A 56187-nucleotide genomic window follows, 5' to 3' on the forward strand; every position below is an offset into this window, starting at 1 on the left:
GCTGGCCATGTCCTTGCGTTCCAAGGCGAGCGCCAGTAGTGCGATGAGGGCCGGATACAGCATGATGTTGTCGTAGGCCCGATGAGGAATGAATACCCGCCCGACAATGGCGCAAAGAGCCAGCAAGGTCAGCATCGAAAAGCCACGGTTGCGCCCACGGAGCCAAGTTCCCGCGCTGAACGTCAGCGCCGCCACCAGGCTGATCGCAACCGCCACGCGAGGATCCGAGCCCAGGTTGGCCAAGATGCCTCCTGCGCTCGAACCCCCGCTATTGCCGGCGGTGATGAATCGAAGGTCGGCATGCTGGAACCAGTAATCAAGGACGGCAAAGGGCGAGGCCTGCGTTTGCCAGCAGGCTAACCAGCTCAGTGCCCCCAGGATCGCCAGTCCGAATGCCAGTCCCCGCCAGTTCCGGTCGGCCACGAACAGCAGCGCGAAAACCAGTCCAATCTGTGGTTTGAACATGGCCATTGCCCAGCACGCACCTGCAGCCATGCGCTGGCCACGGCGAAGGCAGAACACTTGCCCGGCCACGAACCCCATGCTGATGATCGAAAACTGCCCGAACGCCACGGCACTGGAGTTTTGCGCAATGGCGAGGCCAGACACCGCGCCCAGGCTTGCGCTCTGCCAACCCAGGTAACGCAGGTCGCGATACCCATGCGCAGCGACCGCGAGCAGGGCGGTTAAAGTCAGGATGCCGAATACCCAGCCAGCAGCCACCGGGGATTCCCAAGCAAAGACCGCTGCCAGCATCGGGAAGGCGTACGGAGGATAGACCGAATTCGGCAGGTCTTCCGTGGGCAGGGCATCCGATGCGATCGACTGGTTTGGATAGATGCCCGACGCGTACAGCCGGTACTCCACCCCCCGGCTCGCAAGGTCATAGCTGCCGCGCTCGCTGACCGCGACATGGACTCCGCGAACCAGGTAGGCCGAGGCACAAAGCGCCAAGACGATCGCAAGCCACAGGATAATCCGGGGCAGGGGGCTGGCCGTCATGCCGGGGCGAGTTCAACGACTGGCGCGAAGCGAAGCAGGCTCATGATCTGCGTCTTCACAGGCTGGCGGCGGGGTCGGGAGGTGATACGTCGCGGCTGACCTTGGCGGCGGCTCGCCGCGCTGCCGGCTCGCGCCTGCCTGGTCGGGGCAAAACCCGGCTGCCCGAGGGTACTGCATCGCGAAAACACCACCGCACGGTCCGATGGTCCGGGGCTCAAAGATCCTCCGGCCGCGTCTGGAGCACCTTGAGGTGGTACAGGTTCTGGAGGAAGTAGCGGCTGTTCCCGGCCTGGATGTCATGGACCGGTTTCATGCACTTCACCTCGAAGAAGTCGACCGGGAAGATGTAGTCCTTCCAGTTCTCGATGCGACCGATGCCGGTCAGCTCCTGGAACTCGTTGGAGATGGTCAGGTTCTCGAAGTCCTGCAGCGGCAGGTCGATGGTCTTGAGAAACTGCAGGATGAAACCCAGGCCCCTCACGGCCTCCAGGAAATCACCAAGGTCCGGCACGTTGTAGTGATAGGCCGCGTTGATCTTCAGGATCTCGGCGTCGATCCTCGCGCGATGCGCGGCAATGGCCGGCACCTTGCGAAACAGGTCCTTGATGTACAGGGTGCCGCCTGGCTTGAGTACGGACCAGGCAGAGCTGAGCGTCCGCCTGATGTCGTCGGAGTGGCCAAAAGACTCAAGGAAGTAGACGACGTCGAAGCTCTCGCCAGCGAACTCACTGGCGAGATCCTGGTAGCTGGCACGGCGGACCGTGATGCGCTCGGAAAGGCCTGCTGCATCAATGCGCTGTCGAGCCTGCTCCGCCTGCACGGCTGAAATCGTCACCGCCTCCACGCTCACATCCGCCTCGCGGCAGAAGTACAAGGCTGGGCCGCAGACGCCACACCCCGCGTCCAGCACGTGCTGGCCGGCAGTGAGCCCCATGCTGGCAATCTGATAGTCGAGCAACGCCGCGACATCCCTGGTGCGGAAGGCCTGGATGACCGGGCCATAGACCCGCAGGAACGCCTCGTTGGTGCGGTCGTAGAAATCACCGACCTGTTCGGGCGTGCTGGCGGTAGCCGACGGCTGGGTTGAGGGGGCTCGCTTGCGTGCCGCGTTCAGCGACAGGAAGTCCAACCAGCGCATGGCCTAACCTAGTGTGGATGACCGAAAGGTCGGATGGATGACGAGATGAAGGCGCGCGCCGGGAAATGGAGGAAACCGCTGCGGCATGCTCAGGTAGTATCCTTCAACGGCGCCGTTCATGGCTTCCCGCTTCTGACGAATTTTCACAAATTGGGCGACTCGATGTCACATTCGCCGGGTGTCCTACCCATGGTCAAGGTGCTCAGGCAGCAAGCGCGTTCCACATGCGTTCCCTTGCCTGGCGCGGGGGAAGAGCGGGTAGTGCAATGCGGAGGCGCTGGGACGCGTCACTTCCCGCAGCCAGCCTGACCCGGCCCCTTCCCGGTCCAGCCACGTCCGCGCCTGCCTCGCCGATCCATGGCGGCAGTGCCTCATACCAGCCCGCAGTTCAGACAGACTATGACCAACGTCGGCGCCCGGCATGGACGCACAAGGATTCGCGATTGAAGAGTGACTTGTTTCCTGACGCGGTTCTCGGCGTCGAAGAGCTGCATCGCCATTTCGCACAGGAGATCGTCGAGATCGACCGCGCGCTGCTGGCCCTTCTGACCGGCCTAGGTCCGCCCAGCACCCACTACGGGATGTTGAGTTACCACTTCGGTTTCGTCGACGCAGGCCTGCAGGCACTGCCAGAAGGAGGATACCTGCCGCGCGGCAAGCGCCTGAGGCCGGTGATCTGCAACCTGCTCTGCGGGGCGTTCGGATTGCCTCGGCGCGTCGCCAAGCAGTTGATGATGGCGGCCGAGGTCATGCATTCCGCCAGCCTTGCGCACGACGACATCCAGGACCGTGACGATCTGCGATGGAACCGCCCGACGCTGCACGCGGTATTCGGCCTGGAACAAGCCATCAATGCCGGCGACGCGTTGATCGGGATGGTCTACCGGTTATTGCTGGGATTGACCGCCCAGGGTGTGGCGCCGTCGCTCGCGCTGGACGTGATTGCCGCGTTCAATCGGGCGCACTTGCTGATGTGCGAGGGCCAGCATCTCGATCTTTCGTTCCGGTACGACAGCATTGCAGGTGCCGATGAGTATCTCGAAATGGTCGAGCGCAAGACCGCGGCGGCCTGCGTCTGTATCGGCGAAAGCATCGCGATACTGGCTTCGGCGCCGCCGCAGGCACGCGAGGCCCTGGTTGAATTCGGCCGCTCATTCGGAGTCCTTTACCAGGTTTGCGACGATGTGCGCGGCATCTGGAGCCTGCCCGATTCACTGGGTCGCGAAATCGGCCACGACGTACTCCTGCAACGCCCGACACTACCGCTGCTATTTGCGAGCCAGCATGGCTCTGCCAGGTTGCGGGCGATGCTGTTGCGCGCGTCCGGGCGGGCTACGCCGCTGTCGGTCTTCGAACTGAAGTCGTTCCGCACCGAACTCACCAATTGTGGTGCAGGCCAATACTGCCTGGATGCAGCCGTACTTCACCATCGGTCGGCGCATGCGGCGCTGACGTCCATGGGCAGGGAATGCGCCGGGATCGACGCCCTGCGGGGCATGGTGGACGCCTGCCTGTCCTCGGTGGAAGCCCTGTTGCTCCATGCACCCATTGAGTTTCCTGCAGCTTCCACCCGGCCTTCATCAGGACCCGGCTACTCGCAGGTTGCCCCGGAACATGACCCGGCGAGCATGGAAAAATGACCGAGAATTCGGCGTCCAGCCCGCTTCGACGCCCGCGCGAATTCCTCGTTGCCATCAGGACCGACATCGCAAGTTCGATGGTCCTGGCGCGCTTGCTGCTGGGTGTGCGTCTCACGCAACTCTATAGGCATTCGTCGCTGGGACTCCTTTGGGCGATCGTCCCCACGCTGGTCATCACCATCGGCGTGACCCTGGGATTGCCAGACGCCCGCGAGCAGCGTCTGGTGCCGACCGATGTGGTGCCGATGCAGGTCCACGTGGCGTTTGGCGTGGTGCTGATGCAGACCTTCGTGGAAGCATTCAATGGGCAGCGCAGCATCTTCGATCTGCACCTGTCGCTCTTGCGGCGGATGCGCTTCCCGCTGGAGGCGGTGTTCCTGGCGCAGGTTGCCGAGAGTGCCTTCAACCTGCTGGCGAAGATGCCCGTGCTGTTGTTGGTGTTGATCGTCTTTGGCGTCCAGTTGAAGCCCGTGTTGCTGCTGGGCCTGCTGGCCTGCGTCCCGGTCTTGTTGGCGGGCGTCGCCGCGGGTGCGTTGCTTGCGCCCCTCAGTGCGCTGGGCAAGGATCTCGACCGCGCCATGGTTTTTCTGCCGTGGCTGCTGTTCCTGCTCACGCCGGTGTTCTATCGCACGCCGTTGACGGGTGCGTGGGCCGCGTTCCAGGCCTTCAATCCACTGACAGCGATGCTGGATGTGGCGCGTCATCTGTCCTATGGCGGCGGGAGTCCGCACTGGCCAACCTACTGGTTTGCGCTGGCGGCGGTGGCTGTTGCCGTACCTGCGGGCCTGGTCGTTTGCAAGCTGGCTCCGCCGCACCTGGCAGAGAGGTTGGCGGCATGACGGCGGGGTCCAGGGCATGACGGCGCTCGGCGAAACCCTGATCCGCGTCGACGCGGTGTCGAAGCGCTTTTGCCGTCGCGGTGACCGGATGCTGCGCTATGGCATGCAGGACCTGGTTCGCGACCTGGTCCTGGCACCGCCGCGCGACATGCTGCGCGAGGGCGAGTTCTGGGGCTTGCGCGACATCAACCTGACCATCAGGCGCGGGGATGTCATCGGGCTGGTCGGCCACAACGGCGCTGGCAAGAGCAGTTTCCTGAAATTGCTGGCGGGCATCTATCGCCCAACCCTGGGCTCGATCACGATCAATACCGCCAAGGTCGCGCTGCTCGACCATGGCGCCGGCCTGGACCCGATGCAGACAGGTCGGGAGAGCATCTTCACCAAGCTTGCCCTGCTGGGGCAAGAGCCCGCGCAGATCCACGAACGCGTGGATGCCATCATCGCCTTGGCCGAACTTGGCCATGTCATCGACGCGGCGGTCTGCACCTACAGCACCGGCATGCGGGTACGCCTTGCCTTCGCGATCTATGCCAACGTCGATGTCGACATCTTCATCGTCGACGACAGCCTGGGTGTCGCCGATATCCGCTTCGCGCAACGCATGCAGCGGTACTGGCAGGATTTCGTCGCGGCCGGTGGCACGTTGCTGCTCGCGTCCCACGAGATGTACCAGATGCGATCCTTGTGCCGCCGGGCGCTGTTGTTCGACCATGGCCGGATCGTCGGCGAAGGCGACACCGAGGCCATCATCGCGGAATACCTGCTGCGAAGCGCACCGCCTGGCGCCACCGCGGAATGGCAGTCTGAAGGGCAGGAGCCAGATGTCGTGCCTGCCTTTGAGGTGCCCTCAGCAGAAACGGTGTTGACGGAATTGCCGACTGAAGGGCAGAGCGCACTTGCAATTGAGCGGTTCGCGCGCTTTTCCGGTTCCGGCGCCTTTCCGGTTCGTATCACCGCCATCGAAACCGAGGCTGAACCCGCCGTTGGGCCCCGGGCTGTCCAGGTACAGGGACAACTGAAGGTGCGCGTCCACTGTGAATCCGATATTGAATTGGAGCGGGTGCTCTTCGGGCTTGAAATCTTCAATGCCCACAAGCAGGTGGCCATTCACGTGCGGGGTCCCGACGCTGCTCCGTACTACCGCTTGATGCAAGGACGCAACGTGTTCAGTGCGACGCTGGTCCATGTGCCGCTCATGCCCGGCCAATACAGTGTGTGCGCTGCCCTGGTGGACAGCGAGAGCAAGGCCATACTGGGCATGCGCGGCTGGGAGGAGGGGGGCGATCCGCTGACCGTACTTCCCAGCTTTGGCAACGATTTGCTGGGCGCCGTTTCCCGTTCAGCGTTGATGACTGCAGGGGTGCACTGGATGATCGATTCAGTGGCCAATCCCGGGGATGTCGCCCGCAACGATGAGCATAGCGTCATCAGCGACGCCTTGGTGCAACAGGGATGACCCGAATCGCCACCTCACCTGATCTCCATCTGGATCGACCCGCCGCCATGAGACCCTTGTTCAAATCCAGCGAGCTGCAAGCCGACTTCGATCGTGATGGCTACGTCGTCGTACCGTTCCTTGATGCCGACGAAGTCGCAGCGCTCAATGCCCACTACGCGTCGTTGAACCACGATCACGCCACGTCGCAAGGGTTCCACGTGAGCCTGGACAGCACCGACCGGGCATTCAAGCGGGCGACGATGGACAAGCTTCAGCAGGCCGCCCGCGCCAGGATCGATCAGGTCTTTGATCGCGCCAGGATCTTCGTGGCCAGCTATGTGGTCAAGGAACCGGGGCCGCGTGGGATCGTCCCCCCGCATCAGGACTGGACCTTCGTCGACGAGAGCCGCTTCGTGTCCTGCACCGTCTGGATCCCGCTTGCCAGGACGACCGTGGACAACGGCGCGCTTGGCGTCATTTCAGGCAGCCATCGGCTGTTCGATCATGCGCGCGCCTCGCCCTCGCCCCAGTGCCCCACACCGATCGGCGACTTGATGTTCCAGATCTTCCCGTTCCTGGCCATCAAGGAAATGGAGGCCGGCCAGGCGTTGATCTTCAATAATCGAACGCTGCACGGATCCCCGCCCAACCTGAGCGAGGTGGCGCGCGTGGCCGTCGGAATCGGGGTCACTCACGAAGAGGCCGATCTCCGGCACCACTACCTCCTGCCGGGGGCGAGTCGCAGCAGATCGAGTGCTACCAGGTCGAGCCGGAATTCTTCCACGAGTACAGCAATACCTCGCTGTCGCAGCTCTACAACGAGGGTGGACGGCCCGAGGGCCAAGCCACCCTTGGGCTGAGTCCTTTCGTGCGCCAGCCTGCCGATGCCGCCGCCCTGACAGAGATGTTTGTGCGAGACGGCAACCACTTCGACACTGCGCTCGGCGAGCGCATGGCCCGCTTGCTCGGGCAGGCCGGGGCGCCAGCATCGGCCGAACCGGCATCGGCATCGGCATCGGTGCCAGCGCCGGGCTATTCCTTCAACGCCGATTTTCCGCCCATGAAGCGGGTGTTGCGTGAGTTGGGGCTGCAACAGGCGCTGGAGCGGGACGGCTACGTGATCGTCGATTTCATCGACGCCGGGCAGGTCGCGGCGCTGGAGGAGCACTATCGCAAGACTCACCCTGATCCGGTTGAAGGCTTTTATGCCAGTACCTTTGCCGGCGACAAGGCCTATCGGGAAGACGTGGATCGCAAGATCCGCGAAGTCTGCAACGATCGTATCCAAGCCTTGACCCGGGACATCAAGGTCATTTTCGGCAGCTACATCGTCAAGGCAAGCGACGAGGGCAGCCAGATGAACATCCACCAGGACATGACGTTGGTGGACGAGAACGAGTTCTGCGGCATCAATATCTGGTGCCCACTGGTAGACCTGGACGAGCATAACGGGGCCCTGCACGTGCTTCCGGGCAGCCACAGGCTGCTGCGCACATTGCGTGGATCCACCATTCCGGCCATCTACGACGGCGTGCGCGACGAAATCAACGAACTGCTCCGCCCGGTGCACCTGCGAGCCGGCCAAGCCATCATCTTCGACCAGAGCATCATCCATTTCTCGCCGCCCAACCATTCCGGTTCCGATCGCGTGGTCATCAACATCTTCTTCTCCCACGAAGACGCACGGATGCTGATCTGCCACCTCGATCGAAGTCAGGCTGAGCCCAAGGTGGAAGTGTTCGAAGTGGACGATTCTTTGCTGCATGTCTACGAGCACTTCGGCACCGACATCAATGCCCGGCCCAACATCGGCCGGAGCCTCGGCATGGTCGACTACGCATTTCCGGCATTGACCCCTGACAGCTTGCGACAGCACTATCCTGCAGCTGCGATCGGTTCCACCCAAGCGTCGATCGCCGGTGCAGCGCCAATGGCCGGCGAGCCGCTTGCAGGAGCAGCCAGCGGCTGGCGTGGCTGGTTGCAGCGCCTGCTGGCATCCCGAGGAGCCACGTCGCGATGACCCGGGTACCCACCATGATTTCCCCCCTGCTTCAGGATCCCGCGTCGTGGCGGCGACTGCACGATGACGGGTACCTTCAAACACCGCTGTTGCCTCGCTCCGCCGTGCAGAACTTGCTGGCGGCATTCGAGCAATTTCATCCGCAGCTTCCGGAAACCGGTTTCGTCTCGAGCACGTACTCGCCCGACCTGGCGTACAAGCGAGCCGTCAGTGAATGCATCACCGAAATCATTCGGCCGCATGTGGATTCCGTGTTCCAGAACCATCGAGTGCTGGGCGCAGCCTTCCTGTACAAGATGCCCGGCCCCCAGTCCCGGCTGCCGCTGCATCAGGACTGGACCGTGGTAGACGAGGATCGGTTCATCGCCGCCAATGTCTGGATGCCCCTGGTGGATGCCGACGCCGACAATGGCACGCTCTGCGTCATGCCGGGCAGCCACAGGGTCATGCGCAGCATTCGGTCGCCCACCCTTCCTTTCTGCTATTCCGGGCACGAGGACCTGATGCAGCAGCACATGCGCTCGCTGCCGACCAAGGCCGGCGAAGCGGTGATCGTGAACCAGGCGACGGCCCACTGTTCCCCGCCGAACCTGCGCCGAACCGTGCGTCCTGCCATTACCGTTGGCGTGGTCTCGGCGCAGGCTCGCTTGCGCTTCTACTACCGTGATCGACAGCACAACGACCGTCGCTTGGAAATGTTCGAACAGGAAGACGATTTCTTCCTTCGATTCGATGACTTCCATCGCGACATCTTTGCGCGACCCCGTTTCGGTCGGGTGGTGGCCGAGCTTGACTACCCTGATCCGACTCGATCGGAAAGCGAAATTGCAGCGATGATCCAGGAATGCCAGCGCCTCTCCCCGGAACCGACGGAGGGTGGACGCTCTTGGAGGTAACTGGCGCCCATCACAGGCCGCTGTTGGCCGACGCTGATGCCGAACGCTCACTCACGCGCGACGGTTATGTCGTCCTGAGGCTCCTGTCTGCAGTCGCGGTGCAGCGGCTGCTCGACGAACTCTCGGGGTGGGTACCCGATTTTCCGGATGGCTTTTATGCGTCGGTGCATGCGCCTGACGCCGGTCTTCGCGCGACCGTCAGTGCTCACCTGCTGGCCACGTTCCGACCCCTGCTCGCGTCGGCCTGCCGCGAGGAACGTCTTTTGGGTGGGGCCTTCATCAACAAGGCGCCTGGACCGCGTGGCGCTTTGCCGCCCCATCAGGACTGGAATATCGTCGATGAAAGGCACCACCGGTCGTTCAATGTCTGGGTGCCGCTGGTCGGCACCCATGCCGAGAATGGCGCCATCCAGGTGTTGCCCGGCAGCCATCGATGGTTGCCGACCGTGCGCGGTCCCAACATCCCCTGCGTCTATCGCGAGTTGCACGAGGAGTTGCGCGCTTTGATGACGATCCTGCCGATGCTTCCGGGCGATGTGCTGATCTATGACCATCGTCTGCTGCACTGCTCGGCAGCCAACCTCGGCGCGGCCCCGCGCCCCGGCGCGGTGATGGGCCTCGTACCTGCCGAAGCCGAACTCAAGCACTATTTCGCGGAAGGTGATCAGGTCCGGCGATATCATTCGGACGTGCAATTCCTGTTGAGCGGCCAGACCCACCTGCCCCCGGCCAGGCTATGCCCGGAGGTCTTGTTCGACCATGACACCACGGCGCTTGGCGGCGAACAACTGAAGCGGATCCGGGCCGCATCATGCGCGCCGCCCCACCATGACCCACGAGCACAGGATCAGATGAATCGCAGAAAGGAACGTGCACCATGAGGCCTGTATTCAGGGATGCCAATCTGCAAAAGGTGCTGGACCGCCGGGGCTACGTGCAGACACCGTTGCTGGACGCTAGTCAGGTGGACGCATTGAAGCGATTCTATTTCGACACCTTGAGCCAAAGCGGCGGCAGCCTGCTCGCCGCAGAGGCCGACTTCAAGTCGAAGGGCGAGATTACCTACGACTTCACGTTCATCGATCGCAATCCGGCATACAAGCGCCTGGTGTTCGATGCGTTGGTCGCGGCGCTGGACGGGCCGCAGCGGCAACTGCTCGATGACTATCGGCCCATCATCGCCAACTTCATCCACAAGAAGCCCGACGGAGGCGAGGTACCGCTGCACCAGAACTGGGCATTCGTCGACGAGCGGCGCTGCACCTCGGTGTCCATCTGGTGCCCCCTGGTCGACAGCAGCGGAGCCAACGGCACCCTGCAGTTCGTTGATGGCAGCCACAAGCGATTCGGCGAGATGCGTGGACCGATGGTGCCCTGGGAGTTGAACCACATCCAGCGCGAGATCATCGACGGGCACCTGACGCCGGCCCATGACATTGCGGCTGGCCAGGCAGTGATCCTGGATGACAGCATCGTGCATTACTCAGGCATCAACCGCACGGAGGGTTTGCGGCTTGCCATCCAGCTGATCCTTGTGCCCCGCGAGGAGCGCACCATCCACTTCCACATGAACCCCCGAGCGCTTCCGACAAGATCGAGAAGCTGGAAGTTGATGTCGAGTTTTTCATGAATTTTCATCCCTGGAAGAAACCCGAGAATTTCAGGCACCTCGCTACCTTGCCGCACCAGGCACGCTTCATGGGACTCGGGGATTTCGAAGAACGCCTGCGCCAACCGCGTTTCGACGGCGTCTCCGCCGAGTCCTGACCATGACTGTGGTGGCCATTGCCTCGCCGGACCGGCAGGTCTACTCGCAAACCTTCATCCATCAGCAGATTGCGAACCTGCCGTACACGATCCGTCTGCTGTATGGGGGAAACCTGCCCACGCATCGGGCGGCGAGTCCGGATTGCCCGGGTTATGCCTTCCCGGGGGAAAACGAGGATCCCTGGGTGCGCGTGCAAGCCATCGCCGATTACCTGGTCGAGCAGAAGGTTGGTGCGGTGCTCGCCCAGTTCGGACCTTGCGCGGTGGAAATGATGGCTGCGTGCGAGTCCGCCGCCTTGCCGTTGCTGGTCCACTTCCACGGCTACGATGCCTCGCGCCTGGAGATTCTCTCCAGCTACGGGAAGCGCTATCGTGCATTGTTCGCACAGGCTCATTCGGTGATCGCGGTCTCCCGCGAGATGCATGCCCGGCTTGCCGCGATGGGAGCGCCTCCGGCGCGTCTGCATTACGTCCCCTACGGCGTCGACACCGACGTTTTCGCCCGTGCCAACCCTGCAGCCAACGGGCCGGATTTCCTGATGGTTGGGCGGCAGGTGGAGAAAAAGGGGCATTTGCTCGCCCTCCTTGCATTTGCCGGGCTGGTTCGAAGCCATCCCGAGTGCACGCTGCGAATTATCGGCACCGGACCACTGCGCGAGTCGGGCGAGATGCTGGCGCGAGCGCTGGGGATAGCCGGGCAGGTCCGCTGGCTGGGTGTGCTGTCGCCCAATGACGTGGCCGCGGAGTTGCGCTCGTCGCGTGCACTGATTCAATTCAGCCACACGACGCCCTCGGGGGACAGCGAAGGCACGCCGTTGGCCGTTCTCGAGGCCATGTCCAGCGGAATCCCCGTGATCGGGTCACGGCATGCCGGTATCCCCGACGTCATCGAACACGAGGTCCACGGATTACTGGTGGATCCGTTCGACGTTGCCGGCCTGACCGATGCGCTGCGCCGCCTGGCAGTTGCGCCTGCATTGGCAGCCGGACTGGGGAGGGCGGCTGCCGGGGCGGTACGCAACTTCTACACCCGACAGCGCTATCTCGATCAGCTGGCGTCGCTCATCGATGCCGCAATGGCAACATCCTCCGTACATCGCCCGAGCAAGCCATGAACGACTATCTCCCGGCTCAACCGTCGCGCCCTGGCTGGAAACCAGTCCGCCACACCGTTTTCAGGGATGCCGGACTGGCAGAGCGCATCCATGACGAAGGCTATGCCGTCGTCAGCTTGTGGAGTGAAAAAGAGCTGGAGGAACTTCAGGCAATCGGTGATCGGGAGCATCGCGTGCAGCCTGCCGATGGCGGCATGTTCTACAGCGTCTACTCGCAGGATCTGGGCTACAGGCGCCGGGTCCACGACCAGGTTGCCGCGATCATGCGACCGATCTTCGAGAAGCACTTCGTCGACTACCGCAACGTGATCAACATGTTCGTGATCAAGGCGCCCGGGCTGGCCAGCGAGTTCGGAGTCCACCAGGACTCGACCACGCTCGACGAGTTCCGCTTCTCGCCTTTGAGCCTGTGGTCACCCTTGTGCGACGTCGACGAGGACAACGGTGCCTTGTGCCTGGTGCCACGCAGTCATCGGTTCTTCTCGCCCTATCGAGGCGTGTCGTTCCCGTTTCCGTTTGCGCCCATCAAGCACGTCGTACGCGAGTACCTGCGGCCTATTCCGATGCGGAGGGGTGAAGCGCTCATCTTCGACAACAGACTGGTGCACTGTTCGCTTCCCAATCGTTCGGCGCGCAATCGCGACGCCATCGTCTCGGGCATTTTTCCGGCGCAGGCAGACTTCCAGGTGTGCTTCAAGCAGCCGGGACTGGCCGATGCGCCCATCGAGATATTCGAGCAAGGTGCCGACTGGTTGCTGAACTACCCGAACTTCCTGCAGCACTGCCATGAGCGACCAGTGTCCGGGACTGTTGTTGGCCACGCTCGGTTTGATTTCGAGCCGATGGACGAAGCCGAGTTCCGCGCCGTTTGCAGCCGTCACGGGGTGGCTGCGGTACAGGCCATGCCGCCTGCTTCGGCAGAGTCCTGCAACATGATCCCCGAACCCGTACCCTAGGCGCGACCGCGATGGACTCCCTGTTTCGAAGCCGCGCTTGGCATGACCGTCTCGAGAAGGATGGCGTGGTCACGCTGCCCCTGCTGGATGCACAAGAGCTGCAGGCTGTGCGGGATCTTTACTATGCCGTCAACCCGGGAGGTCAGGTACCGCAGTTGCACGATGGCATCCACATGACCATCTGGTGCTCCGATCCCGAGTACAAGGCGCACATCCGCGAGGAATTGCAGCGACTGCTGCGACCGGCCATGGAGCGCCTGTTCAAGGATTGCAGGCTCGTCGCGCCAGTGTTCATCGTCAAGGTTCCGGGGCAGGACACCACGTTTCCGATCCACCAGGATTGGAGCGTGGTCGATGAAACCCGCCATACCGCGTTGAACCTCTGGGTGCCTTTGCACGATGTCGACGAGCACAATGGCGGCCTTTGGGCGGTACCAGGCAGCCACCAGCTGGGAAATCACGTGCGCGGGCCAGGCCTCCTTTTCCCGAACCTGCGCGGCGTGGAAGCGTCGCTGCGCGAGCGCATGCGGCAGGTGAGTGGGCCAGCGGGAATGGCAACGGTGTTCTACCATCGCGTCATCCACGGCTCCCCTCCAAACCTGTCGAACGCACCGCGAGTGGCGCTGGGCTGCTCGGTGCTTCCCAGGGAAGTACCGCTGCACATCTACTTCCAGCGCGACGCCGCGTCGCCGCTCACCGTGTACCACCCGCCTGATGATTTCATCTATGGATTCACGAATGTGCGCGATCAGACCGCAATGAGACCGCCCGCTGGCGAACCGGTGGCGGTACTGCCACCCTATGAGCCGGGCACGCTCAGCCCTCACGATGTCGTCGAGCGCATCGGCGGTGGCATCGAGGCAAGCTGAAGTCGGTTCAACGGTGTTGACGGCCGGCGCTTGCGCAATTGAGTGCGAACGGGGCCACCTTCGAAAATTTCCACCACTGCTGTTTGAGGAGCCTGAGAAATGCAAGCGCTGACCCCCGTTCAAGCCGTCGAGCCCCAATGGCTGGGCGACATCGCCACTGCGCTTGCGACGGCCAAGTCGAAAGGTCGGATGGTCGTATTGAAGCCTACCGGGCAGGGATACGACACCGAAGACAACTGGTGCCCGGCCGCGTTTCATACCCGCGCGGTCAGCCTTGCCGACCCTAACGTTTCGACCCTGATTGCCAGTGCCTTCGTCCCGCTGCGATTCAGCATGCAATCCTTCGGGCATGGCGCAGACGCTGCCGGTATTACCTTCGTGCGCGAATACACCGACCCGGTACAGCGCTGCCTGCCGCCGGACTTGTTCGTACTGAACCCGGACGAAGAGGTGGTCGGCCGACTGCGCTTCGATGCTACCCCGGAGCAGACGTTCGACTTCCTGATGACGACGCTGAGGGCGCATCCGCAGTTGGCGCCCGAGGGCGATCCACTTTCCGACCACTACTACGACCTGACGCAGCCAGAACAGCAGCGCCTGGCCGACCTGCAGGCTCGATGGCGCGCAGGCGAGCGCAGCAGCCTGATCGCGCCTCTGCAGGACTGGCTGGCGCAACACGACGACTGGCCCCATGGTGTCGCCACCGCCACCACGTTGCTGGGTTGGGCGCATCAACACGCGGGTCATTTCGTGGCCGCAAACGCCTTGTTGACCGAAGTCGTCGAGACGCACGCCACCCATCCGATCCGGCATCAGGCCCGCTACAGCCGCCTGTCTGCCGAGAACTGGGTCATCGGGCGCAATCCATTTCTCGAAGGCGCGCCGCAGCCGCAACTGGGGATCGACTTCCCGGTTTCCAGCCCGTTCGAAGCGGTGCGCAAACGGCGTATTCACGAGATGCGCGAGGATCCACGCTATCTCTGGAGCGCCAGCGGCCTGCCGCTGGTTCGCATACCCGCCGGCGTGTTCATCATGGGCGGGCAACCGGCGCTGTTTCCGCGCGAATTGCCGCTGCGCGAAGTCACCATCAGCAAACCCTTCCTGATGTCGGCCTGGCCGATCACGCGCGGCCTGTGGCGCAAGTTCCGTCCGCAAGCGGTTCCGACGCCTGGGGATCGGCTTGCGGACGACGTGCCCATTGCGCAGATCACCCGGGAGGACGCACTCGCCTTTTGCGAATTTCTCACCGAGCGCGATGGTTTGCGCTATCGACTTCCCACCGAAGCGGAGTGGGAATATGCCTCGCGCGGAGGGCTCGCTGGCGCACCGCATCCCTGGGGGCACCAGCCGCCCGACGAGACCTTGTGCAATTGGGAGGATTCCTTCGGCGTCCCGGTCGCCTCGTATCCACCCAACGATTTTGGTCTGTTCGAGATGGTGGGCAATACCCGCGAGTGGACCGCAGATGTGTATCTGGACGATGCCTACTCCCGAACCGCTTACGAGGTGACCGATCCGTACGTCGATGAAGATCCCAGGACGACGCGTGACCGCGGGGATGGGAGCGCGCTTTACACACTGCGTGGCGGGGTCAATGGCCTGCCGTATTGCAAGCAGATGATGCGCTGCGCGCTGCGGATGACCGGTCGTGACGCGAGCATCCGATTGGTTGTGTCCCAGGACGACTGACCACGGCTTGTGCGCCAACGGCCCTTTGCACCGGGCTTGGCCGGACGCCCACTGGATGCCCGAAATCATGCGCACGGATGACGCGCCGCTCGAATCCACCGATGCGTTCTGCATCATGCCGTTTGTGCACCTGCACGTGACCCACGACGGGGCAGTGACACCCTGTTGTGCGGCACCCACCTCGCCGGAGCTCAGCTTCGGCAATATCAAGCAGCAATCGATATCGACCATCTGGAACGGCGACCAGATGCAGGAGTTTCGCGCACGCATGCGAGCGGGGCAGCGCGATGTACGCTGCACGGGTTGTTACGACAAGGAAGCGGCAGGCTGGGTAAGCCTGCGGCGCATCACGAATGAAAAATACGCCGAAGAGTCAAGGCAGGTGCGTGCCGAGCAAGTCGTCTCGGTACCAGCGCCAGCGCCAGTCTATGTCGATGTGCGTTTTTCGAATCACTGCAACTTTCGTTGCCGCATCTGTGGGCCCGCATCCAGCTCGGCCTGGCACAACGACGCCGTTGCCTTGGGCTGGGTCGCGCGGGGAACGCCTGCTCGAATCACGTGCTCTGACGACGTCGAGCAGCTCTGGCGGCAGCTACGGGCATTGGCGCCGGAGCTCAAGGAGGTCTATTTCGCCGGTGGCGAGCCGATGCTGATGGAGGAGCACTACCAGTTCCTAGAGCTGCTGCTTGAGGTCGGGAACACGGCGTTGCGACTGCAATACAACAGCAATTTTTCCCAGCTCGGCTTCAAGCACTGGGACGCGGTGGCCTTGTGGCGCCAATTCCCGGACGTCACCATCTCCGCCAGCCTCGACGGGATGGGCGCGCGCGGCGAATACCAGCGCAGCAACCAGCGCTGGATCGATGTAATCGCAAACCGCGCGCGATTGCGAGCGGAGGCACCGCATGTCAAGTTCCTGATCACCCCGGCACTCAGCGTATTCAATGTGCTGCACCTTCCCGATTTCGATCGCGAAGCAATCGAATCGGGACTGATCGAGCGCTTCGATCTGATCCCGTCGCTGCTGGTGCGTCCCGCCGAGTACAACATCCAGATCCTGCCGCCGGCGCTGAAAGCACTGGCACGCGCACGCATCGACACCCACCTGGCGTGGCTGCAGCGCGGAGCGAACGGCGATCACGGTGCACAAGCGAAGTTTGTCCTGCAGCAATGGCAGAACGTGTCGGCTTACATCGACGCCTCATCGGCGACGCAACTGATTCCTGCATTCCTCCAACGAACGGCTGCCCTCGACTACCTGCGTGGCGAACAATTTGCGTCGGTGTTCCCCGAACTAGCCCTCTTGACCATGGCCAATAGCGAACAGTAACCAGCCTGCTATGGCTCGACGCTTCGGACCTGGCAGTGCTGGATGCGCGGAGCTGTGCGTTCCAGCGGGGCCGGGCCTGCCTGCGGCCGAATTCGCCCAAATCCGCATAACGCCATTGAACTGAGCCGAATCCAGCGTCATGCACCAACATTGTGCTTGCTCGCGCCTGGCGGGTTGAGCGATTCCGCGCACGCCGCGCCGGGCGTCGGGAGCGTGCCCTCGGCAAGCGCGACCTTCAACCGACTAAAGCTTGCGTCGTCGAGCATGGCAGGGTACTCCGTGGCGACCGATCGCCACGCGGAATCAGCATCGGCAGCGCGGGCATGTCGCCTTCGGACCAACTGGCAGCCCTGCACGACCTTGGCCGAATGAAGGCCAGGGCGAGCCAGCAGCCAGCGCCAGACGATCTCGTCCTTTAGGTCTTCGAAATGCTGTTTCAGCGCGCGTTGCCTGAGGACCCGGTTGTCCCCGTGCACGACGTAGACCGAGACAGCTTCGTCGAGTCGACCGGCAACCAGCTTTCCACAAGCCGCCATCTTCAGCCACATCGCGCTGTCCTGGCACATCGAGAGCTCCGGATCGAACGGACCGGTGCGCTCCAGCAGGCGCCGGCGGACGGTGATCGCGGAGGTATGCAGCCAGCCATTGTTGCCTTCTACGATCGAACGGAACAGGTCCTCGGGCGCCACGCTGCGATGCAGTCCGTTCAACACGCGCGCGTTGTAGTGCCTGAGCCACCAGGACTCGAGGGCCGGCGTCGCCCACCAGGTTCCCGCGGCCTCATGGACGCCGTCGATGGTGCTGTCTGCAGCGAGGATCGGCACGGCGTGCTCGAATCGCCCGGGCAGGTAGTAATCGTCGGCGTCCAGGAACGCCACCAGCTCGCACTGCGAGACGGTGATCCCGAGGTTCCTGGACGCCGAGACCCCAAGCGCTCGATGCCCCGGATGACAGTGCAGCTTCACGCGCTGGTCGAGGCAAAGCGACTGGGCTTCGCGCCAGCTGCCGTCGGTGGAGCCGTCATCGACAACGATCACCTCGCCCACGTGAACCGACGCCAGCGCAGAGCAAACCGCACGTCGTAGATGATCGGCACCGTCGCGGACCGGCACGATCACGCTGACCTCAGGGGATTCCGGCATCAACGGCCTCGTTGGATGATTTCGCAGCGGTCAGGCGATCCAGGCTGAACCTGCATTCCTGATGCCTACCTTTCATAGTGATGTGTCGGAAGCGGGGCGACTTCGAAATCGTCGGCGGCGATATTTCCGTGCGCCAACAGGTGAACACGAACACGTTCATATTCGGCCATCACCACCGGGTCATCGGTTGAATCGGAATCACCACCAAGCCCGGCAAGCTTGGTCTCGATCCGCTTCAGCAAGGTGTCGTCCCAGGCAAAATGATCGATATCGACCAGGTTCGGGAAGCCACGGGCATCGAGATGGGTGAGCCGGTAGTTGGTCGACCTGTCGTGGCCATACGCCAAGCAATGCATCCCGCCTTCGTCGAAGACGACATCGGGCTTCGCGGCACACACCTTGCGGTCCCAGCCCTGGCGAATCCTGGAGGTCACCGAAGCGCGAAACGGAAACTGTTCCCACAGCGACGGAACGGGTCGCATCGGGACCAATTGGCCGCCGGCGGCGAGGCGGTCGCGCATCCGTCCGCGGACGAACCGATACCCTGCCGCATCGCAGCTGGCCAGCAACTCATGAATCGCGACGGGGTAGGCATGGAACTCGTCCATGTCGGCGTACAGGATCCAATCCTCGGGCCGGCAATGCTCCCCGATGAGCGCGCGATACCGCTCAAGCTTGAGGCGGGTATTGAATTCGGCAGTACGCAGGCGTGGCGAAATCCCATGACTCGCCATGATGTCGAGCATGTCCTGCGCACGAGGATCCGACGCTTCCGCATGCAGGGTGAGGAGGAACTCATCCACCCCAAGGCGACGGTAGTGATCGAGGAAATGCCCGAGCAGGTTTGTCCCGGAAGACACGCCAATGGGACTCGCAAGAAAAACCCGTGGCCTCACGACAGTCCCCGTACCCGTGCGGTCACGATGCCGAATTCGCGAATCACCGTCCTCACGGCATTCTTGCGGAACACGGCCAGGTGGAGGATCAGCAAGGGAAGGTGATGGAGGTCGATCGCCACGAGCGTCACCAGGAGAATCACCGGGATCCACTCATCGTAGTAGTCGCTCAGGTACAGGATCGAGGCCTGCTGCAGCGTCGCAGGCAGCGCCCGACGCCAGGAGTGCCTGATCACCAGGACAGTCAATCCGAGGAATGCCGGGTACAGCAGCAGCACGCCCGGGGAAACGCCAAAGATCGCAGCGCAAAAGAAGAAGAAGCCGCCGATTTCCAGGGGAACAAGCACGTGTGAGGTCACTGTCATCGCGCGTGTCCTGCCAAGGTCTCGCACCCAGGTCCGGGTGGTGCTGATGGCGTCGTTGCCCTCGTCATCGAGTTGATGAAGGATGATATTGCGCAGGCCCAGCGGCAGCTGCCAGGCGACCAGTGCAAGCAGCAGCAGGTTGATCTCGCCAGGCTCGAGACCGCCGATGCGAGCGAACGTCATCGACGCCAGCATTGCCGGGATGACATAGGCATAACCCGCATCGGTCATGGGACCGAGGAACCCGCGCTCCTTCAAGCGGAATGGGGGCAGGGCATAGACGACGAAGAGCGCGAGCTCAAGGCCCAGTAGCGCAGCAGGGAGCCGCCCGAACGGAAGGATCGTGAACCATGGCAGGAGCGCCGCCAGCATTAGCACCAGCGCGGCCAGGGCAACTGACGCGGGCTTGGATCCTTCAGTGCAGTTCGGTTTGCGTGCCGCGCGATCCGACTCTCGGTCGGACAGGTCATTGATCAGGTAGGCGAGTCCGGCGATCCCGATGATCGTCAGCATCGCCCCGAGCACGGCCGCGAACGCGGTGGCCGCGGGCGCTCCACTCTTTGCGAGCACGCAATAGGGGCCCGCCATCAGCAAAGGCCCCTTGTAAGTCCACGTTCGATGCACTCGCAGCCGGCGGAGGATGTGGAGCAGGTTCATGCGTGCGCCGGCAAGGTCGATCTCACGTTAGCGAGTCGGGCTCGCCCCAGGTTCCGCCGAGGCTAACGGTTGCTTCGATGATCTGACAACCGGCAACGCCTGTTGAAGCCGACTTGGCCACTGGAGGTCAGGCCCTGCCACTCCCTGGCACCGCACCTTGATCCGCGCCATCTGGCGCGCGGCGATCCGGAAAGCCACCTCAGGCAAGGCGATTCCACGACCCGGCTTCCTTGACGAATCGCCGGGCATCCTGGGCACTGGGGAATCTCCCGAAGGCAGTGGAAGTCGGCAGGTCCACCGGGAAGATCGAGCATCCCGCCACGCGGGGTGGCGGAGGGCGGATGGGTCCTGGCAGGCGCCGGAAGCCTCGAGCCTCGGGATCGAGCATCAGCCGCACGAACAGGTCCAGATAGCGATCGATCATCTGCTCGGTGCGTGTCGAAGCCTTGCGCACCATGCGATGCGCGCAGGAGGCCATTTCCCGGCGGCGCATCGGGTCCTCGATCAACGAGCGCAGCTGACGCGCCGCGATGTGGACATTCCCGTCCGCCGCCACTAGTCCGCTGCTGCCGTCGATGATCAGCCAATCGCTTGGAGGCGAAGGACCAATCCAAAGTGGGATGCAGCCATTGCCCATCGCCTCCAGCACCAGCGGGCGCAGCTCGGTGTTCCCCGGGCCAGCTACGACGAAGTCATTGCCCCGGCAGAGCGCCAGCCATTGCTGACGATTGGGCTCGATGACAATCTGCGCGCCCATCGCCAGCAACTCGGGTTGGCAGGCCTTTGTCGGGTCGATGACGACGATTCGGGATCCCGGCATGCAGGTCGCGATCGCCGAAAACATCCGCGGCAGCCAGCCGTGCTCGCCGTGCTGCAGTCCCGCCCCCAGTATGACGATCGACACACCCACACCCGCGTCGACCGCCCACGCTCGTTCGAGCCGAGGTACAAGAAAATCCAGCCCGTTCTCGATCATCTCAAGGCGGTCTTCGATACCTGGTATCTGTTGCCGCAGATGGCGTGAGAGCCCAAGGTCGGTTGTCACGACAGCATCCCAACAATCCCGAAGTCCCGCCACGTGCTCCGTGTACAGAGCGCTGGCCTCGTGCACCATGCCGATGACCTTGACGCGATCTGATAGCGCCGGAATGACACTGGAATGTCTCCAGTCGTAGTTGGGGATGTAGATGCAGGGCGCCGCCGCCTCCAATGTCCGGATCATCGCGCCCCAGCGTGCCCCCCAGTTTTCCTGCCCGGACAGCATCAGTTCCTGGAACGGTATATCGCTGGCGCGGCCAAGCCGTGGTTCGTCAATATGGACCAGGCCCGTGGACTCTTCGGTCAACAGAATCCGTGCGGAAAGTCCGGACTTGCGGAGGCCGCGCACCAAGTCTTCCGACCATCGATTGACACCATTGCAGGTCCAGGCCGGGGCTGACACGAATACGGGAAGCCCCTCGAGGGTCCGGGCTGGTCTGCGTGCGCTGACGCGCTGGCGTCGCCGTCCCTGCTCGCTGCTCGCGACCTTCGCTGTGCCCGCGACCGCCAGGATGTAAGCCTCGCAGTCGTCGACTGAAGGAAAGTCACCCAGGCCACCTTCGTGATGAGTCAACTCGACCGGGAACAGACTAATGCCAGCGACTTCCCGAGGTGGCGGTGACAGCGCCTCGCGCGTTCGGATGAAGCGCCCTTCGCGGACCGCTTGCCACCCGTCAGCGAACACACGCCGGTAGGCGGCGACCATGTCCTCGACCCGGAACCCCCCGCCATGCGCCGTTTCATGGGCATGGGCTGCCATCTGTTCCCGGCGTTCAGGATGCTGCCAGAGGAATTGCAGGCGCTCGGCAAAGGCTATCGTGTCGCCGACCGACACCATGAATCCGTTGATGCCGTCGTCTACGAGTTCGGGAATGCCGCTCTCCATACGACTGACGACCGGGACACAGCCCCGGCCCATCGCCTCGATCAAGGCGTTGGGCATGCCCTCGAAGGCAGAGGCCAGCAGGTAGACATCATGCTGCTCCAACAGGGTTGCCACGGAGTCGGGTGAAACCACACCAAGAAACCTGACGGCCCCGCGCTCTACAAGCGTATTACAGGCGTCCCGGAGCGCTGCTTCGTCAGGTCCCGCCCCCACGATGCTCAACTCCACCGGGACGCCGAGGTCCAGGGCATGCTGGACGATTTTCGGGAGATCCAGTACGCGCTTCTGATGCTGTTTCAATACGCCGTGATAGATCAGTCGCAACACGCCGGCGGAGCGGTTCCGGACAGGGCGTGACGGGGGAATGTTCACGCCGATCGGGATGGTGATGATCCGGTCGGCAAGCTCGGGACACAGCTCGGCGACACGTCGTGCTACGGCCCCGCTGACGGCGACGATCACATTCCAGTAGCGTCCCAGGCGCTGCACATGGTCGTAATGCAGTGGATCGTCACTGTGGACGACCCCGACAACCACCACATTCTCGGACAGCCGTGGGCAGACCATCGAATGACGCCAGTCCGAGTTGGGGATGTAGATGCAGGGCGCGGCCTCTTCCAGCAGGCGCACCATGTGCCCCCAGTGTGCCCCCCAGCCCTGGGAGTAGCCAACGGGCAACTCCTGAAAAGGCACGCCGTCGGGACGTGGCATCAACGCCTCGTCGGTGTTGATGAGCCTGGAGTCGTGTTCCGTCAGCAGTACCTGTGCGGAAACATTCGCCTCCAGCAGTCCACGCACGAGATTGGCGGAGAAAACGTTGACGCCGTTGACGGTCCAGGTGGTTGCTGCCGCGATCACCTGGACATCCGGGGGCGGGCATGCCTCTTGCACTGGGTCCGCGGATGCTCGAAACCACCGACGATGCACCGCCAAGGCCCATGCACGCACTGCCGCCGGAAGCGACTGGCTCATGGCGCTGCGCTGCGCGTGCCTTGGTAGATGGCGACCGCGGCCTGCGCCAGGCGCGAAGCGTCGTGCGAACGTTCGATCGTCTTTCGGGCTTCCCGTCCAAGCCGGGAACGCAGCTCGGCATCCTCGATCAGCCGTTCGATGCTGGCGACAAAGGCGGGGGCGTCGCCGACATCCGCTAGCAAGCCATCGACGCCGTCGCGGATGATCTCCGGCATGCCGCCCTGGTTGGAAGCGACCACCGCCCGGCCCGCTGCCATGGCTTCCAGGCAGGAATAGGGGCAGTTCTCCCACAGACTGGGCAGCAACACCACGTCAGCGGTGCGCACGAGTTCCCGGAGATCTGCCATTGGCAATTTGCCGACGGCATGAACCGATCCCTTCAGGCGTCGTGCGGCTAGGCGCGGCAGCAGGTCAGTGCCTACGTGGCCGAAAAGATCCTCGCCAGAAAGTACCAGGTTGACGTCGAATCGCTCGAGTATCGACGTCGCGATCTCGTTCATCAGCGCGATGCCCTTGCGCTTTTCCATTCGCCCGGCGAATACGATGGTGGGGACACCTCGCCGAAGTCCGTGGCGGGCGTGGACATCACGGGGCTCGAAGGCACGGTCCATCCATCCCAGGTCAAGCCCATTGGAAATGACCTGGCAGGAGCGGGCGATGCCAAGTTCCTGGCTGGCCTGCTCGGCGACAAAGCGAGAGCAGGCGGTCATGGCGGTCGCAGCGATCATGGCCCGCTTCTCGATCGCCGAGCACATAAGGGTATCCGCCTGGCGCACATCGTAGTAGGGCATGATCAGCGCGGAAGGAGAATGCAGGCGGACGACGGTGGGTACGCCCGTCCAGCGGGTGATCAAGGCGCCCTCGGCACCGCATTCGGGCATCTCGAGGATGTCGAAGCGGTGGTTGCGCAGCAAGGCGCGCATGCCCTGGAACATGCTCCAGGCATTCTGCAGTCGTTGTTGCGTCCACCACCAGCGAAACGAGCCGGCCCGGGCGAGGATTCGCATCACCAGGCCATCAGCCCAGAAGCGGTGGACCTGCACGCCCTCCTGGTCTTCGCTCCGGAGCGGGGAGGGCTCGCTGGCACCTGCCAGAACGTGGACTTCGTGGCCGAGTTCGCGCAGCGCCCGTGCGTGGTGCCAAGTGTAGGTGCCGATACCACCGAAACCGGTCTCGGGCGGATATTCGAAGGAAAGTAGCGCAATCTTCATGGCCTGTTTGCCAAGTGTCCAAGTGTGTCGCGATGCTTCAGGATCGCGCCACGTATCCGACGATGGAAATCGAATTCCGATGTGTGAACATCGTAGTCGCGTTGCACGCGAGCGATTGCGTTGGTGCCCAGCTGGCTGCGCAGCCCGTCATGACGGGCCAACGCCTGCACGGCGAACGCCAGTGCAGCCGCGTCGCGTTGCGGGACAATCAGGCCGTGGACGCCGTCTTCGATGACTTCGACGATCGAGCCGGCATCGGTTGCGATGATGGCGCAGCCGGACGCCATCGCTTCCAGGATGGCGGTAGGGATGCCGTCCTTGTCGCCATTCGGCAGGTCGACAAATGGCGCGACGAAGATATCCGCTTCGGCGAGTTCGCGATGAATGTCACGGCTGCCTCGTTGGCCGAGAAACGTCACCGCTTGATCGATGTCGAGCTCGGTGGCCTGTGACCGCAGATTCAGCGCATAGGCTCTTGCCACCGGCGAATTCGCGTCTGCCGCACCTATGATCCTGGCGTCCACTGCCAGGCCGTTGTCCAGCAGCAGACGGACTGCCTCCACCAGGAATTCGATTCCCTTCTTTGGATCGATGCGGCAGACGCTGAGTATGCGAAGCGGTTTATCGGCCTGACGCGGCAGTCGCTCTCCGGTGAGGAATTCCGCCGTGTCGATGGCGTTTGGCTTGACCACCAAGGTCGGCAAGGGTGCGCGATGGAGCTGCTCCAGCTCCTCGGCGATGCGCCGCGAGGTCGCGACCACCACCGCACAGTCCTGCAGATGCAGGCGCACGGCCTTCAATCCGTAATCGTCCAACATGTGATCGGCGTAGCAACTGACACCCCTGGGAATGCCTAGCAGCCGCGACGCGACCCAGGCGAACAATGTCTGTTCGTAAAAGAAGTAGCTGTGCAGATAATCCGCTTTCCATGCCTGCACCGCCCTTGCGAATGAAAAGGCCTGCAGGAAGTGCTCGTTTTGCTCCAGCACCTCGCGCGTCAGGCCTGTGGCCTGCACCAGCGCTTGCACCAGCGCTTCGACCTGTGCGGGTTGACGGCGGCGGAACCGGGCGAGGTCTCGCGCACCCGTACGTCGATGCAGGATGATGCGCTGCTTCAAGCTCCACAGCGACTCGCAGGACGGCGCCAGGTCAGTCCGCGGCGCAAGTCGTGCGTACAGGAACAGGACCATGAAGCCCGCGCGTGCCAAGGCCTGGACTTCCTGATGCACGAACGTCTGCGAATAGACTGGAAAGGTCCAGCACGCAGTGGTCATCACCCTTGGGCGTCGTTGCGGTCGACCGATCGTGTCCAGCCAGGCGCGCAGCCGCAACCGCAGGATGATGAACTCGTGGGCCGCACCCAGGAGGACAGATTTGAGTGTTCCGATCACGTCAGCCACGATCGTGACGGTGCCAATGGCGGGCATAGATCCGGTCGTAGGGAATCTGCGGATCCGCGGGACAATGACGCTCGAAATTCCCGCGGTCGGCGACCAGGCGCTGCGGGACCGGACCCGATCGCATCCAGCGACGCAGAATCAATTCGAATACATGTGGCAGTACCGCCAACAGCAGATTCAGCGGCCGCGAGCGCAGTCCCCAGCGGCATGCCTTCAGGTAGTCCCGGGACCAGAACGACATGCCCGCGATGTGCAGGGCGAACTGCCCTCGGGATCTGCGCAGGATCTCTCTGGAAATGGACGCTTGGCGAGCGGCGAGAGCGCTCATCACTTCATGGCGGGATCGCCACATTGCCCGGTAATCGCTGGACATGCTCTCGGCGCTACGCCGGTACCCGACCAGTACCTCTGGCACCACCGCAACGTGACAGTGCTCGGCCACCCGCAGCACGAGGTCCCAGTCCTCACACCCTTGGCACCCGCTGGCACGCAACTCGGAACGATAAGCACCGAGTCGCTCGACCGTGGATCGGCGAAACAGCGGCACGCTAGCGCTGCCAGTCACATTGATCTCGACCAGGCGCTGCAGGATGCGCCCTTCGATTCGCCAACGTGGCGATCGATCCAGGATTACATTGTCAGTATCGATCCAGGCCCACCAGCAATAGACCAGCCCGGTATCCTCGCCAGCCTCCAGCATGCGCGATACTTGCCGCGATATCTTGGTCGGATCCCAGAGGTCATCGGCGTCGAGCGGCGCGAGAAATTCCCCATTGGCTGCCGCAATCGCCTTGTTTCGCGCGGCCGCGACACCCAGGTTGGCTTGACGTATTAGCCGCAAGCGCTTGTCCGACCGTGCGAGAGCGGCAACCACTGCGGCCGTTCCATCGATCGAGCCGTCATCCACGACGATCACCTCAAGGGCCGGATAGGTCTGGGCGAGCGCCGACCGGCAGGTCTCCTCGATGAATCGCTCGGCATTGAATGCCGCCACGATCACCGAGACCAAAGGCGTCACGACTCCGGGATTTGCACCGGGGAAGCTGTTGTCTGCATCCGTCATTGGTCTGGACCCTTGCGCATGTTCCCGCCCTGGTCGCAGCCGACCGCTTCGCAATGCCTGGCCGATGTGGAACAGGCCCTGCTGATCCGGAACCAGAGCCATCGTCCCAGCCACAGCAAGGACACGGTCGGCTCGCGCAGGACCCGTTGGCTAAGCGCTCGCCATTCTGCAGGGCTGCATTCGCGAATTCGCTGCGCCAGCGGTGTATGCATGTTTCGTATGGCACGCGCCATCAATGACAATCGCGCCGGATCGGTGAAGTTGGCCTGGGCGAGAGAGCCCGGAACGATCGAAAGCAGCGCGGCCGGGTACGTGAGCCCCCCCAGCCGGAGCTGGCCACTTGGTCGAGAACCTCGCGGCGCGACAGACCCGAACCGGTGTCGCCCGCCGCGCGAATGGCGGTCGCCAAGGCTTCGGCTCTTACCAGGACGCAGGGCTCGAAATGCCCGCCCCAGCCCAGGTCGGGCCGTGCCGGCAAGGGCGGGACAAGAATGCGATCTGCATCGGGATCGGCAAGCATCCACGCGCCCACCATGCCGAGGGAGGAATCTTGCTCAAGCGCACCAAGAGAGGTCGACAGGAAGGCGTCGTCAAGATGCACGCGGGCATCCAGAAAAGCGATGGCGGTCAAGCTCGGGTGGTGGGCCAGCATTTTCCTTGCTGCAACCATTTCTGCACGGCCGTCAGCCCCCCCCTCTGCACGCACTATTTCCCAACCGGGTTCGGAAACGTGTGTTGCCAGCACGTGTGAAGCCGCAAGGCACACGATGCTGACCGCGTTCGGTGAAAGATCCTGGGCGCGTAGCGAAGCCACAAGCGGCTCCGCTCCCCCTGTCCCCGGACGCTCACAACCACGCCGAGATTGGCAGGGCCGTCGGAGTGCCCTGTGCAACGCCCTTTCACGATGTCTGCCGCGGGAGCGGAGGCTCGAGACAGTGGGAGTGTTCCTCGCCCCTTGTGCTTGCGAATCAGCCGATCCTTCAGCTGCAGGTGCCGGCGCACCACCTCGGCGTTATCGCATGTGCGGGTAACCGCCGAGCGAGCAGCCCGACCCATACGCTCGCGCTCGGGGCCAGACGATGCCAATGCTCGCCGCAGTGCGCCGGCCAGCCCGGGCGGAGATGCCTCGGATGCGATCCAACCCGAGACGCCGTCGCTTACCAATTCGCGCATGCCCCCGTTCGGGGAGACGATCACCGGCAATCCACTGGCCATGGATTCGATGCAGCTGTAGGGAAAATTCTCCCATCGAGACGGAACGATCGCTGCACAGGCACCGGCCAGTATGTTCGCCACTCCGACCGCGTCACAGGAGCCATGAAATCGAAACTGGTTGCGCACGTGGGCCGGTACCCGGTTGCGTATCGCCTCACCTACCCCGAGTCCACCGGTGACCTCCATCGGCGTATCGCCACCGACGAAGTCGATCCTCAAATCGGGGTATTCGACCGCGATGGCAGCAACCGCATCCGCCAGCTCGATCACGCCCTTGCGCGGCTCGAGTCTTCCTACATGGCAAATCGATCGGCCGGACCAGACCCGCGAGGAACGCTCCAACGGCAGTGCGTCACCGATCGGATAGGGCAAGACCGTGATGTCCGAGCTCTGGATTCCATGGCGAAGCATGGCTTCTTCGGCAATGAAACGGCTGGGTGACAACAAGGCATCACAGGCACCAATCGAGAATGCTTCTGCACTCGCGGCCGGTGCGTAGTCCAGGACACTGGTATCCCATGCATTGGCCGCGAAAATCTGTTCGGTCGAGGAATGCAGGTGCACCACGCATGGGGGGTGCCTGGCCGGACCGAGTCCAAGCCGTCGCCGCAGTTGTAGGTAGTACAGCGGCGCCTCCCATTCCTGCGCCTCGATGACGTCGATTCCCTCGGCCTGGATCAGGCTTTCCGCCAGCAGCGCCACCTGCCAGGAGAAAGCCTGGGCTGGAAAGGTGGAGGTAGTCATTGCCCGTCTCGCTCGAGGGTCACGGTCGGCGTTCGACGGAGAAAACCGATCCAACACAGGCTGATCGAATGCAATCCTGTGGATGATCAAGCGGCCATGGACTGATTCCTCGCATGCCTTGGATGCGCCTGCCCATCGATGAGCAACGACATGCACGGTTTCGCCTGCCTCGGCCAACAGGCCGGCGATGTGCCGCACATAAGTACCAATGCCACCCGGGGGATACGCAGCGGGGGGGTATTCGCGGCAGACCAACAAGTGCTTCAGACAGACCTCTTCACTAATTGACGATCAACTCGATACTGACGGACAGCGCTGCAAGCAAGTTTCATGGTTGGCTGAAACGGCGGTAGAGACTCTAGCATCCGGTGCCCGGGGCCCCACCCGACACCACCGACGCTTCAGCCAAGCCCTATCCTGGGGCAGGAGAAGTGTGATGCGGCGACGGAAGATGTACATCGAGGATTTCAAACGCATCGCGCGCCGGCGGGAGAAGAGCTGCCAGATACAGCGATGGTGTAACGGGCGTCCCGCGAATGCACGATGGGTCGAGCGACGAAGGTGAGACGGCCCAGCTTGAATCGTGTGGCGCGTCTCATGGCCGGCAAAGGACTGTTCGGCGTGCTCAAGCGCGAACGCATGCATCACCGTCGCCCAGCTGGCATTGACCAACCCAACAAGTGATGTGTTCGACCACATCGAGCGCTTCCACACCCCACGTATGCAGCGAGGCTGGCTGCAAAAGATCAGGTCTCCAGTCTTTTAACCCGACAGTCGTTGAAACTTGGTATGTCCGGAAGCCGGGAGGCAGGGGCAAAAGCAGGGACAGATGGTTTCGGATACGAAAAAGCCCCGTATTTCAGGGGCTTGACGTTTATCTGGCGGAGAGGGGGGGATTCGAACCCCCGGTAGGCTCACACCTACGCCTGATTTCGAATCAGGTACATTCAACCGCTCTGCCACCTCTCCGGAAAGCTGGGGTGTCGCGGGCCGGCAATCATACGAGCCGGGACGCCCGCAGGCAAGGCGCTACACTGGCATCCCGCCTGCAACTGGTGTCGCGATGTCCGAAATCCTCGTCCCCGTGTCGTTCGGCGAACTGCTTGACAAGATCGCCATACTGCAGATCAAGTCCGAGCGCATGAACGATCCGGCCAAGCTGGCCAACGTGCGCAACGAGCTGTCCGCGCTGGACACGACTTGGGCAGCGCATCCGGCCTCGCAACAGGACATCTCCGCTCTGCGTGCCGACCTCAAGGCGGTCAACGAGCGCCTTTGGGTGATCGAGGACGACATCCGCGTGCAGGAAAAGGCGCAGGCCTTCGATGCCGAATTCGTCCGCCTGGCCCGCGCGGTGTACTTCGAGAACGACATCCGCGCGCGGATCAAGAAGGACATCAACCTGGCGCTGGGTTCCAGCTACGTGGAAGAGAAGTCGTACCAGGATTACGGCACCGGCCAGGGCGCCTGATCAGGGTTGCGCAGCTCGATAGCGTTCAAACGCATCGACGGCATCCTCGACCGTGATCAGGTCCATCACGCCGTCGGCCTCGATCTTCGTGCCCCACTTCAGTTCGGCTGCGGGCTTGCCGCGGTACTTGCGCGCGGCATCGTCGTAGCGATCCACGCAGAAGCGGCGTTCGGAGTACGGCCCGCTGCGATTCGGGTTGCTGGCTGCATGCAGGCCAAGCACTTTGGTGCCCATCGAGTTGGCGATGTGCATCGGGCCGGAATCCGGGGTGACCAGCAGGTCGGCGCGGGCGAGCAGGGCGGGCAATTGCTTCAGGGTGTCCTTGCCGATCAGGTCGAGCACGCCGTCGCGCGCGGACATCGAAGCAAGGATCGCGTCGCCGGTCGCGCGTTCCAATTCGCTGCGGCCGCCGCACAGCACGATCCGCCAACCCTGTGCGACTGCGTGATCGGCCAGTGCCGCATGACGCTCCGCGCGCCAGTTCCGCAGGGCGTGGCTGGAGCAGGGCGAGACCATCAGCACCGGCCGGCCATCGTCGTCCCATTGCGCGCTTGCCCAGGCATGCGCGTCGTCGGGAACGGGCAGGTTCCAGGTGACGTCATCGCGCACCAGCCCCAGTGGCTCGCAGAAGCTGCCGATCGCGTCCAGCACGTGGATGCCGGGGCGATCCGGGATCCGTTCGTTGATGAACAGGCCGTGGCCATCCTTGCTGCGCGAACGGTCATAGCCCACGCGCCGGCGTGCGGGGATGAATGCGGACAACAGGTTGGCGCGGGCGGAGACCTGCAATTGCAGGAGCACATCGAAGCGCTGGGCGAGTTCGCGGCGCAGCGCACGCATGCCTGCCAGGCCGGTCTTCTTGTCGTATTCGACGAAGCGCACGCCCGGCAGCCCGGTGAGCAGCCGATGTTCGCCCTTGCCGATGACCCAGGTGATCGCGACATCCGGCCATGCGCTGCGCAGCGTGTGCAGCAACGGCAGGACATGGGTGACGTCGCCGAGCGCGGACAGCCGCAGCAGGCAGAGTGAACGCGGCGCGGCGGGGTTTGGCACGTGCGGTTAAACTCGATGGATGACCGGTTTCGACGCCAACGAACACCTGACGCCGTTCCGCGACGCACGCGGCTACGGGGCGATTCTGTTCGACCGCACCCAATTGCGCCAACCCGACCCCGCCTGGTTCTCGCCGCAGCACTGGGGCGAGGCCGCGCAACCGGTGTCGGAGGGCGGTCGTGGCGGCGCTTGGTTCATCCAGACCGGCGAGGGCGATGCGGTGCTGCGCCAGTACCTGCGCGGCGGCTGGATGACCAGCCTCAGCCGCGACGGTCACCTCTGGCGTGGCATCAATCGCGTGCGCAGCTTCGCCGAGTTCCGGCTGATGCGGGTGCTGCGCGAGAAGAAACTGCCGGTGCCGATGGCGTTCGCGGCGTGGTATCGGCGCGAGGGCATGCGCTACCGGGCTGCGATCCTGATGCAACGCCTGGATGGCGTGCGTTCGCTGGCAGCGCTGGCCGCCGAGGGCGAAGCGCCGTGGGAGCAGGCCGGCCAATTGGTCGCGCGCTTCCATCGCGCGGGCCTGGACCATGCCGACCTCAACGCGCACAACGTGCTGTTCGATGCCGACGGTCGCGGCTGGATGATCGACTTCGACCGCTCGCGCCTGCGCATCCCCGCGACCGCGTGGCGACAGGCCAACCTGCAGCGCCTGCTGCGTTCGCTGCGCAAGCGTCGTGGCGCATGCAGCATGGCCGAGGTGGATGCCGGCTTCGCCCGCCTGCGCGCCGCCTACGACGCCGCCTGGCAGCGGGGCTACTGAGCTTGGGCATCGCGATGCCCAAGCCGCGCGATGCGTTGGCGCGGCCGCTGCGCGACCTGCGGCTGTCGGTGATCGACGCCTGCAATTTCCGTTGCCCGTATTGCATGCCGGCGGATCGCATCGCCGACGACCACGGCCTGGATGCAGCCTCGCGGCTGTCGTTCGACGAGATCGAAACCCTGGTGCGCGGCTTCGCTCGCCTGGGGGTACGCAAACTGCGCCTGACCGGCGGCGAGCCGCTGCTGCGCAAGCGCCTGCCGGAACTGGTGGCGCGGTTGGCCGCGATCGACGGCATCGAAGACCTCGCGTTGACCACCAATGGTTCGTTGCTGGCTGCGCATGCGCATGCGTTGCGCGATGCCGGCCTGAAGCGGATCACGGTTAGCCTGGACACGCTGGATGCCGACGCGTTCCGCGCGCTATCCGGCGTGCGCGGCGAGTTGCGCGCGGTGCTGGCCGGGATCGAGGCGGCTTCGGCTGCCGGCTTCGGCCCGATCAAGCTGAATTGCGTCATCCAGCGCGGGGTGAACGACGCTGGCATCGAAACACTGGCGGCATTCGCCCGCGAGCACGGCCACCTGCTCCGTTTCATCGAGTACATGGACGTCGGCACCTGCAACGGCTGGTCGCGCGAGCGCGTGGTGCCGTCGGCGGAGGTCCGCGATCGCATCGCCGCCGTCTGGCCGCTGCGCGCGCTGGATCCGAACTATCGCGGCGAAGTGGCTGAGCGCTATGCCTACCAAGACGGAAGTGGCGAGGTCGGTTTCGTCAGTTCGGTCAGCGCACCGTTCTGCGGCGACTGTCACCGTGCCCGCGTTTCTGCCGACGGCATGCTCTATACATGCCTGTTTGCCGGGCAGGGCCACGCGCTGCGCGAGGTGCTTGCGGCAGGCGAAGTCGCGTTGGCGGCACATGTCGTCGCACTGTGGTCGAAGCGCGCGGATCGCTACAGCGAAGTCCGAAGCGAGGCCGGTGCCTCGCGCAAGCATGTCGAGATGTACCTGGTCGGCGGCTGAGGCGGCGATAATCCCGGCATGGCGAAGAAACAAGCAACGCTCACCCACCTCGACCCTGCCGGTCGCCCGGCGATGGTCGATGTCTCCGCAAAGTCCGTGACCGCGCGCGTGGCGCAGGCCGAATGCCGGGTGAAGTTCCCGCCCGCGATCGCCGTGCAGCTGCGCGACAACGGCTTGAAAAGCGCCAAGGGCGGCATCGTCGACACCGCGATCATCGCCGGCACCATGGCGGTGAAGAAGACGCACGAACTGATCCCGTTCTGCCATCCGCTGCCGGTCGATGGCTGCCGGTTTTCGATCGACTGGTGTGATGCGCGAACGCTGCGCATCGACTGCACGGTCAAGACCACGCACCGCACCGGCGTGGAAATGGAAGCGCTGACCGGTGCCACCGTCGCCGCGCTCACGGTCTACGACATGTGCAAGGCACTGAGCCACGCCATCGTCATCGGCCCGGCGAAATTGCTTGGCAAGCGTGGCGGCAAGCGCGACGTGGGTTGGCTGGCATGAGCGTGCGTGTCGAAGTGCTGTATTTCGCTGCATTGCGCGATGCGGCCGGCATCGCCAGCGAGCATGTCCAGATCGACGCCGCGACGCTCTCCGCGCTGTATGCCGACGCGCAAAAGCGGCATGCGTTGCCGTTCGCGCAAAAGCAGTTGCGGGTCGCGGTGGATGGCGCGTTCGCGGGCTGGGACGATGCGCTCCGCGCGGGCTCGACCGTGGCGTTCATACCGCCGGTCTCGGGAGGCTGAGATGGCCCATTTCCGCCTCTCGGATGCACCGATCGACGCCATCGCGCTGCAGGCCGGCCTGCGCGATCCGCGTGCCGGTGCCTGCGCGAGCTTCGAGGGCTGGGTGCGCGACCATAACGATGGCCAGTCCGTGAACGGATTGCGCTACGAGGCCTACGCCGAATTGGCCGAGCGCGAAGGCGCGGCGATCCTGGCCGAAGCCCTGCAACGCTTCGAGATCATCGATGCCGCCTGCGTGCACCGCGTGGGCGATCTATCCATCGGCGACCTCGCGGTTTGGGTGGGGGCGAGTGCCGCCCATCGCGGTCCGGCCTTCGAGGCCTGCCGCTGGATCATCGACGAGGTCAAGGCGCGGGTGCCGATCTGGAAGCACGAGCGCTATGCCGGCGGCCAGGCTGGCTGGCTGCACCCCGACCAGTGACGGCCTTCCTTGTCCCGGGGCGGAGCAGCCGCTAGACTGCGCGGCCCGGAATGTCGCCGCGACGCGGCACGACGGGTTCCAGCGGAGAGGTGTCCGAGCGGTTGAAGGAGCACGCCTGGAAAGTGTGTAAGCGTCTAAACCGCGCTTCGGGGGTTCGAATCCCCCTCTCTCCGCCATTTCAGTTCCATCGTTGCATGTACGTCTCCATGGTGGCCCCGTCGGCCCCTCGCGACGCTAGGTCGAAAACTCCGCCAGGGCCGGAAGGCAGCAACGGTATCGACTGATGCGGGTGCCGAGGTCAGCCGGCGGGGCCATCGCCATTCACGGGCTCCGCCCATGAATCCCAACATTTGCTGCGCAAATCATCGGGCCCCGGCTCGTGCTTCCGATCCCCCGCTCGCTGCGCGAGCGCCCCCTTGCCAAGGGGGCTGAAGATCAAGAGCGGGCGCATCGCGGCACGCGGTTCCTCGCGGCGGATTCATCGAAGCGGAACGCGCGTGCATGCGACAATGGGGCATGTCCTACCTCGTGCTCGCCCGCAAGTGGCGTCCCAAGCGTTTCGCCGAACTGGTCGGGCAGGAGCATGTCGTGCGTGCGCTGACCAACGCATTGCACACCGGTCGCGTCCATCATGCGTTCCTGTTCACCGGTACTCGTGGTGTCGGCAAGACCACCATCGCGCGAATCTTCGCCAAGTCGCTGAATTGCGAGCAGGGCACCAGCGCCGATCCGTGCGGCGAATGCGAGACCTGCCTGGCGATCGACGCCGGCCGCTACATCGACCTGCTGGAGATCGATGCCGCTTCGAACACCGGTGTGGACAACGTCCGCGAGCTGATCGAGAACGCGCAGTACATGCCGTCGCGCGGAAAGTACAAGGTCTACCTCATCGACGAAGTGCACATGCTGTCGAAGCCGGCGTTCAATGCGCTGCTGAAGACGCTGGAAGAGCCGCCGGGGCACGTCAAGTTCCTGTTCGCCACTACCGATCCGGAAAAGCTGCTGGTCACGGTGCTGAGTCGCTGCCTGCAGTTCAACCTGAAGCGGCTGGACGAAGCACAGATCCGCGGGCAGATCGTGAAGATCCTCGGCGCGGAAGGCATCGAGGCCGATGACGATGCGGTGCGCCAGCTGGCCCACGGTGCCGACGGCAGCCTGCGCGATGCGTTGTCGCTGCTCGACCAGGCGATCGCTTACACGGGTGGCAAGCTGGATGGCGCGGCGGTGGCGACGATGCTTGGCACGGTCGATCGCAACCGAGTGCAGGCTTTGCTGGCCGCGCTGGCCGATGGCGATGGCACGCGCTTGCTCGACGAGGCCGCGCAGCTTGCGGAGTTCTCGCCGGATTGGGCCAGCGTGCTGGATGCGGTGTCCGAGGCGCTGCATCGGATCCAGGTCAAGCAACTGGTGCCGACGGTCGAAGTCGCCAGCGATGCCATCGATGTCGATGCACTGGCTGCGCAGCTGCGGCCGGAGCTGGTGCAGCTGTGGTACCAGATGGCGTTGAACGGGCGTCGCGACCTCGGCTACGCACCCAGCCCGCGTAGTGGTTTCGAGATGAGCCTGTTGCGCATGCTCGCGTTCCGGCCGGAGACCGCTCGCGTCCAGGCATCGACATCGACACCGGTTGTCGCTGCGGCGTCTTCATCGTCCCCGCAGGATCGCAGCGCCGCTGCGGAACGCGCGCGCGCGGTGATGGCCGAGAGCATGCCCGCCGTTGCCAAGTCGTTACCCGCACTTGAACCCGTGCGCGAACCGGCGCCACCCGTGCGTGTGGCGGAACCGTCGCCACCACCGCCGTCGCGCATCGCAGAGCCAGCGGCACCGCTTGCCGCCAATACCTTGCTGGTCACCGACAGCGAACACTGGCTGGATCTGGTCGCGCGCAGCAGCCTGCGCGGGCCGGCGAAGATGCTGGCCGAACACGCGGCCTTCCTGGCCCATGCGGATGGCGTGCTGCGGTTGTCGCTGGCCACCGAACACGAACACCTCAAATCGCCGAGTCTGGTGCTGCAACTGGGCGATGCGGTGTCGCGCCTGCTGGGCGGCAACGTGCAACTGCGCTTCGACTCCGGCCCCGCGCGCGGCGAGACCGCCAGCGTGCGAAACAGCCGTGAACGCGACATGCGCCAGGCCGGCGCGGAGCAGGGCTTCGCCGCCGACCCCGCGATCCAGCGCTTGGTGCAGGTGCATGGCGCGCAGGTGCTGCCGGAGTCGATCCGGCCGCTCGGCGACGCCTGATCGCCGCGATCACCCATCCAGGTTCAACGACTTTCCGAAAACGCAACGACAGGACCGACGACATGCGTGGAGACATCGCCCAGCTGATGCAGCAGGCACAGAAGATGCAGGAAAACATGCAGCGTGCGCAGGAGGAGATCGGCGCGCTCGAGGCCACCGGCAACGCCGGCGGCGGCATGGTCAGCGTGACCCTGGGCGGGCGCATGGACTGCCGCAAGGTGCGCATCGACCCGTCGTTGTTCTCCGATCCGGAGATGGCCGAAGACCTGGTCGCGGCGGCGTTCAACGACGCGGTCAACCGGATCAACGAGGTGTCGCAGGCGAAGATGGCGCAGGCCACCGCCGGCATGCCGATCCCGCCGGGCATGAAGCTGCCGTTTTGATGTTGTTGCCGTCATCCCGGCGAACGCCGGGATCCAGCACTTGATCTGATTCGCCTGAAGTATCCGACGGCAGGAGCTGGGTTCCGGTTTTCAGCGGAACGATGATCAAAGACGATGACCACCTCTCTCCTCGAACAACTCATCGATGCCTTGCGCGTGCTGCCCGGCGTCGGCCAGAAGTCGGCGCAGCGCATGGCCTACCACCTGCTGGAGCGCCAGCGCGAGGGCGGCAAGCGCCTGTCCGGGGCGCTGGCGGAAGCGATGGAGCGCATCGGCCACTGCGAGCGTTGCCGCGACTTCAGCGAGACCGATGTCTGCCCGACCTGCGCCAGCAGCGCGCGCGATGCGCACTTGCTCTGCGTGGTGGAAAGCCCGGCGGACCGGCTTGCGATCGAGCAGGCGACCGGCTTCCGCGGGCTGTACTACGTGCTGCAGGGACGGCTGAGCCCGCTCGACGGGATCGGCCCGCGCGAGCTGGGGCTGGACCGGCTCGCGCAGCGGCTGGAGGAGGGCGAGGTGCAGGAACTGATCGTCGCCACCAACCCGACGGTCGAAGGCGAGGCCACCGCGCACTACCTGGCACAGCTGGCGCGCGCGCGCAGCGTGCACCCGAGCCGGCTCGCCCACGGCGTGCCGCTGGGCGGCGAGCTGGAATACGTGGATCGCGGCACGCTCTCGCACGCATTCGGCAGTCGCAGCGAGATTCCCTGAGTTGTCGTCCTTCGCGAAGCGAAGGATCTGTTTGGCATGGGGCGGAGAAGCGGATTCTTCGCTACGCTCGGAATGAAGGACGAGGAAACACGCATGAGCGAGACCATCTTCCACAAGATCCGCCGCGGCGAGATCCCCGCCGATATCGTCTTTGAAGACGAACACCTGTTCGCCTTCCGCGACATCGCTCCGCAGGCACCGGTGCATGTGTTGTTCGTGCCGAAAACCGACTTCGCCACGCTCAATGACGTGCCGGACGAGCAGGCGATCGTTGTCGGTCGGCTGGCCACGGCGGCGGCGCGTTATGCGCAGGCGGAGGGCTTCGCCGAGGACGGCTACCGCATCGTCATGAACTGCAATGGCGACGGTGGGCAGACCGTGTTCCAGATCCACTTGCACCTGCTCGCAGGCGCGCCGCTGGGACGCTTCGGCACGCCCGTGTGAGGATGATCAGCGGGCCGCGTGTTCCTGCAGCGCCTGCAGTGCAGCCATCGCTTCGGGGGCCTGCTCGACGGGAACGAACAAATGGTCGTGCATGGCACCAGCCACCACATTGCAGCCGATCCCGGCCTGTGCCAACGCCTGTGAAAACGCTGCGGTCAGCCCGATCGCCGCCAGATCCGAATGGACCTCCAGGGTGATCCACGCGGCAACGAACGCGATCGGCAGGCCCAGGGCCAGCGCATCGGTTTCGGCCAGCACCATGGACAGGCCTTCGGCTTCGCGAATCGAGGCGATCACCTTGGTCGGGTCCATCGTCTGATCCGGCGGCAGGGTGGTGAATGCGTAACGACCCTCTTGCAGCGACGGGCGCATGCCCGCCAGCAACCGGTCGAGGTCGCGGATCGCGCCAGTGTTGCGGTCGCTCACCAGCTCCAGGCCCACGGCCATGGCGAGGGGCGGGTGACCACGTCGACGCGTTCGCGCTTGGGCCACAGATAGACCACGTCCGCGGCGACGCGCGGGAAGTTGTAGATGTAGCCTTCGACCTTGCGCTTTTCGTAGCCTTCGATGCGCCCGGTGAAGGTGACTTCGCGGTTGGGTTCGAACAGCGCCGGGTCGTAGAAGCCGGTGCGGCAGACGATGAAGCGGCCCCAGGTGTCGTCGCTGGCCCAGACCGGGCGGCCATCCACGTTGAGCTGGGTCGAAATCACCTCGAAGCAGGTGCGGTCCGGGCGCGGCTCGGTACGGATGATCCGGCCGCCCCAACGCACGCTGGCACCGGTGTGGTCGCCGACGACGGCCTGGTGTGGAGTGAGCGCATCGAACTGGCCCTGCAACGGCTTGGGCTGGGTGGCGCAGGCGGCCAGCAGGACAGTGGCGATGCCGATGGCAATCAGGCGGCGGGTCATGGCGGCTCCAGAGGGCGATGCGGTGGACAACAGCGTGCGGCGGAAACGTTAGCAGGCGTCGATCAAGGCCGCGTCACGGCCGGTGGCGATCAAGGTCCCGGAGCAGCCGTTCGCGTGCCTCGGTGCTGGCCGCATAGCGCGCATCGGAGAACCTGCGACTCAGCGAGCCGAGATGCTCGCCGGCACGTGGCTGGTCGGCGGCGACGCGATCTGCCCAGGCTTGCGCAGGCTCGTGCTGCGCGCGGCCGCGACCGAGCCGTCGGTAATGCGCGTCCAGCCGGTGCCAGGCGCGCAGCAGCGGGTCGCGTTCGCGCTCGCCGCGGGCGATCAGCCACGCCATCCAGGCCAGTGCCAGCCCGGCCAGCAATGCGAACAGCAGGATCAAGTGCTGGCCCTGCAGCTTGCCCAGCCCGAACGGCTTCAGCAGGTCTTGCTGGCGCTGCGCGTTGAAGCCGAGGACGAAGTCGTTCCAGCCGCGGCGCAGCCAGTCGCCGGCATTGAACATCGGCACCAGTCCGTCGAATGCACCGATCCGGCCCGGCTGGCGATCGGCCAGGGTGTCGTACACGCGCTCGGGCGCGACCGCGGCGGTCGGATCGACCCGCACCCAGCCACGCCGCGGTAGCCAGATTTCGGCCCAGGCATGCGCATCGGAATTCAGCACAAGCCAGTAACCGCCGACCGGGTTGCGATAACCGCCAGCGAAGCCGGTGACCACGCGTGCGGGTACGCCGGCCGCGCGCATCAGCACCACGAAGGCGGAACTGAAATGCTCGCAATAGCCTTGCTTGCGATCGAACAGGAAATCGTCGACTTCGTTGCGCCCGGCCAGGGGGACATCGAGGGTGTAGGCAAATTCGCGGGTAATCCAGGCCAGCGCGCGTTCGGCGATGCGCGCGTCGGCCACGCCGGTAGCGTCCCCGCCGGCCTCGCGCCGCCACTGCCGGCCCAGCGCCAGGGTGCGCGGATTGAAGTCGCGTGGCAGGCGTAGCGCGCGATCGCGCAGCATCGGATGCAAGTCTGGCTCAGCGGCGGCGGGAGGAGCCGAGCGCATCCGCCAACGCGACACGTTGTTGAGCGGCACGTCGCTCCACGTGCTGAAGTCGATGCTGACATGGGCATTCGCCGGTACCGCGGTCGGCAGGTCGAGCACAATCATCTGCCGGGTTTCGGTGGGTTCCAGGTCGAGCTGGTAGTCCCAGCCCGGGCCGGCCGGGCGCATCGGTGCTGCTGGTGCCGGCTGCAACCAGTGCGCCTGGGTCCAACTGCGGCCATCGAATTCCCACAGCACCGGTCCGCGCCAGTACATGTCCTGCGGCCGCGGTTCCGCGCCGAGGAACTGCACCCGCGCCGCCGGGCTGTCGTCGTTCATCAGGTCCAGGAAGCCGCCGGGGGTCATGTTGTCGGACAGGCCGGGCTTGGCCAGCGCGCGCTCCGGCAAGCCCCACAGCGGCGAGGGCAGGCGCGGGAACAGCCAGAACGCCGCCAGCGCCAGCGGCAGGCCCAGGGCAAGCAAACGCAGCACGCCGGTCGAGCCCGACCACCAGCGCGGGCCATCCGCCTCATGCACCTGGGCTTCGTCGCGAGCGAGGCATTGCAGGGCGAGCAAGGCCAGCAACACCGCGGCCAGCGCCAGCACCAGGCTGAGCGGCCCTTGGTCGAGCAGGAAGGTGGCGAAGGGCGCGAACAGGGCGAACCCGACCAGGCTGCGACCGTCGCGCAGGGTCATGGTTTCCGAGGGCTTCAGCGCAAGCATGCCCGCCAGCAGCGCGCAGGCGGTGTCGCGGCCGATACCGGGTGCCACCGCGACCACCGCCAGCAACACGCCGATCCCCAGCAGGATCCGGAAAACCGCATGCAGCGGCCGTCGCCACGAAGCCGCGGCGACCAGCACGGCAGCAATGCCGAAGCCCCATCCGAGTTCCGGTGGGAGTTGCAGCAACAGCGGCAACAGGCAACTCGCGGTGGCCAGCAGCACATGCCGCCGCGCCGCACGCTGCATCGGTGGCGATGGTGTGCGCTCAGCCATGCGCGGTCTCGCCGGGCAGCAAGGCGAGCGCGCGCAGGCAGCGATGCCGTTGCAGCGCGCCCAGGCCCATCGCGATGGCAGGCTGGCCCGGCAGCAGCAGGCCGTAGCGACGTCCTTCGCGCTCGGCATCGTCCACCCATCGGGCGAGCCGGCGGATGCGTTGTTCGTGCGGCAGGCCGTGGGTGGCTTGCCAATCGAGCACCAACTCGCCGCTCAGCTGTTGCTCATATTCCCGGACCAACAGGGTGTCGCGGCGCGCAGAGGCCTTCCATGCCACCGAACGCGGTGTGTCACCCGCGCGGTAATTGCGCAGATGGTGGACGTCGTCGCCGGCGCGCGCCGGGCGTGGCTTGCCCTTGCCGCCGGCCGGGGCCGGTAGAGGTGGTGCTTGCGCTTCCGCCGCGGGATAGACCAACACCGACTGGTTCGGCCACACATAGGACCAGGCGCGGGCCAGGCCGAGTGGTTGCACGGTGGCCAGTTCGAGCCGCGGCAGGGCGAGCCAGCCGCGGCGCTGGGTCGGCAGCAGCAGCTCCACGGTGGTGCCGTGGCTATCCAGGGTGGCGTGGACAGCAGCATCCGCTGCGGCCACGCGCAGGCCGCGACGCACGCGTGCATCGACGGTGTCCAGCGCGATCTTCAGGCGCAGGTCCTGGCCGGCGGCGACCGGGTCGGCCGACACTGCCAGCAGGCGCACGCCGGAGAGTTGCATATGCGCGGCGATCAGGCTGGCCTGCGCGGCACCGGCCAGCAGCAGGGCCAGCAGCAGGGCAGGGTTGTTGTTGAAGTTCAGCGCGCCCAGGCCCATCGTCCCCAGCAACAGGCCGAAGAACAGGCCGGTCGCGGTCGGCAGCACATAGATGCGGTTGCGCCGCAGCAGCACCGGCAGCGGCTCCGGCTGGCGGGGCCGCGTCCACGACTGCAGGCGGCGGCGCAACGCCTCGCGCATCTCAGTCGATCGCTACCGCGTGCAGGATCTCGCGCGCCAGCGTGGAGGCCGAGGCATCGGCCTCGCCGACCAGTCGATGCTCGGCGACCGCAGCGAACAGCGCTTGCACATCCTCCGGAACGGCATGCCCGCGGCCGAGCAGCAACGCATGCGCGCGCGCTGCACGCAGCAGTGCCAGGCCGGCGCGCGGCGACAGGCCCACGCGCACGCCCGGATGTCGCCGGCTGCGCCCGACCAGTGCCTGCACGTAAGCCACCAGCGGATCGCTGGCGTGCACGGCCTGCACCGCTTTGCGCAAGGCGAGGATGCGTTCGGCATCCAGCAGCGGCTGCGCCTGCGCGATCAATTCGCGGCGATCGCTGCCTGCCAGCAACGCGCGCTCGGTCGTCTCGTCCGGATAGCCCAGCGCAAGCCGCAGCAGGAAGCGATCGAGTTGCGAATCCGGCAGCGGATAGGTGCCGGCCAGGTCCACCGGGTTCTGGGTGGCGATCACCAGGAACGGGTCGGGCAGGGCATGGGTGCGCCCGTCGATGCTGACCTGGTGCTCGGCCATTGCCTCGAGCAGCGCACTCTGCGTGCGCGGCGGTGCGCGGTTGATCTCGTCGGCCAGCAGCACGTGGTTGAACACCGGGCCGGGATGGAATTCGAAGCGGCGCGCCTGCGCCTCGTACACCGACACGCCGAGGATGTCGGCCGGCAAGAGGTCGGAGGTGAACTGCACGCGGGCGAAGCCGAGCCCGAGGGTCGCCGCCATCGCATGCGCCAGGGTGGTCTTGCCCAGGCCGGGCAGATCCTCGATCAGCAGATGGCCATCGGCCAGCAGGGCGACGAAGGCATGCCGCACCTGCTGCGGTTTGCCCAGCACCAGGGTGTTGACCTGCGCCTGTGCGTCGCGCAGTGCCGCGCGCAGGGCTTCGGGTAGGATCGCGTCGGGCGCCGGGGATGCGGACATGGAAGACCTCGGTAGGTTGCCGCGAGTGTAGCGAGGTCGAGTGGATGCGGGAGGCGAACGACGCGACGGCCGCAAGGCGCGGATTCATCGCGCTGTGGCTGGTGGTATTCGCGATCAAGTGGGTGGTGGCCGCGCGCCTGCCGCTGTTCGTGGACGAAGCCTTCTACTGGCAGGAAAGCCGGCACCTGGCGTGGGCGTATTCGGATCTGCCGGGCCTGAGCGCGTGGCTCGCATCGATTGGCGATGCCATCGCACCCGGCAATGTGCTGGCCCTGCGCCTGCCGTTCCTGCTGATCGGCGCGGCGGTGCCGTGGCTGGTGGCGCACATGACGATCCGCGAACTGGATGTGCGCAGCGGCTGGCTCGCGGGGTCGCTGACCCTGCTGCTGCCGCTGGCAGGCACGCTGGGATTGTTGGCCTTGCCCGATGCACCGCTGCTGCTGGCCAGCGTGCTGTGCCTGGATGCCGGACTGCGCCTGCTGCGCCGCGTCGATGCGTTTGTTGCCGGCGAACTGGCGTTGGGATTGGTAATCGGCGGGCTGACCCATTACCGCTTCGTCGCGGTGATCGCGGTGGGCCTGTTTGCCTTGCTCGCATTGCGCGAAGGGCGCGCGGCCTTGCGCAGCCCGTGGACGTGGGCGGCAGTCGCGATCGGTGCGTTGGCGTGGTTGCCACTGCTGCTGTGGAACCTGCAGAACGCCGATGCCGGCCTGCGCTTCCAGTTGGTGGACCGGCATCCCTGGCAGTTCAGCGGCGAAGGCTTCCGGCTGGGGCGGATGCAGCTGCTGCTGGCCACGCCGTTGCTGCTGGCGGCGATGACCGTCGCGGCCTGGCGCGGCCTGCGCGATGCGCATGCCGGCGTGCGCGACCTGGCGCTGTCGGGCGCGATGATCGTGCTCGGCTTCCTCGCGCTGGGCTTCTTCGCAGACCGCGAACGCGCCAGCTTCCACTGGCCGTTGCCGGGCTACATCGCGTTGCTGCCGCTGGTGCCTGCCGTGCTTGCACGCTGGCATCGCGGCTGGCGCATCGCCGCATGGTCCTTCGCGGCATTCGGGCTGGCCACGGTGCTGGCGTTCTACGTAGTGGCATCGGTGCCGGCGCTGCGCGAGCAGACGGCATCGCGCAATTTCCATCCCACCAATTTCGCCGGCTGGGACGTGCTGGCACGGAAGGTCGATGACACCCTCGCGACGATGCCGCCCGGCACGCAGTTGCTGGCCGGCAACTTCAAGATCGCCGCCGAACTCGGCTTCGCCCGCGGCGATGCCGACATCGCCGTGCTCGACCATCCGCTCAACCACAAGCACGGCCGTGCGCCGCAACTTGCCTTGTGGGGCTTGGCGCACGACACCCGCGAATCGCTCGGCAAAGTGCCGCTGCTGCTTGTCGCCAGCAGCAACGATGTCGATTTCCGCGACCTGCTGGCGCACTACCACCGGCTGTGCGAGCAGGTCGGGCCGCTGCCGCCACCACGCGTGCTCAATATCGACCACGGCCGCCAGCGCTTCCTGCTGTTCGAGCTGGGTGCGACCCGGCGCGACGGTCCGTGCACCACGCCGGCGATGGCGTTCCTCGACGCACCCGCGTCGTCGGCGAGTGTCGGCGATTCGTTCGAGGTCGCCGGCTGGGCGTTCAAGGACGGCGTCGGCCTGCGTGGCGTCGATGTGCTGGTCGATGGTCGCGTCGTTGCGCGGGCGCGCTACGGCGAGGCGAATGCGGGCGTGGCCGATTTCTGGAGGGGCAGCACCGATCCGAATCATCCCCGCGTGTATTTCCGTTCGCGGGTTGTCGACCTCTCGTCCGGGCGGCACTGGTTGGGTCTTCGCTTGCACGGTCTTGATGGCAGCAGCGAAGACTGGCCGGCGCAGCTCGTGGTGGTCCGCTAGGGCAGGACGAAGCCGGCCTGTCGAAGCAATCGGCAGGTCGCGATCAGCGGCAAGCCGATCAGTGCGCTCGGGTCGCGATTGTCGATCGCATCGAACAGGGTGATGCCAAGGCCTTCCGACTTGAAACTGCCGGCGCAGTCGTAGGGCTGCTCGGCATCGACATAGCGCTCGATCCCGCCATCATCCAGTACGCGGAACTGCACCTCGGTCAGGTCGATGTCGGTGAAGCTCCGGCCATCGGCGTTCGCCAGGCACAACGCGGTGTTGAAACGCACGATGCGTCCCGACATCGCCCGCAGCTGCGCGATGGCGGCTTCGCGCCCACCGGGTTTGCCCAGCGGCAGGCCATCGAGGTCGGCGACCTGGTCGGAGCCCAGTGCCCAGGCGTCCTCGCCCAGTCGTCGCGCCACGTCCTGCGCTTTTGCTTCCGCCAACCGGTTCGCCAGCGCATGCGGGGTTTCGCCGTGGGCCGGGGTTTCATCGACGTCGGGGCGTGCCACCTCGAACGGCAGCCGCAACCTGTCGAGCAGTTCGCGGCGATACCGCGAGGTCGAAGCCAGCACCAGGCGCGGCATGCTCACGCCCCGCTGGTGCGGGCCAACGAGATCCGCTGCAATTGCTGTTCCAGACTGGCGCGCGCGCTATCCAGCGACACGCGCACGCTGTCCAACTGGGCCAGTTCCGCGGTGATCGCATGATCCTGCAGCCAAAGTCGCTGGCGCAGCAGATCCTGCATCGCGCCGCGAACCGGGTTTTCGTGATCGCCGGCGACCGCCTCGATCTCCTCGCGGGCGGTGCGCAGGCGGGCTTCGAGCGCATCGGCGGCGTCGAGCACCGCGCGGATCGCCTGGCGGCGGGCATGGCTGCGCTGGCGGATGCGCCAGGCGATGGCCATGGCGATCCCGGCGGCAATCACCAACAACAGCAGGAGAGTCGTGTGCATCCGGCAAGTCTGAGGGAGCGAAAAGCCCGCGGCAAACCGGCCTGCAAAGCGCTTCCCGGCGCATCGCCTTGATTTGACAGCAGTGTTTGCGCCACGTAACATTTTCCGGCTTATGTCCGACTTGCCGAACAGCTGGGTGCCCGAACACGTGGATGCCTGGCGGATGGTCGCGGCGCGGCGGGAATTCGAGGGCCGGATTCCGCTTGCGGCGATGACCCGGCTGCGCGACGCCTTGCTCGAACCCGATGGCGACGCCCGCTACACGCTGGCGTTCGGCACCGACGCCCTGCAGGTGCCGTATGCCGAGCTGCGAATCGAGGCGGAACTGCCGCTGGAATGCCAGAGCAGCCTGCGTCGATTCGTGATGCCGGTGCAGCTGGTGCAGCGCCTGGGGCTGATCCGCGACGAGGCCGATGAAGCGGCCCTGCCGGAGGAGTACGAGGCGTTGCTGGTGGAAGCCGACGGGATGTTGCACCCCGCCGTGCTGGTGGAGGATGAATTGATTCTGGCGTTGCCGGTGGTGCCGGTGTCGCCCGATGCCGAAACGGTCGAGCGCGACTTCGCGCCCACCGTCGAGGAAACTGCCCAGGCCAACCCGTTTGCGGCGTTGTCCGGGTGGAAGAAAGATGATTGATTGAGTGCGGCATCGCCGCGCCCCGTTCGTAGTGATCCATTTCAGATTTGGAGTTGCAGCATGGCCGTCCAGAAGTCCCGCGTTTCCCCGTCCCGTCGTGGCATGCGCCGTGCGCATGACGCGCTGTCCGCCAAGCAGCTGGCCACCGACCCGACCAGCGGCGAGACCCACCTGCGCCACCACGTGACCGCCGACGGTTACTACCGCGGCAAGCAGGTCATCGCGCCGAAGACCAAGGTTGCCGACGAAGAGTGATCCGCGGCCGCAAGGTCGTTTGTCGAGTTGAACGCCCGGCCGCGCCCATCAGCGCGGCCGTCTGCGTTTGTGTCGCGTCCATGCCGGCATCGCATACGATGGCCGTTCCGCCAGGAGTCCATCGATGAGTGAGCCTGTCTTGGGTCAGCGCAGCGCTAATCCGCAGATCTACAGCCGCATCGCCGGCACCGGCAGCTATCTGCCCGAGAAGGTGCTGACGAACGCCGACCTGACCGAGTTCGTCGACACCACCGACGAATGGATCGTGGCCCGCACTGGTATCCGCGAGCGCCACGTGGCCGCCGACGGCGAAACTACCTCCGATCTCGGCTACCACGCCGCGTTGCGTGCGATGGAAGCCGCGGGCGTGACCGCCGCCGACATCGACCTGATCATCATGGGCACCACCACGCCGGACCTGATCTTCCCGTCGTCGGCCTGCCTCATGCAGCACAAGCTGGGCGCGAACGGTTGCCCGGCGTTCGACGTCAACGCCGCCTGTTCCGGCTTCATCTACGCGCTGACCATCGCCGACAAGTTCATCCGCTCCGGCGCAGCGAAGACGGCGCTGGTGGTGGGTTCGGAAACCCTGACCCGAATGCTCGACTGGAGCGATCGCGGCACCTGCGTATTGTTCGGCGATGGTGCAGGTGCGGTGGTGCTGAAGGCCGACACCGACACCGGCATCCTCAGCACCCACATGCACGCGGATGGCGGCAAGAAAGAGCTCCTGTGGAACCCGGTCGGCGTCTCGGTGGGGTTCAAACCCGAGGAAAAGAACGCCGGCGTGCGCGTGCTGATGACCGGCAACGAAGTCTTCAAGCATGCGGTGAAGGCGCTGGACTCGGTGGTCGAGGAAGCGCTGGAAGCGAACGGCATGGATCGCCACGACATCGACTGGCTGGTCCCGCACCAGGCCAACCTGCGCATCATCGAAGCCACCGCCAAGCGCCTGGACATGCCGATGGAGCGGGTGATCGTCACCGTCGACCGCCACGGCAACACCTCGTCCGGATCGGTGCCGCTGGCACTCGACGAAGCGGTGCGCGCCGGCAAGATCCAGCGCGGCCAGCTGGTGCTGCTCGAAGCCTTCGGTGGCGGCTTCACCTGGGGCTCGGCGCTGTTGCGCTACTGATCGGGCATACGCCCCGGTACAGACGGGCTAGAGCAATTGCTCGTATCATGCGCGTCCCTTGATTTTGCGGGCGTTCCAGCGCCCGATGACGCGTGAGCGAAGCCCCCGCACAACTCGCCCTGGTCTTCCCCGGCCAAGGCTCGCAATCGGTCGGCATGCTGGCCGAACTCTCGGAATTGCATGCCTGCGTGAAGGCGACTTTCGAGGAAGCCTCGCAGGGTGCTGGCGTGGATCTGTGGGCGCTGTCGCAGGCCGGACCGGAAGAGCTGCTCAACCGCACCGAATACACCCAGCCGGCGCTGCTCGCTGCAGGCGTGGCGGTGTGGCGTGCGTGGCAGGCCAGCGGAGGGCCGATGCCGACCGTGTTGGCAGGCCATAGCCTGGGCGAATACAGCGCACTGGTCGCGGCCGGTGCGCTGTCGCTGCACGATGGTGCGCACCTGGTGCGCATTCGTGGCCAGCTGATGCAGGACGCAGCACCTGCCGGCACCGGCGCGATGGCGGCAGTGCTGGGTGCCGAGGACGCGCTGGTGCTCGAAGTCTGCGAAGCCGTGTCCGGCGTCGAGGTCGTGGTGCCGGCCAATTTCAACTCGCCGGGGCAGGTCGTGATCGGCGGCCACGCGGCCGCGGTCGATGCTGGGTTGGCGATGCTGGCCGAACGCGGCGTGCGCAAGATGGTGAAGCTCTCGGTCAGCGTGCCCTCGCACACGCCACTGATGCGCGACGCCGCCAACCGGCTCGCCGAGACCATGGCTGGCCTGCAGTGGCAACTGCCGTCATTGCCGGTGGTGCAGAACGTCGACGCGACCGTGCACGACAGCATCGATGCGATTCGCGAGGCGCTGGTGCGCCAGCTTTACCTGCCCGTGCAATGGACCGGTTGCGTGCAGGCATTGGCCGCGCGCGGTGTGGGGCGCATCGGCGAATGCGGTCCGGGCAAGGTGCTGGCGGGCCTTGCCAAGCGCATCGACAAATCGCTCGACGCGCGCGCGCTGGGCACACCGGCCGACTTCACCGGCGCTATCGAGGAATGGAACGCATGAGTGAGTTGGTATTGAAGGGCGAAGTCGCACTGGTCACGGGCGCGTCGCGCGGGATCGGTGCCGCCATCGCCGACGAACTTGCCGCGCTGGGCGCAACCGTGATCGGCACCGCCACGTCGGATGCGGGTGCACAGGCGATCGGCGAGCGCCTGGCTGCAGCCGGTGGCCATGGTCGTCGCTTGAACGTCAACGAGGCCGGCAGCATCGAGGCCCTGATCGATGCGGTGTCGACCGAATTCGGCGGCGTCTCGATCCTGGTCAACAATGCCGGCATCACCCGCGACAACCTGCTGATGCGGATGAAGGACGAGGACTGGCAGGCCATCCTCGATACCAACCTGACCAGCGTCTATCGCGCCTCGAAGGCAGTGCTGCGCGGGATGATGAAGGCGCGCAAGGGCCGCATCATCAACATCGCCTCGGTGATCGGGGTCACCGGTAATGCCGGGCAGGCGAACTACGCCGCGGCAAAGGCCGGCATCATCGGTTTCAGCAAGTCGCTGGCGAAGGAGATCGGTTCGCGCGGGGTCACGGTCAATGTCGTTGCGCCCGGCTTCATCGCCACCGACATGACCGCGGACCTGCCGGACGCAGCCAAGCAGGCCATGCTCGGGCAGATCGCGCTGGGCCGGCTCGGCGAGCCAGCCGACATCGCCCGCGCGGTGGCCTTCCTGGCCGGACCCGGCGCGACCTACATCACCGGCGAAACCCTGCACGTCAACGGCGGGATGTACATGCCGTAGCATTCGCGGCGTGGGTGCCGCGGGCGGCCCCATCGCCATGGATCCAATCCGGGAACGCCATCCGGCTTTCTCGTACACTAACCACGAAACCGCCCCTGAGGAGCACCGCACATGAGCAACATCGAAGAGCGCGTCAAGAAGATCGTCATCGAACAACTGGGCGTCAAGGAAGAGGACGTCAGCAACAGCGCATCGTTCGTCGAAGATCTCGGCGCGGACTCGCTGGACACGGTCGAGCTGGTGATGGCGCTCGAGGAAGAGTTCGAGTGCGAGATCCCGGACGAAGAAGCCGAGAAGATCAGCACCGTGCAGGCCGCGATCGACTACATCAAGGCGCACGTCAAGGCCTGATCCGCCTTCGTGAGTCTCGACGCCGGGGCCGCTGACGCGGCCCCGCGCGTTTGCACCGCCGCAACATCGCAACGAATCGAGGAATCGCCATGTCGAAACGACGCGTAGTAGTGACCGGGATGGGCATCGTCTCGCCGCTGGGCAACGACCTGGCCAGCAACTGGGACGGGATCGTCAATGGCCGTTCCGGCATCGGCCCGGTGGCCGGTTTCGATGCCAGCAGCTATCCGACCCGGATCGCAGGCGAGATCCGCGACTTCGACGTCACCCGCTGGGTGAACCCGAAGGACGCGAAGAAGATGGACCACTTCATCCACTACGGCGTGGCTGCGTCGCTGATGGCGCTGGAGGATTCCGGGCTGCAGGTGACCGAGGCCAACGCCGAGCGCATCGGCGCGCTGATCGGCTCCGGCATCGGCGGCATCTGGGGCATCGAGGAGACCTCGGTGAAGCTGCACGATGGCGGGGTGCGCAAGATCAGCCCGTTCTACATCCCCAGCACCATCATCAACATGCTGCCGGGGCAGGTCTCGCTGCTGACCGGCATCAAGGGCCCGAATTTTTCCGCCGTGTCCGCCTGCGCCACCGCCAACCATTCGATCGGGATGGCGATGCGCATGATCCAGTACGGCGACGCCGACGTGATGATCGCCGGTGGCGCCGAACGCGGCAGTTCGCCGACCTCGATGGGCGGCTTCTGCGCGATGAAGGCGATGAGCACCCGCAACGACGATCCCGCCGCCGCCTCGCGCCCCTGGGACGCCGGCCGCGACGGGTTCGTCCTCGGCGACGGCGCCGGGATCCTGGTGCTGGAGGAATACGAGCACGCCAAGGCCCGCGGCGCGCGCATCTACTGCGAGCTGGCCGGCTTTGGCGCGTCTTCCGACGCCTTCCACATGACCGCGCCCAGCGAGAACGGGGACGGCCCCGCGCGCTGCATGGCGATGGCGTTCAAGGACGCCGGCATCAATGCGGACCAGGTCGGTTACCTCAACGCGCACGGCACCTCGACGCCGCTCGGCGATTTGGCGGAAACCCTGGCGATCAAGCGCGCGCTGGGCGACCACGCCTACAAGACGATGGTCAGCTCGACCAAGTCGATGACCGGTCACCTGCTTGGCGCCGCCGGCGGCGTGGAGGCGATCTACACGATCAAGGCGCTGGAAACCGGGATCATCCCGCCGACGATCAACCTGGAAACGCCGGGCGAAGGCTGCGACCTCGACTACGTGCCGAACACCGCGCGTGATTCGAAGGTCGATGTGGTGGTTTCGAACGGATTCGGCTTCGGCGGTACCAACGGCACGTTGGTGTTCCGTCGCATCTGATGCCGAGGCACTCCCTTGCATGCAGGGGAGCGCGTCGATGGGGTGCTCCGTGCCGATGATCACCCGAATTCTTCCCGCCGATCTCGACTTGCTCGACCTGCATCGGCTGGATCCGGTGCGCTATCCGGTGCTGCTGGAATCCAGCGCGACCGGCGCGCATGGCCGCTGGGACATGTTGCTCGCTCACGCAGGCGAATCCTTCGCCCTGCATCGTGATGGTGTAGTCCGCGACCAGGCAGGCGCGCGGCTCGACGGGCGATTTCTCGATGTACTCGATGCGCGCTGGCGGGCGTTGCGCATTCCGCGTGATGCGGGCAGCAAGCTGCCATTCTGCGGTGGCTGGGCGCTGCTGCTGGGATACGAACTTGCGCAGCAGGTCGAGTCCGTCCTGCGGTTGCCGCAATCGATCGGTGGGCTGCCCGTCGCCTGCGCGCTGCGTTGCCCGGCCGCTGTGCTGCGGGATCGCGTCAGCGGCGAATGCATCGCGATCGCGGAACTTGATGCCGACGCTTTGCTGGATCGCATCAGCGCGGATGTCGAACCCGCGCGTGCGATGCCGGCACTCGCTGATTGGCAGCCACCCGCAGCAGTCGAGGAAGACGCGCCGCAAGGTTATATCGGTGGCGTGCAGCGTGTGCTGGAGTACTTGGCCGCAGGCGACGTGTTCCAGGTCAATCTCTCGCGCGGCTGGACGGCACGCTTCAAGGGGTCGCTCGATCCCGCCGGCTTGTTCCAGCGCCTACGAGGCAATAACCCCGCGCCATTCGCCGGGATCTTCGGTGGCGATGGCTGGAGCGTGGTCAGCGCGTCGCCAGAGCGATTGGTATCGGTGCACGGCGATGTCGTCGAAACCCGCCCGATCGCCGGCACCCGACCGCGTTTCGATGGGGACGACGATGCCGAGCGCATCCGCGAGCTGGTCGGCCATCCAAAGGAACGTGCCGAGCATGTGATGCTGATCGACCTGGAGCGCAACGACCTGGGGCGCGTCTGCACGCCCGGTAGCGTGGTGGTCGACGAGCTGATGACTGTCGAGAGCTACGCGCACGTGCACCACATCGTCAGCAACGTGCGCGGGACCTTGCTGCCCGATGCGACGCCGGGTGGGGTCATCGCCGCGGTGTTCCCTGGCGGCACCATCACCGGTTGCCCGAAGGTGCGCTGCATGCAGATCGTCGCCGAACTGGAAGGCACGGGCCGTGGCGCGTACACCGGCGCGATGGGCTGGTTGAATCGCGACGGCGACATGGACCTGAACATCCTGATCCGCAGCGGCGAAGCCGAAGGGCAGGAGCTGCGCTTCCGCACCGGTGCCGGCATCGTGATCGACTCCGACCCGCAACGCGAACTCGACGAGACGCGGGCCAAGGCGCGCGGCATGCTGCGGGCGCTGGGCGTCGAATGAAGGGCCTCCAAGCTCGCCGGGTGCGGACGCCATGGGGTTCGACTGAGCCGCTCCCCGATACTCGCTTCGTGAGTCGAACCCCATGACATCCGCTGCATACATGGGGCGCGATCGTCTGGACACGGTTTCGATCGCCAACCGGGGATTGAACTACGGCGATGGCGTCTTCGAAACCATGCGCGTGCATCGCGGCGCATTGCCGCTGTGGCCGCAGCACCTGGCGCGGTTGCGTGAAGGCGCCGGGCGTCTGGGCATCGCGGTGCCCGATGTCGATTTCATCGAGGCACGCATCGCCGACATGGTGTCGGCGGTAGACGCCGGCGTGCTCAAGCTGCTGCTGACCCGCGGCGAAGGCGGGCGTGGCTACGCGCCACCCGCGGACGCGGTGCCGACGTGGATGCTGTCGCTGCAGCCGTTGCCGGAGGTCTTGGCTGGCTTGCGCGTGCATCCCTGCGAAACCCGCCTGTCGATGCAGGCCGCGCTGGCCGGGATCAAGCATTGCAACCGGCTCGAACAGGTGCTCGGCCGTGCGGAGGCGGTGCGCGCGGGATGCGACGAAGGCCTCATGCAGGATCTGGCCGGCAACCCGGTGTGCGCGACATCGGCCAATTTGCTGGTGCTGCGCGATGGTCGCTGGCGCACGCCGGCGGTGGAGACCTGCGGCGTGGCCGGCGTGCTGCGTGCCTGGCTGCTGGCGCAGGATCTCGTCGAGGTCGCGGCAGTGCCGCCCGAGGGCCTTGCCGACGCCGACGCCCTGGCGCTGTGCAACGCGGTGCGCGGTATCCTGCCGATGCGCGCATTGGGCGCGCGCGAGTGGTCGCCGCATCAGGCGACCGACGAATTGCAGGCACGGTTGGCGATGGCATATCCGATGTTCCAACACGCAGGTTCAAAGCCGTGAGCCGCGGCCGGACGGGCGGTTTTTTCCGTCGTGCATTCCTTGTCCTGCTGCTGGCGGCGGTGGCGGTCGGCGCGTGGTACTGGACGCGCTACCAGGGCTTTGCCGATGCGCCGCTGGTGGGCATCGGGGCGGGCGACAGTTTGGTCGTGAAGCGCGGCGATTCGCTGGACAAGGTCCTGCGCACCCTGCAGGCGCAGGGCGTGGACACGGGCGATCGTCTGCAGTGGCAGGTGCTCGCGCGGCAGACCGGTGCCGCCGGCAAGTTGCAGGTCGGCGAATACGCGCTGGTGCCCGACACCTCGCCGCGCGCGCTGCTGCTGGCGATGCGCGATGGCAAGGTGGTGCGGCGCAACTTCACCATCGTCGAAGGCTGGAACATCCGCGACGTGCGTGCCGCGCTGGCGAAGGTGGATGGACTCGAACACGATTCGGCGGGGCTGGACGATGCCGCACTGATGAAGGCGCTCGGGCATCCCGGACAGCATCCGGAGGGACGCTTCTTGCCTGAAACCTATGCCTGGGTACAGGGCGATAGTGACCTCGACTTGCTCAAGCGTGCGCACAAGGCACTGCAAGTGGCGCTGGACGAAGCCTGGGCCACGCGCGCCGAAGACCTGCCGTTGAAGAACGCGGACGAAGCGCTGGTCCTCGCGTCCATCGTCGAAAAGGAAACCGGTATCGCCGAGGAGCGTCCGGCCATCGCCGGGGTGTTCGTGCGTCGATTGAAGATCGGCATGCGTCTGCAGACCGACCCCACCGTGATCTACGGCATGGGCGCGGCCTATGCCGGCAACATCCGCCGCAGCGACCTGACCACCGACACGCCGTACAACACCTACACCCGCGCCGGCCTGACCCCCACCCCGATCGCGATGCCGGGCAAGGCCGCGTTGCGTGCGGCCACCCGGCCGGCCGACGCCGATGCGCTGTATTTCGTCGCGGTTGGCGATGGTAGCGGCCGGCATGTGTTCTCGCCATCGCTGGATGCGCACAACGCCGCAGTCCGCGAGTACCTGCGGCGTTACCGTGCGCAGCGCGAGGCCGCCCCGAAGTGACGCAAACCCTGCAACGCCAGCCGCGCCTGCTGAGCATCGAAGGCGGCGAGGGCGCCGGCAAGAGCACGGTGCTGTCCGCCCTGCGCGAGGCATTGCTGGCCGATGGTTTCGACGTGGTGAGCACGCGCGAACCGGGTGGCACGCCACTGGCGGAACGCATTCGCGAGCTGCTGCTGGGCGGTTCCGGCGAACCGGTACACGCAGAGACGGAATTGCTGCTGATGTTCGCGTCGCGCGCGCAGCACGTGCGCGAGGTGGTGCTGCCGGCGCTGCATCGCGGTGCGTGGGTGATCAGCGACCGTTTCACCGATTCCAGTTATGCCTACCAGGGCGCGGGACGCGGGTTGGACGAGGACTTCATCGCCACGCTGGAACGGCGAGTGGTCGGCATCGAACCCGGCCTGACCCTGCTGTTGGACCTCGGCGTGGCGCACGGGCGCGAGCGCACACGCGGTCGCGACCTGCTCGGAGGCGGCACGCCCGACCGCATCGAGCGCGAACGCGACAGCTTCTTCGAGCGCGTGCGCGAGGGCTTCCTCACCCGCGCGGCGCAGCATCCGGATCGCTTCCGGGTGATCGATGCCAGTCCCGACGCGGCGAGCGTGGCCGCCGCCGCACTCGCGGCGTTGGTGGCGTATCGCGAGACGCTGCGATGAGCCTGTTGCCGGCGCTTAGCCCGTGGCAGCAGCGCGCCTACGACCACGCTGCTGCTGCCATCGACGGTGGCCATTTCGGCCATGCGACCCTGATCACCGGCCCCGCCTTGATCGGCAAGCGCGTGCTGGCGGAACACCTGGCGCATCGTGTGCTGTGCCGCTCGCCGAAGGCGGATGGCCAGGCCTGCGGCGCGTGCAAGGGCTGTTCGCTGTTCGCCGCGCGCGCGCAGTACGACCCGCTGGAAACGCGGCCGGATGGTGCGTTGTCCCATCCGTGGGGGCACAGCGCGCATCCCGACTTGTCGATGGTCGGTTACGAGTGGAAGTTGAAGCCGTCGCCGCCGAAGATGCGTGCCGAGCTGGTCATCGAACAGATCCGCTCGCTGTCGGAAAAGCTGTCGCTGACGCCGCAGCTGGGCGGCGCGCAGGTGGTCATCGTCGATCCTGCAGACGCGATCAACTGGAATGCATTCAACGCACTGTTGAAGACGCTGGAGGAACCGCAGCCGGGTCGCTACCTGTGGCTGCTGTCGTCCAATCCGGCGCGCCTGCCTGCGACGATCCGCAGCCGTTGCCAGCGGCTGGACGTGCGCCTGCCGCCGCGTGCGGAAGCCTTGGCCTGGCTACTGTCGCGCGGGCATGCGGCGAAGGCGGCCGGCGAAGCGCTGGACGCCGCGCGCGGGCATCCCGGCCTGGCCGATGCGTGGGCGTCGGGCGATGGACTGGCCCTGCGCCGCACGGTGGCCGACGATGTACAGGCACTCGGTCGCGGCCAGGCCGCGGTGGGCGAGGTCGCGCAACGCTGGGTCGCCGATGGCCGGGCAAGTGAACGCTTGCAGCATCTTGCCGAACTCGCCCTGCACGATGCCGCGGGCTTGACCGATTCGGCCGCAACCCGCACGCTGGCCGCGCGGTTCGACGCCGCCAACCGCGCGCGCGACCTGTTGCGCAGTACGGTGCGCGCCGACCTTGCAGTAGCCGAATCATTGCTTGCCTGGTGCTGATGTCCAACGCACGCCCGGCATCGCGAACGGGGGATGACGCATGAGCAGTCCGATGGGTGGTGGAGCGCGGCAGGGCATCCTGTCGCTGGTGGTCAAGGACAAACCGTCGCTCTACAACGCCTACATGCCCTATGTGCGCCAGGGCGGCATCTTCGTGCCGACCACCCGCCGGTATTTCATCGGCGATGAAGTGTTCCTGCTGCTGACCTTGCCGGATTCCTCCGAGCGCCTGCCGGTCGCCGGCAAGGTGTGCTGGGTCACCCCGACCGGTGCGCAGGGCAGCCGTCCCGCCGGCATCGGCGTGCAGTTCGCCGATACCGCAGAGGGCGAGGCCGTGCGCGGCAAGATCGAAACCACGCTGGCCGGCACACTCAATTCGGACAAGCCGACGCAGACGATGTGATCGGCATCTTGCCGGAGCGTCGCATCATGCAATTTCGCGCGTGCTTGTGGTCTTGCGGAAT

Annotated in this window: 57 protein-coding genes, 2 tRNA genes and 1 other RNA gene (1 of these 60 cut by a window edge); 40 read left to right on the plus strand and 20 right to left on the minus strand. The window is 65.3% G+C overall.

What is annotated here, in order from left to right; translation table 11 throughout:
- A protein-coding gene (locus H9L16_RS10450; RefSeq protein WP_187551641.1) for a glycosyltransferase family 87 protein crosses the window boundary here: on the minus strand, nucleotides 1–1002 show its 5' portion. The gene continues 162 nt to the left of window position 1, outside the view; 1002 of the gene's 1164 nt are visible here — the first part of the coding sequence; the start codon lies at nucleotides 1000–1002; its stop codon lies beyond the left edge, outside the window.
- 214 nt (nucleotides 1003–1216) lie between these two features.
- Entirely contained in the window at nucleotides 1217–2140 is a 924-nt protein-coding gene (locus tag H9L16_RS10455) for a class I SAM-dependent methyltransferase (RefSeq protein ID WP_187551642.1), read from the minus strand.
- A gap of 443 nt (nucleotides 2141–2583) precedes the next feature.
- Between H9L16_RS10455 and H9L16_RS10460 the strand changes: the two genes are divergently transcribed.
- The 14 genes from H9L16_RS10460 to H9L16_RS10525 all read left to right on the plus strand — a co-directional run bounded on the left by H9L16_RS10460 (nucleotide 2584) and on the right by H9L16_RS10525 (nucleotide 16702).
- A complete protein-coding gene (locus tag H9L16_RS10460; protein WP_187551643.1) occupies nucleotides 2584–3780 on the plus strand; it encodes a polyprenyl synthetase family protein in 1197 nt (398 codons plus the stop codon).
- Between the two features lie 77 nt (nucleotides 3781–3857).
- Nucleotides 3858–4619: an ABC transporter permease gene (locus H9L16_RS10465; RefSeq protein WP_187551644.1), complete on the plus strand. Its 762-nt coding sequence runs from the start codon at nucleotides 3858–3860 to the stop codon at nucleotides 4617–4619.
- Nucleotides 4620–4635: 16 nt separating this feature from the next.
- The gene (locus H9L16_RS10470; RefSeq protein ID WP_187551645.1) at nucleotides 4636–6078 is read left to right on the plus strand and encodes an ABC transporter ATP-binding protein; all 1443 of its coding nucleotides are present in this window, start codon (nucleotides 4636–4638) and stop codon (nucleotides 6076–6078) included.
- A complete protein-coding gene (locus H9L16_RS10475; RefSeq protein WP_187551646.1) occupies nucleotides 6075–6920 on the plus strand; it encodes a phytanoyl-CoA dioxygenase family protein in 846 nt (281 codons plus the stop codon). The genes H9L16_RS10470 and H9L16_RS10475 overlap by 4 nt, the downstream gene beginning before the upstream one ends.
- An 8-nt stretch (nucleotides 6921–6928) precedes the next feature.
- A complete protein-coding gene (locus tag H9L16_RS10480) occupies nucleotides 6929–8080 on the plus strand; it encodes a phytanoyl-CoA dioxygenase family protein (RefSeq protein ID WP_187551647.1) in 1152 nt (383 codons plus the stop codon).
- Nucleotides 8077–8976, plus strand: a complete 900-nt coding sequence (locus H9L16_RS10485) for a phytanoyl-CoA dioxygenase family protein (protein WP_187551648.1) — start codon at nucleotides 8077–8079, stop codon at nucleotides 8974–8976. The genes H9L16_RS10480 and H9L16_RS10485 overlap by 4 nt, the downstream gene beginning before the upstream one ends.
- A 23-nt stretch (nucleotides 8977–8999) precedes the next feature.
- A complete protein-coding gene (locus tag H9L16_RS10490; RefSeq protein ID WP_187551649.1) occupies nucleotides 9000–9857 on the plus strand; it encodes a phytanoyl-CoA dioxygenase family protein in 858 nt (285 codons plus the stop codon).
- Nucleotides 9854–10606: a phytanoyl-CoA dioxygenase family protein gene (locus H9L16_RS10495; protein WP_187551650.1), complete on the plus strand. Its 753-nt coding sequence runs from the start codon at nucleotides 9854–9856 to the stop codon at nucleotides 10604–10606. The genes H9L16_RS10490 and H9L16_RS10495 overlap by 4 nt, the downstream gene beginning before the upstream one ends.
- A complete protein-coding gene (locus H9L16_RS10500; protein ID WP_187551651.1) occupies nucleotides 10603–10743 on the plus strand; it encodes a hypothetical protein in 141 nt (46 codons plus the stop codon). Before H9L16_RS10495 ends, H9L16_RS10500 begins: the two co-directional genes overlap by 4 nt.
- A 2-nt stretch (nucleotides 10744–10745) precedes the next feature.
- Complete coding sequence (locus tag H9L16_RS10505) at nucleotides 10746–11858, plus strand: glycosyltransferase (RefSeq protein WP_187551652.1); 1113 nt, start codon at nucleotides 10746–10748, stop codon at nucleotides 11856–11858.
- Nucleotides 11855–12814, plus strand: a complete 960-nt coding sequence (locus tag H9L16_RS10510; protein ID WP_187551653.1) for a phytanoyl-CoA dioxygenase family protein — start codon at nucleotides 11855–11857, stop codon at nucleotides 12812–12814. The genes H9L16_RS10505 and H9L16_RS10510 overlap by 4 nt, the downstream gene beginning before the upstream one ends.
- A gap of 11 nt (nucleotides 12815–12825) precedes the next feature.
- The gene (locus H9L16_RS10515) at nucleotides 12826–13683 is read left to right on the plus strand and encodes a phytanoyl-CoA dioxygenase family protein (protein WP_187551654.1); all 858 of its coding nucleotides are present in this window, start codon (nucleotides 12826–12828) and stop codon (nucleotides 13681–13683) included.
- A 99-nt stretch (nucleotides 13684–13782) separates the two neighbouring features.
- Entirely contained in the window at nucleotides 13783–15372 is a 1590-nt protein-coding gene (locus H9L16_RS10520; protein WP_187551655.1) for a formylglycine-generating enzyme family protein, read from the plus strand.
- Between the two features lie 55 nt (nucleotides 15373–15427).
- Nucleotides 15428–16702 (plus strand): twitch domain-containing radical SAM protein, encoded by a 1275-nt coding sequence (locus H9L16_RS10525; RefSeq protein ID WP_187551656.1) that lies wholly within the window; start codon nucleotides 15428–15430, stop codon nucleotides 16700–16702.
- Nucleotides 16703–16839: 137 nt separating this feature from the next.
- On the opposite strand, the gene H9L16_RS10530 is transcribed toward H9L16_RS10525, so the two are convergent.
- The 10 genes from H9L16_RS10530 to H9L16_RS10575 all read right to left on the minus strand — a co-directional run bounded on the left by H9L16_RS10530 (nucleotide 16840) and on the right by H9L16_RS10575 (nucleotide 29260).
- Entirely contained in the window at nucleotides 16840–17844 is a 1005-nt protein-coding gene (locus tag H9L16_RS10530) for a glycosyltransferase family 2 protein (RefSeq protein WP_187551657.1), read from the minus strand.
- A gap of 65 nt (nucleotides 17845–17909) precedes the next feature.
- Nucleotides 17910–18704, minus strand: coding sequence for a glycosyltransferase family 2 protein (locus tag H9L16_RS10535; protein WP_187551658.1), 795 nt, complete (start codon nucleotides 18702–18704; stop codon nucleotides 17910–17912).
- Between the two features lie 32 nt (nucleotides 18705–18736).
- On the minus strand, nucleotides 18737–19762 hold the full coding sequence (locus tag H9L16_RS10540; protein ID WP_187551659.1) for a UbiA family prenyltransferase: 1026 nt from the start codon (nucleotides 19760–19762) through the stop codon (nucleotides 18737–18739).
- 199 nt (nucleotides 19763–19961) lie between these two features.
- Entirely contained in the window at nucleotides 19962–22544 is a 2583-nt protein-coding gene (locus H9L16_RS10545) for a glycosyltransferase family 4 protein (protein ID WP_187551660.1), read from the minus strand.
- Between the two features lie 110 nt (nucleotides 22545–22654).
- On the minus strand, nucleotides 22655–23869 hold the full coding sequence (locus tag H9L16_RS10550) for a glycosyltransferase family 4 protein (RefSeq protein ID WP_187551661.1): 1215 nt from the start codon (nucleotides 23867–23869) through the stop codon (nucleotides 22655–22657).
- A complete protein-coding gene (locus tag H9L16_RS10555) occupies nucleotides 23866–25296 on the minus strand; it encodes a glycosyltransferase family 4 protein (protein WP_187551662.1) in 1431 nt (476 codons plus the stop codon). Before H9L16_RS10555 ends, H9L16_RS10550 begins: the two co-directional genes overlap by 4 nt.
- Nucleotides 25262–26332, minus strand: a complete 1071-nt coding sequence (locus H9L16_RS10560) for a glycosyltransferase family 2 protein (RefSeq protein WP_187551663.1) — start codon at nucleotides 26330–26332, stop codon at nucleotides 25262–25264. The genes H9L16_RS10555 and H9L16_RS10560 overlap by 35 nt, the downstream gene beginning before the upstream one ends.
- A 232-nt stretch (nucleotides 26333–26564) precedes the next feature.
- A complete protein-coding gene (locus tag H9L16_RS10565) occupies nucleotides 26565–26963 on the minus strand; it encodes a hypothetical protein (protein ID WP_187551664.1) in 399 nt (132 codons plus the stop codon).
- A gap of 74 nt (nucleotides 26964–27037) precedes the next feature.
- Complete coding sequence (locus tag H9L16_RS10570; protein WP_187551665.1) at nucleotides 27038–28489, minus strand: glycosyltransferase family 4 protein; 1452 nt, start codon at nucleotides 28487–28489, stop codon at nucleotides 27038–27040.
- Between the two features lie 681 nt (nucleotides 28490–29170).
- Nucleotides 29171–29260, minus strand: a tRNA-Ser gene (locus H9L16_RS10575).
- A 94-nt stretch (nucleotides 29261–29354) separates the two neighbouring features.
- Between H9L16_RS10575 and H9L16_RS10580 the strand changes: the two genes are divergently transcribed.
- Nucleotides 29355–29762, plus strand: coding sequence for a DUF6165 family protein (locus H9L16_RS10580; protein WP_187551666.1), 408 nt, complete (start codon nucleotides 29355–29357; stop codon nucleotides 29760–29762).
- On the opposite strand, the gene H9L16_RS10585 is transcribed toward H9L16_RS10580, so the two are convergent.
- Nucleotides 29763–30815 carry a glycosyltransferase family 9 protein gene (locus H9L16_RS10585; RefSeq protein ID WP_187551667.1) on the minus strand — a complete coding sequence of 351 codons (1053 nt, stop codon included), beginning with the start codon at nucleotides 30813–30815 and terminating at the stop codon, nucleotides 29763–29765.
- Nucleotides 30816–30834: 19 nt separating this feature from the next.
- Between H9L16_RS10585 and H9L16_RS10590 the strand changes: the two genes are divergently transcribed.
- The 11 genes from H9L16_RS10590 to H9L16_RS10640 all read left to right on the plus strand — a co-directional run bounded on the left by H9L16_RS10590 (nucleotide 30835) and on the right by H9L16_RS10640 (nucleotide 37546).
- The gene (locus H9L16_RS10590; RefSeq protein WP_187551668.1) at nucleotides 30835–31578 is read left to right on the plus strand and encodes a 3-deoxy-D-manno-octulosonic acid kinase; all 744 of its coding nucleotides are present in this window, start codon (nucleotides 30835–30837) and stop codon (nucleotides 31576–31578) included.
- A gap of 14 nt (nucleotides 31579–31592) precedes the next feature.
- Nucleotides 31593–32594, plus strand: a complete 1002-nt coding sequence (moaA, locus tag H9L16_RS10595) for a GTP 3',8-cyclase MoaA (protein WP_187551669.1) — start codon at nucleotides 31593–31595, stop codon at nucleotides 32592–32594.
- An 18-nt stretch (nucleotides 32595–32612) separates the two neighbouring features.
- Nucleotides 32613–33104: a cyclic pyranopterin monophosphate synthase MoaC gene (gene moaC, locus H9L16_RS10600; protein WP_187551670.1), complete on the plus strand. Its 492-nt coding sequence runs from the start codon at nucleotides 32613–32615 to the stop codon at nucleotides 33102–33104.
- Nucleotides 33101–33346 (plus strand): MoaD/ThiS family protein, encoded by a 246-nt coding sequence (locus H9L16_RS10605; protein WP_187551671.1) that lies wholly within the window; start codon nucleotides 33101–33103, stop codon nucleotides 33344–33346. Before moaC ends, H9L16_RS10605 begins: the two co-directional genes overlap by 4 nt.
- A 1-nt stretch (nucleotide 33347) precedes the next feature.
- Nucleotides 33348–33767, plus strand: a complete 420-nt coding sequence (locus H9L16_RS10610; RefSeq protein ID WP_187551672.1) for a molybdenum cofactor biosynthesis protein MoaE — start codon at nucleotides 33348–33350, stop codon at nucleotides 33765–33767.
- Nucleotides 33768–33850: 83 nt separating this feature from the next.
- Nucleotides 33851–33943 (plus strand) — tRNA-Ser (locus H9L16_RS10615).
- A 39-nt stretch (nucleotides 33944–33982) separates the two neighbouring features.
- Nucleotides 33983–34079, plus strand: an RNA gene (gene ffs, locus H9L16_RS10620) — signal recognition particle sRNA small type.
- A gap of 204 nt (nucleotides 34080–34283) precedes the next feature.
- Complete coding sequence (gene dnaX / locus H9L16_RS10625) at nucleotides 34284–36008, plus strand: DNA polymerase III subunit gamma/tau (protein ID WP_187551673.1); 1725 nt, start codon at nucleotides 34284–34286, stop codon at nucleotides 36006–36008.
- Between the two features lie 62 nt (nucleotides 36009–36070).
- The gene (locus tag H9L16_RS10630) at nucleotides 36071–36391 is read left to right on the plus strand and encodes a YbaB/EbfC family nucleoid-associated protein (protein ID WP_187551674.1); all 321 of its coding nucleotides are present in this window, start codon (nucleotides 36071–36073) and stop codon (nucleotides 36389–36391) included.
- A 114-nt stretch (nucleotides 36392–36505) separates the two neighbouring features.
- On the plus strand, nucleotides 36506–37102 hold the full coding sequence (gene recR / locus H9L16_RS10635; protein ID WP_187551675.1) for a recombination mediator RecR: 597 nt from the start codon (nucleotides 36506–36508) through the stop codon (nucleotides 37100–37102).
- A 93-nt stretch (nucleotides 37103–37195) separates the two neighbouring features.
- Nucleotides 37196–37546 carry a histidine triad nucleotide-binding protein gene (locus tag H9L16_RS10640; RefSeq protein WP_187551676.1) on the plus strand — a complete coding sequence of 117 codons (351 nt, stop codon included), beginning with the start codon at nucleotides 37196–37198 and terminating at the stop codon, nucleotides 37544–37546.
- Nucleotides 37547–37552: 6 nt separating this feature from the next.
- Here H9L16_RS10640 and H9L16_RS10645 read toward each other — a convergent pair whose 3' ends face one another.
- From H9L16_RS10645 to H9L16_RS10665, 5 genes are all read right to left on the minus strand, one after another.
- On the minus strand, nucleotides 37553–37993 hold the full coding sequence (locus tag H9L16_RS10645) for an ACT domain-containing protein (RefSeq protein ID WP_187551677.1): 441 nt from the start codon (nucleotides 37991–37993) through the stop codon (nucleotides 37553–37555).
- Nucleotides 37969–38454, minus strand: a complete 486-nt coding sequence (locus H9L16_RS10650; protein ID WP_187551678.1) for a Slp family lipoprotein — start codon at nucleotides 38452–38454, stop codon at nucleotides 37969–37971. The genes H9L16_RS10645 and H9L16_RS10650 overlap by 25 nt, the downstream gene beginning before the upstream one ends.
- A 73-nt stretch (nucleotides 38455–38527) precedes the next feature.
- Nucleotides 38528–40483, minus strand: coding sequence for a transglutaminase TgpA family protein (locus H9L16_RS10655; protein WP_187551679.1), 1956 nt, complete (start codon nucleotides 40481–40483; stop codon nucleotides 38528–38530).
- The gene (locus tag H9L16_RS10660) at nucleotides 40476–41432 is read right to left on the minus strand and encodes a DUF58 domain-containing protein (RefSeq protein WP_187551680.1); all 957 of its coding nucleotides are present in this window, start codon (nucleotides 41430–41432) and stop codon (nucleotides 40476–40478) included. Before H9L16_RS10660 ends, H9L16_RS10655 begins: the two co-directional genes overlap by 8 nt.
- 1 nt (nucleotide 41433) lies before the next feature.
- Complete coding sequence (locus tag H9L16_RS10665) at nucleotides 41434–42384, minus strand: AAA family ATPase (RefSeq protein ID WP_187551681.1); 951 nt, start codon at nucleotides 42382–42384, stop codon at nucleotides 41434–41436.
- 44 nt (nucleotides 42385–42428) lie between these two features.
- On the opposite strand from H9L16_RS10665, the gene H9L16_RS10670 reads away from it, so the two are divergent.
- On the plus strand, nucleotides 42429–44270 hold the full coding sequence (locus tag H9L16_RS10670) for an ArnT family glycosyltransferase (RefSeq protein ID WP_187551682.1): 1842 nt from the start codon (nucleotides 42429–42431) through the stop codon (nucleotides 44268–44270).
- On the opposite strand, the gene H9L16_RS10675 is transcribed toward H9L16_RS10670, so the two are convergent.
- A complete protein-coding gene (locus H9L16_RS10675) occupies nucleotides 44267–44845 on the minus strand; it encodes a Maf family protein (protein WP_187554148.1) in 579 nt (192 codons plus the stop codon). The two genes, H9L16_RS10670 and H9L16_RS10675, sit on opposite strands and share 4 nt — an antisense overlap.
- 2 nt (nucleotides 44846–44847) lie before the next feature.
- On the minus strand, nucleotides 44848–45213 hold the full coding sequence (locus H9L16_RS10680) for a hypothetical protein (RefSeq protein ID WP_187551683.1): 366 nt from the start codon (nucleotides 45211–45213) through the stop codon (nucleotides 44848–44850).
- 112 nt (nucleotides 45214–45325) lie between these two features.
- Between H9L16_RS10680 and H9L16_RS10685 the strand changes: the two genes are divergently transcribed.
- From H9L16_RS10685 to H9L16_RS10745, 13 genes are all read left to right on the plus strand, one after another.
- The gene (locus H9L16_RS10685) at nucleotides 45326–45847 is read left to right on the plus strand and encodes a YceD family protein (RefSeq protein WP_187551684.1); all 522 of its coding nucleotides are present in this window, start codon (nucleotides 45326–45328) and stop codon (nucleotides 45845–45847) included.
- A gap of 60 nt (nucleotides 45848–45907) precedes the next feature.
- Nucleotides 45908–46102, plus strand: coding sequence for a 50S ribosomal protein L32 (rpmF, locus tag H9L16_RS10690; RefSeq protein WP_187551685.1), 195 nt, complete (start codon nucleotides 45908–45910; stop codon nucleotides 46100–46102).
- A 124-nt stretch (nucleotides 46103–46226) separates the two neighbouring features.
- On the plus strand, nucleotides 46227–47237 hold the full coding sequence (locus H9L16_RS10695) for a beta-ketoacyl-ACP synthase III (protein ID WP_187551686.1): 1011 nt from the start codon (nucleotides 46227–46229) through the stop codon (nucleotides 47235–47237).
- Nucleotides 47238–47392: 155 nt separating this feature from the next.
- Nucleotides 47393–48280, plus strand: a complete 888-nt coding sequence (gene fabD, locus H9L16_RS10700; protein WP_187554149.1) for an ACP S-malonyltransferase — start codon at nucleotides 47393–47395, stop codon at nucleotides 48278–48280.
- Complete coding sequence (gene fabG / locus H9L16_RS10705) at nucleotides 48277–49023, plus strand: 3-oxoacyl-ACP reductase FabG (protein WP_187551687.1); 747 nt, start codon at nucleotides 48277–48279, stop codon at nucleotides 49021–49023. The genes fabD and fabG overlap by 4 nt, the downstream gene beginning before the upstream one ends.
- Nucleotides 49024–49134: 111 nt before the next feature.
- Nucleotides 49135–49374, plus strand: a complete 240-nt coding sequence (acpP, locus tag H9L16_RS10710; RefSeq protein WP_187551688.1) for an acyl carrier protein — start codon at nucleotides 49135–49137, stop codon at nucleotides 49372–49374.
- Between the two features lie 89 nt (nucleotides 49375–49463).
- Nucleotides 49464–50702, plus strand: coding sequence for a beta-ketoacyl-ACP synthase II (gene fabF / locus H9L16_RS10715; RefSeq protein WP_187551689.1), 1239 nt, complete (start codon nucleotides 49464–49466; stop codon nucleotides 50700–50702).
- A gap of 37 nt (nucleotides 50703–50739) precedes the next feature.
- Nucleotides 50740–52107, plus strand: a complete 1368-nt coding sequence (locus tag H9L16_RS10720; protein ID WP_425507194.1) for an aminodeoxychorismate synthase component I — start codon at nucleotides 50740–50742, stop codon at nucleotides 52105–52107.
- Between the two features lie 100 nt (nucleotides 52108–52207).
- Complete coding sequence (pabC, locus tag H9L16_RS10725; protein ID WP_187551690.1) at nucleotides 52208–53008, plus strand: aminodeoxychorismate lyase; 801 nt, start codon at nucleotides 52208–52210, stop codon at nucleotides 53006–53008.
- Nucleotides 53005–54063 (plus strand): endolytic transglycosylase MltG, encoded by a 1059-nt coding sequence (gene mltG, locus H9L16_RS10730; RefSeq protein ID WP_187551691.1) that lies wholly within the window; start codon nucleotides 53005–53007, stop codon nucleotides 54061–54063. The genes pabC and mltG overlap by 4 nt, the downstream gene beginning before the upstream one ends.
- Entirely contained in the window at nucleotides 54060–54719 is a 660-nt protein-coding gene (gene tmk, locus H9L16_RS10735; RefSeq protein ID WP_187551692.1) for a dTMP kinase, read from the plus strand. The genes mltG and tmk overlap by 4 nt, the downstream gene beginning before the upstream one ends.
- 2 nt (nucleotides 54720–54721) lie before the next feature.
- Entirely contained in the window at nucleotides 54722–55723 is a 1002-nt protein-coding gene (locus tag H9L16_RS10740; protein WP_187554151.1) for a DNA polymerase III subunit delta', read from the plus strand.
- Between the two features lie 52 nt (nucleotides 55724–55775).
- Entirely contained in the window at nucleotides 55776–56126 is a 351-nt protein-coding gene (locus H9L16_RS10745) for a PilZ domain-containing protein (RefSeq protein ID WP_425507266.1), read from the plus strand.
- Nucleotides 56127–56187 lie beyond the last annotated feature (61 nt).

The organism is Thermomonas carbonis (assembly GCF_014396975.1).
Lineage (GTDB): Bacteria > Pseudomonadota > Gammaproteobacteria > Xanthomonadales > Xanthomonadaceae > Thermomonas > Thermomonas carbonis.

Excerpts from the sequence above, each read along its gene's own strand:
- H9L16_RS10455 (WP_187551642.1), bottom strand. The coding sequence starts at position 2,140 with ATGCGCTGGTTGGACTTCCTGTCGCTGAACGCGGCACGCAAGCGAGCC.
- H9L16_RS10465 (WP_187551644.1), top strand. The coding sequence starts at position 3,858 with ATGGTCCTGGCGCGCTTGCTGCTGGGTGTGCGTCTCACGCAACTCTAT.
- H9L16_RS10470 (WP_187551645.1), top strand. The coding sequence starts at position 4,636 with ATGACGGCGCTCGGCGAAACCCTGATCCGCGTCGACGCGGTGTCGAAG.
- H9L16_RS10475 (WP_187551646.1), top strand. The coding sequence starts at position 6,075 with ATGACCCGAATCGCCACCTCACCTGATCTCCATCTGGATCGACCCGCC.
- H9L16_RS10485 (WP_187551648.1), top strand. The coding sequence starts at position 8,077 with ATGACCCGGGTACCCACCATGATTTCCCCCCTGCTTCAGGATCCCGCG.
- H9L16_RS10495 (WP_187551650.1), top strand. The coding sequence starts at position 9,854 with ATGAGGCCTGTATTCAGGGATGCCAATCTGCAAAAGGTGCTGGACCGC.
- H9L16_RS10500 (WP_187551651.1), top strand. The coding sequence starts at position 10,603 with ATGAATTTTCATCCCTGGAAGAAACCCGAGAATTTCAGGCACCTCGCT.
- H9L16_RS10505 (WP_187551652.1), top strand. The coding sequence starts at position 10,746 with ATGACTGTGGTGGCCATTGCCTCGCCGGACCGGCAGGTCTACTCGCAA.
- H9L16_RS10510 (WP_187551653.1), top strand. The coding sequence starts at position 11,855 with ATGAACGACTATCTCCCGGCTCAACCGTCGCGCCCTGGCTGGAAACCA.
- H9L16_RS10515 (WP_187551654.1), top strand. The coding sequence starts at position 12,826 with ATGGACTCCCTGTTTCGAAGCCGCGCTTGGCATGACCGTCTCGAGAAG.
- H9L16_RS10520 (WP_187551655.1), top strand. The coding sequence starts at position 13,783 with ATGCAAGCGCTGACCCCCGTTCAAGCCGTCGAGCCCCAATGGCTGGGC.
- H9L16_RS10525 (WP_187551656.1), top strand. The coding sequence starts at position 15,428 with ATGCCCGAAATCATGCGCACGGATGACGCGCCGCTCGAATCCACCGAT.
- H9L16_RS10530 (WP_187551657.1), bottom strand. The coding sequence starts at position 17,844 with ATGCCGGAATCCCCTGAGGTCAGCGTGATCGTGCCGGTCCGCGACGGT.
- H9L16_RS10540 (WP_187551659.1), bottom strand. The coding sequence starts at position 19,762 with ATGAACCTGCTCCACATCCTCCGCCGGCTGCGAGTGCATCGAACGTGG.
- H9L16_RS10550 (WP_187551661.1), bottom strand. The coding sequence starts at position 23,869 with ATGAAGATTGCGCTACTTTCCTTCGAATATCCGCCCGAGACCGGTTTC.
- H9L16_RS10555 (WP_187551662.1), bottom strand. The coding sequence starts at position 25,296 with ATGCCCGCCATTGGCACCGTCACGATCGTGGCTGACGTGATCGGAACA.
- H9L16_RS10560 (WP_187551663.1), bottom strand. The coding sequence starts at position 26,332 with ATGACGGATGCAGACAACAGCTTCCCCGGTGCAAATCCCGGAGTCGTG.
- H9L16_RS10580 (WP_187551666.1), top strand. The coding sequence starts at position 29,355 with ATGTCCGAAATCCTCGTCCCCGTGTCGTTCGGCGAACTGCTTGACAAG.
- H9L16_RS10590 (WP_187551668.1), top strand. The coding sequence starts at position 30,835 with ATGACCGGTTTCGACGCCAACGAACACCTGACGCCGTTCCGCGACGCA.
- moaA (WP_187551669.1), top strand. The coding sequence starts at position 31,593 with ATGCCCAAGCCGCGCGATGCGTTGGCGCGGCCGCTGCGCGACCTGCGG.
- moaC (WP_187551670.1), top strand. The coding sequence starts at position 32,613 with ATGGCGAAGAAACAAGCAACGCTCACCCACCTCGACCCTGCCGGTCGC.
- H9L16_RS10605 (WP_187551671.1), top strand. The coding sequence starts at position 33,101 with ATGAGCGTGCGTGTCGAAGTGCTGTATTTCGCTGCATTGCGCGATGCG.
- H9L16_RS10610 (WP_187551672.1), top strand. The coding sequence starts at position 33,348 with ATGGCCCATTTCCGCCTCTCGGATGCACCGATCGACGCCATCGCGCTG.
- dnaX (WP_187551673.1), top strand. The coding sequence starts at position 34,284 with ATGTCCTACCTCGTGCTCGCCCGCAAGTGGCGTCCCAAGCGTTTCGCC.
- H9L16_RS10630 (WP_187551674.1), top strand. The coding sequence starts at position 36,071 with ATGCGTGGAGACATCGCCCAGCTGATGCAGCAGGCACAGAAGATGCAG.
- recR (WP_187551675.1), top strand. The coding sequence starts at position 36,506 with ATGACCACCTCTCTCCTCGAACAACTCATCGATGCCTTGCGCGTGCTG.
- H9L16_RS10640 (WP_187551676.1), top strand. The coding sequence starts at position 37,196 with ATGAGCGAGACCATCTTCCACAAGATCCGCCGCGGCGAGATCCCCGCC.
- H9L16_RS10645 (WP_187551677.1), bottom strand. The coding sequence starts at position 37,993 with ATGGCCGTGGGCCTGGAGCTGGTGAGCGACCGCAACACTGGCGCGATC.
- H9L16_RS10650 (WP_187551678.1), bottom strand. The coding sequence starts at position 38,454 with ATGACCCGCCGCCTGATTGCCATCGGCATCGCCACTGTCCTGCTGGCC.
- H9L16_RS10655 (WP_187551679.1), bottom strand. The coding sequence starts at position 40,483 with ATGGCTGAGCGCACACCATCGCCACCGATGCAGCGTGCGGCGCGGCGG.
- H9L16_RS10660 (WP_187551680.1), bottom strand. The coding sequence starts at position 41,432 with ATGCGCGAGGCGTTGCGCCGCCGCCTGCAGTCGTGGACGCGGCCCCGC.
- H9L16_RS10665 (WP_187551681.1), bottom strand. The coding sequence starts at position 42,384 with ATGTCCGCATCCCCGGCGCCCGACGCGATCCTACCCGAAGCCCTGCGC.
- H9L16_RS10670 (WP_187551682.1), top strand. The coding sequence starts at position 42,429 with ATGCGGGAGGCGAACGACGCGACGGCCGCAAGGCGCGGATTCATCGCG.
- H9L16_RS10675 (WP_187554148.1), bottom strand. The coding sequence starts at position 44,845 with ATGCCGCGCCTGGTGCTGGCTTCGACCTCGCGGTATCGCCGCGAACTG.
- H9L16_RS10680 (WP_187551683.1), bottom strand. The coding sequence starts at position 45,213 with ATGCACACGACTCTCCTGCTGTTGTTGGTGATTGCCGCCGGGATCGCC.
- H9L16_RS10685 (WP_187551684.1), top strand. The coding sequence starts at position 45,326 with ATGTCCGACTTGCCGAACAGCTGGGTGCCCGAACACGTGGATGCCTGG.
- rpmF (WP_187551685.1), top strand. The coding sequence starts at position 45,908 with ATGGCCGTCCAGAAGTCCCGCGTTTCCCCGTCCCGTCGTGGCATGCGC.
- H9L16_RS10695 (WP_187551686.1), top strand. The coding sequence starts at position 46,227 with ATGAGTGAGCCTGTCTTGGGTCAGCGCAGCGCTAATCCGCAGATCTAC.
- fabD (WP_187554149.1), top strand. The coding sequence starts at position 47,393 with ATGCTGGCCGAACTCTCGGAATTGCATGCCTGCGTGAAGGCGACTTTC.
- fabG (WP_187551687.1), top strand. The coding sequence starts at position 48,277 with ATGAGTGAGTTGGTATTGAAGGGCGAAGTCGCACTGGTCACGGGCGCG.
- acpP (WP_187551688.1), top strand. The coding sequence starts at position 49,135 with ATGAGCAACATCGAAGAGCGCGTCAAGAAGATCGTCATCGAACAACTG.
- fabF (WP_187551689.1), top strand. The coding sequence starts at position 49,464 with ATGTCGAAACGACGCGTAGTAGTGACCGGGATGGGCATCGTCTCGCCG.
- H9L16_RS10720 (WP_425507194.1), top strand. The coding sequence starts at position 50,740 with ATGGGGTGCTCCGTGCCGATGATCACCCGAATTCTTCCCGCCGATCTC.
- pabC (WP_187551690.1), top strand. The coding sequence starts at position 52,208 with ATGGGGCGCGATCGTCTGGACACGGTTTCGATCGCCAACCGGGGATTG.
- H9L16_RS10745 (WP_425507266.1), top strand. The coding sequence starts at position 55,776 with ATGGGTGGTGGAGCGCGGCAGGGCATCCTGTCGCTGGTGGTCAAGGAC.